Raw genomic sequence first — 57,671 nt, forward strand, 5'->3', positions numbered from 1 at the left:
AACCTTTTTATTTTCCACAGATATGTTTCTTTTAACTGCATTTACCTGGCTTTCAACCCGTTCAGGATTCGATTGCAGCGACTTCTCTATATAGGCCACCTCTTCATCTGTTAATCCACTTCCATCGATCTGCGGCGAAATTTCCTGCACAGGGTCGAGATGATCTATGAAATGATATCCGCCTGGGGAAACAAATACATTTGCATTTGATAATCGATATTTGGGCGAACCGCTTGTGGCGTGCTTTAACTCGTCAATATTTTCCATCTAATCAACCTTTGAATTTTTCTGTATGCAACTCTGGAGTCGGACAGCTCACTGCCCTGTGGGTGCTGTCCGTGTTAAAAGTGTCTCTTCGTATTACAAATGCCTCAAATAAGCATCCGGGTCGTTCAAAAATGCTTTTGTAAATGTGACATGCTCCAATTCATCATAATTGACATTGCTGATTTTGCCGTTCTCGAAGCTCAATATCTGCGCTTCTGGAAAAGCCATAATAATGGGTGAGTGAGTGGCGATAATAAACTGAGAATCTTCCGCCACCATTTGTTTGAGTGCGGCCAAAAATACCAGTTGGCGGATCGGCGAGAGCGGCGCTTCGGGTTCGTCCAACAAATATAAGCCGTTTGGTACAAAGCGTGATTGGAACAAAGCCAAAAAACCTTCGCCGTGCGAGTGCGTATCCAGGCCGTCTTGATAGCGGCGTTGGAGCGCGTTGATTTCATTTGCGTGTGGCATCTTTGCCAGGTCTTTTGCGAATTTTGAACGCCCTACATATTCCTTGTCTACATTTCTCAAATCATTTTCAAGTTCCTGGCGCGTTTGCGCAATGAGTTTGGCATACCCAAAAAAATCTTCTGCGCGTAAAAAGAATCCTTTGTGTGTACGCTTTGTCCACGCGAGGCGTAGATATTGTGCCAGCTTGCGAACGTGTGTCAGCGAAGGGTCCGTTTTGACACTTTCACTGCCCACTGTGATCGAGCCGATGGCGCAGGCAATCGCTTCCATCAAGGTCGATTTGCCCGATCCATTTTCACCGACAAAAAAAGTTACAGGCGCATGAAACTCCATCTCCTCCAGCGCGCGGATAACGGGAACATTGAACGGAAAAATTTCTGCTTCACGGATTTCTTTTTTCTGAACCGAACGCAAATGGATCATTATTTGATTTTATCAAGGATGAGCGGAACGCTGTGCCTGTAATCGATATTTTCCTGTGAGACGTTCAACTTAAGGATTTTTGACTCAGGGATGGATTCCAGCCATTTATTGACATAACCCTCCAGCACCTCCGCATCTTCATTGGACACAATGTTGATTCTGTTTCGAGCAGCCAATCTTTGGCGGATGATGTGTGGGTCCGCTCGCAGGGCAACAAAAAGATCTGGGGGCGGGAGCAGGCTGCGGGTCAGGGCGTAGAGGCGGTAACACAGATCAAATTCCGCATCGTTGAGCAATCCACGTGTGTGAAAGAGGCGGGTGAATCCGTAGAAGTCCAGATCCAAACCGCCATCCATCAAGGCTGGCGTATCGCTGGTACGGAGTCCACGCTCCTGCTCGGCGCGGTAGAGCAGGTAATCCATTTGATTTGCAAGTGCATATTTTGCATCCTTTTTGAAGAGCGCCTGAAACGGTCTATTGTTATGCTCCTCGTAAGCAACCGCAAATTTCTCTTTTTGGCATAATGCGTGTACCAGGGTGGTTTTCCCCACACCGCTCGCTCCGACAATGACGATGAGTTTGTTCATAGTGTTATCCTATTGATTGCAGAATGCGGGCGCATCAAAGAAGTTGACGTTGGTGATGAACCAACCCTGATCTAAATTTTGAATGATAATGGTCTGCGGCAGAAGACGAGGGTCGACGGTTTGAACGAGTGCGCCATCTGAGCGGCGATAGATATTGGTGCTCCATACTTCGCAGGTGTCCACTTCGATCTGGCTGTTGTTGATAACGCGGATATCATCGATATAGCTTTTGTAAAAATCTATTTCAGAAATTTGAACAAGCCCCTGCTGGTTGAACGAAGAGATTTCAGCTTCAAGAATGGCGAAAATATCTCCGGCCATGATGGATGCGGCAATATCCGCATCACCCTGCCGATAGGCCTCGATCTGAAGTTGAATGGCTTCGGTGAGAAATTCGCTTACTTCTGTGTTTAATTCTGGCGGCACATCTGTGGCTTGGTCAGGGAAGAATGGATCGCTGCCCTGGGCTACTTCCTGTCCATCACTGACGCCGTCTTTGTCCATATCGGCGTCAAGTGGATTCATGCGGTAGTAGACTTCAACACCATCCCCAATTCCATCACCATCTGTATCTTTGTTTTTCGGGTCTGTGCCTGTTCGCAGAATTTCATCTTCATCAGAGATACCGTCTTTATCGCCATCTGTGTCTGCGCTTGGCGGAGGGGTTGCGCCTTGGGGTGGTGTTTCAGGAGATTCAGCAGGCTGTGCGGCCAGGCCATATAAAGATTGCACACCTGCAACATCATCCTGCCCAAGTGAACGATGCGGCCCGGAGTAGGATGGATACATAAGCGCATTGGGGTCGCTGCTGTGATCGAGGCCGAGGTTGTGTCCGATCTCATGCGCGGCGACGGTCAGCAAATCCACATTTTGGGTTTCGCTGTTTACCCATTTTTCAGCATCGTCAAAGTGCAGGAATACCTGCCTGTCACTGTATGGGTTGGGATAAGAAGCGTGTGCGAGGACATCGCCGGGCCCGTCGAAGGGATCTCCGTCACCGTGCTCGCCTTCGGCCCACCCGATGAGAATGTCTGCCTGAGCGGAGTCAGATACCTCGTTAAATGTGAGCGGGGTTTCATCTGCCCATAGCCTGAATGCCGCGCGGACAAGGTCACGCTCGGTATCGCCGCCGATTTTCCCCGTCCCATTAATGAAATAGAAATCGATGTTTGCCTTTCCCCATTGTGAGATGGCGCGGTATTTTAGAGCGGTCTGGTCTTCGTCACCGGCAGCGGGAAGGTTATCGTATCGATAAGTGGGTTCGACATCCGATGCTTGTGATGCATTTGCACATGCCAGGGAATTTGTTAGAAGTAAGAATAGAATACCAACCAGGTATCGGTAATAAATTGGGTGTTTCATGTATGATCCTCTTGTCCTTCTGCCAGTTTATTTTCAGAACGTGGAACAAAGGTACTACGGATGTAATGCAAGTAGAAATTCGTGCTTATTTTATATTACAATTAATGAATTGATTATAGTTAGTAATGGAGTGTGTTTTGAAAGAACCTATTGTATTAACATCGGACAGTCCAATATTAAACACCTTGAACTTCAAGCCGTTTCGCAGCATGGTGCAGCGCCGGGTTGAACCATTTTCACCGAATCCTTCTGAACCTCAAATGAAGTTGGTTGTCACTCCGTGGGGGGCAACGTTAACGGCGAAAAAAGGGGACCTGCTCGTTAGCGAGATGGATGCGCCCGAAGACGCATGGCCGATCAATCCGCAAATCTTTGATGAAAGCTATCTCATTATTGGACCGGGGTTGTGTGTCAAGCGCGCAATTACCCTGCTCGTTCCGATGACCGATGTAACCGGCGGAGATGAGGATCAATTGGTGGAGATTCACACCCTGGAAGGGGTGGATGTTGTGCGTGCGGGTGATTTCCTGCTGGCCAAAGGCGTGAAAGGGGAGATATGGCCTTACCCAAAGGAAAAAGCTGAAAAGATCATGAGACCCGTTGTGTGATCAACGGGTCTCATTTTTTGGAATTTACTTTTTCTTGGATGCCTTGTGAGGAGGGCTTTGCACTTTTTCAACCTCTACTTTTTCAGGCGCGGTAACCGACTCTTCGATCATGCGCTCGAGGGCATTATCAATAAAGTGATGGATGTATTTCGAGGTGTTGATGGTTTCGATCACACCACCTGTTTCGCGCATAAGGTCGATCATGTGGCGGGTAAGGTGTGCGTCACGATCTGTTGGTTTGCTGCCAATTCCGTTCCAAACCGCGATCAGCCGTACTTTTGAGATGCCGCGTTTTAGTGATGAATAAAGCGCCCAGCGGTTGTTGCGTTCATAAGGATCGTCACCATCTTTGGGTTCGCCAACGTTATCGATCTGGTACATCTCATCCACAAGTGGGTGGCTGCGAATTTTGTAGAAACGATCCACCCAATTATCACCGCCAATGGATACGAATTCACGGATGTATGCGGCTTCCGGCAGGGGTAGGTGCACTTCTACATGGATTCCTTTTTCAGCGCATACCTCGGCGAAAATGATCTCGCTCCCGGCGGAAAGCCCGGCTGTATAAGCTAGATCCTGCGGACCGGCATCAAATTTTTCCAATTTTTTGCGGATATCGTTGCGCAATTCCTGCTCCCTGGCTTCGGGGAAAGTCTTCTTTTCCTTGCCTGGGTAGTCGACCATGTAACCCGCAAAAAGGAAAACCTGTCCTTTTGAATTATTATTTCTCTTTTTGCTCCTGCCGCGGGACGCGTCTTTTCCGATATACCCTATTTCCTCTTCAAGAACGTTCATGGCGGCTGTTACATATTCTGTACGCATCCCAAGGGAGCTGAGTATCTCCAATTGAGTGAGGGAGGTTTGCAGGGAGAACAAATTCCTTCTGGAGGCTGTAAGGGCCTTTCGATAGGCGCGTACTACGTTGATCACATTATCATTGGTGAATACTTGAAGTTCTGCAAGCGAGATGAGGGTCCAGTAGTCTGCATTTTCATCATCCGCCTTGGTTTCCAATGAAAAGGTGAGTGTGCCTTTTAGCCTTGATAATTGGTGCCGAATTCTTGCAATGTCGGGGTCTGGGTCTTTTTTGTTGTCAAAACGATCCGCAAGGTGTAGGGCCATCATGGAAAGCGTGAGCGCATTTACACCAGGATAATAGTCGTTCAGGTTAACTCGGAAGGCTTTGAGATAGGTATCTATTGATTTGATAAGCCAGTGATACGAATCAAAGGCGGCTTTCATGCGTTTTGATTTATCCGCGATCTTGATCCATGAATTTGTCCACATCTCCTTGTAGATACGCCCCAGATAGGAGGTTGAGGGGACGTCATTGGGGAAATCACTCAGGATGCTTTCGATCTTTACAATGGCTTCATCCACACGCCCCATGCGGTTGAGATGAAAGGCCTCTTCGCGGCGGAAATTCAGGTTGCGGTTGTTTACTTCCAGGCCTTTGCGATATTGCGCCAGGGCAAGTTCATTGCGTTCCATGTTAGCCAGGGCTCTTCCCGCCTCGCCAATGGCCTCTTCCTTGATGAGCGGGTTGCGGATCTCTTCCGTGAGAAGCAAAATATCGCCGATCCGTTTTTGGCGCTGGGCCACTGTAACTTTTTGTTTCCACTCGTTATGTTCACGCCAGAAGCCAGTTGCCAGCGGTGTGCGAAGTGACTTTCGCTCCGGTTCTTCAAGCCCGGAGAGCAGGTTGAAAATAGGGCTATGGATCGCGTCACGGTCGGAGGCCCATGTGTCCCTTGCCATGCGTGCTATCGCTTGAATGTCAGTTCTAATATATTCAGGGTCCGGTACGCCTTCGGGGGTAATGTGATAGGGAAGAGTTCGAACATTGAAAATATCGAAGGGCATGTAGGCGCGCCCAGCTTGTATGTGCATCACACCGCGTTTACGAAGCGCATGGCGAATGCCCACTTCGTAAAAAGCGTTTGCATTGTCGATGCTCAAATCGCATAGGACGAGGTCTGCCAATAGAAGCTCTTGGAACATATCGGTGAGGATGTCACCAGATGCGGTCTCTTCATCTGCGCGGAAGGGTTCAAAGCCAGCTTCTTCAAGCGCGGGCTTGATTAGCAGTTTATAGATGGCGTTGAAATCATACGGCGATCCGTCGCCACCTTTCTTTTTGCCGAATGGCATCACTACAAAGGCATGTGGACGAATTTCCGGGCGCGTCGATTTCTCGCTGACATCTGGTTCTGCCACTTGAACATGATTCGCCTCTGGGACAGCGACTGTCGTTGTCATAACGGCAGGTGACGTTGTTCCAGTGGGCGCCGCTGTTGTGACAACCGGGGCTGTTGTGGTGGGGGTTGTGGTCACAGTGGCGGGAGAAGCGGCTGGAACAAGAGCGGGTGTCGGGACGGCTGAAGCGGCTTGTTTCTCATCCTTGGAGAACAGGTTGGAAATTGGATTTGTCATGATAACTATCCTTTGGCGTCTTGCGATTTCGGATACCGCGCGAGCAGGCTATTAAGCAGAGCTGGAGGGGTATCCCTGCCAACCTCCACACCAGCAAATTCCTCTGCGATATTTTCCAACGCAGATTTCATGCTTGTGAATTTTGCCTGCAAGTCTTTTTGCATGGCAGCCAGTTCTGCCTGCACCAGATCGGATGATGCCTCTTCTGCAAGAGTGCGCAGAGCGGTCTCATAGGTTTCGGCCAGAGTTTCTTCTGCCTCGGCCATGACTTCACGCGTGAAGGTCACCACCGATTCTTCAATATCCGATTTGAGCTTGCGGTCTGCATCGCGGGCTTCGCTGATGACGCGATTAACCAAACCAGCTTCCTCACTCAGATCGGATTCCTTCAAAGCTTCCTGCATGGCTTTAATGTATTCAACATTTTGTGCCCACAAAATGTCCTCTGTGGATTGCACTACTTTGTAAAATTCAGACTGCGTTTGTTCTTCACCTTCCAGATTTTTCCAATGATCGAACAGGATGCTCAACTCCATGATGACCTTGCTGTAATTGCGGACAACGGAATCAAGATTGCGCAATTCCTGCCAGCCGATAAATACGGCAACAAAGGATGCTGCCAGCGCAGCCCAGAGCGGCAAAACAGCAGCAAGTACTGCGCCTGCTCCGCCTGCCAGAAGGATGAACCATTGCAAGCGTGTTCGTTCTGTCTGTCTTCTATTAACTCTATCTACATGCCAGCCAAGCTGAGCCTCGAGGCGATAGCGGAAATATTCATCGCCGGTCAAGTCATGGAAGCCCGGGTCACTGTATGGGTCATTCGGGGAATAATTTGGCGGAAGCGGCCCTTCATATGGCTCTATGGTTAACTCACCATTCATGCCGCGATAGACCGAGCGTTGAATTTCGGCCAGGCGCTTTTCAAGCCACTGACGGCGATTCGGTTCATTGGCAAGGATGGTACGGTAGGTGTAAATTTCCTTGAGAATTTCCTCGGCGCCGGCACGGGTTACCAGCCAATCACCATTGGAAAAAAACTTATTGGTAAACGAGGCAAGAATGGAACCAATGATGGGAGCCAGGATCAGCAATACTCGGATTGTTACTCCCAGGATTGCGTAAATACCTGGCATGGATGGGTCTGCAGGAAAAGGAAAATAGGTGGAAGTGATGGCCAATAATGTAGCCAGAACACCCAGTATGGCGATCCAGCGGCGCATACGCATGTGAGCCTTGGTCCTCTTTTTGGATACCGCATCCAATTGCGCAAAGCGAATCCATGCGATCTCCAAAATGGGAGTTACTTGTTGTTGAGTTTGTGGTTCCATAAAAACTCCTCTTTCACTTGCTTAAGGTAGATTAGGACAAAGCGTGCGGTATTCCTCTTCGTTAAAGAAGAATGCCCATTCACTCGCTGTAAAGTTCCTGAACAACCTGGAACATGCCAGTTCGGTGATGTGTTCAGTATAAGTGAATTCCAATTGCGCAACATCCCAGACCTGAATTGTTTTTTGCGAGACCGTCACCAGTGTATTGTTGACAGGGGAAAATGAAACACCTGAAACTGACGTCTTATGCGGCAAACGGGCAATTTCTTCACCTGTCGTCAGATCCCAAAGGTAGGCGTAGCCGTTTGAGCTCCCGGATGCCAGGAGGTTCTCATCCGCGCTGAATTCAAGCGATGTAATACTGCCATCTTGCAGGAAAGTGTATACGGGCACGTCAGTTTGTTCGCCCTGGATGTTCCAAACGGAGATGCCTCCTGCAGAACTGGTAGTGGCGAGCCAGCGTCCATTTCCGCTGAAGTTGATGGATTTGATATTACCGAGTTGTTGGAGTGATGTCACTTCCTTGTCGTTGACCGTATCCCATATCACAATTTTATCGGTAAACCCTATAGCAACTGTGTCATCCAGCGGGTTGAATGAGATGGTGAAGGCGGTTTCATCGAATGGGATTTCCTTGAGCAGGTTCCCACTTTCAACCTCCCAAATATAAACACTCGAGCCGCCATCGTTGGTCGTCGCAAGACGCGTGCTATCTGCACTAAAGCTGAGCCCGCTGATATCTGAATTATGTTCAAGAATATGACGTGTTTGTGTTTCAAAATTGAAGAGCAGTGCGCGGCTCCCGTAGGTCTCTGAGATCGCCATCCACTTTGAGTCGGGGCTGACTTTTGTTTGAGCAGTGATGTTATTTAAAGTGAGGATTTTCTCTCCCTGGGTACCGTTGTGCAGCGAAGTGAGTTGGTCCGTGGGAATGCGCCAGATATTTTTGTCATCTGAATTGATAACGACCCACTCGCCTGTGCTGTTGAATTTTGCCTTGTGTACAATTTCAGGAAATTCCAGGTAACCGACGCGGGAATGTAAGTTTGAAATATCCCAAATACTAATTTGGCCGTTGCTGTCGCCGACAATTACGCGCTCACCGTCTGGTGAAAACGCAATCGCGGTTCCAGGTGCATTGAGCGGAATCTCGCGCAATAAAGTTCCCAGGGCTGCATCCCAGATACGCGCTGTACCGTCATAGCTGGTGGTGAGAATCCATTGACCGTTCGGGCTGACCTCAACCCGCAGAACATAGCCTGAGTGTGCCATTCGGAGTCTCTCAAGCCCAGTGGCCGTATCCCACACGCGGACGAGGTTGTCATCGGCAGCGGTTACAAACCAGGAGCCGTCCGGTCCGAAAGCAACATCTTCCACCCAATCGTTGTGGCTCAGAACATGCCTGGTTGCGCCTGTATCTGTTCTGGCAACCCGCGCTGTGCTGTCGGCTCCCACCGAAACCAGCAGGTCATTCTTTGGGCTGAAATCCAGCGCATACACTTCAGATTTATGTTTTGGCCCGGAATAGGAAAGCCCGGACATCACCCGCCAGATGGTATCCAAGCCGTCGCTTCTGCCCATGGCAAGCAATTCGCTGGAGGGACTAAAGGCCAGAGTATAGATCGCATAATTGCCGAGGTCGAAGCTGAGTTCATTTCGAGTGGTAAGCAGGTTGATCAGTGACATCACGCCATCATCGCGCCCGACGGCCAGCCATTTATTATTTGGGCTGACTTCGATATCCCAGATGTTTGCTTCGTAATCATAGGATTGGATCACAGATCCATCCTCTGCATTCCAGATATTTACAATACCATCTGCGCCAGCCGTGATGAGCAGGTTATGTTCTGAAACAATAACCGCATCGTTGACCACATCGTTGTGTTGGACACAGAATTTTTGTACACCTTCCATGCTCCACACGCAGGCTGTATTATCGTCGCTGGCAGTGACAAAAGACTGCCCATCCGAACTTGGGTATATATTCCAAATCCTGCCAGTATGTTGTGCCTGCTTCAAAGGGATGGGCATGTTGGCGATATTATTACGCAGAATGTTCTCAGCATCATGGGTTGGCAGGCGCAGCCAGGAATCAAGCGCCAGTAATGTGCTTATATCCATCTCACCTGGACGTTCCTTATAGATGCTTGATTGCGCCGCACTCCGCTGGGCTTTTGCCTCATTTTCGTTGTTGCGCGCCAACTCCGCATTTTGTTCGGCAATCGCCTGTTGCGTAATGGCTGCCTGCTCATTCGCGAGGGCGATCTCCATATTTTTTCTGGCGAGTTGTGCATTATCTTCGGCGGTTCCCCATTGGATCAGGGCAAAAATCCCCAGGAAAATACTGATGACCATGCCAAAGCCGATCCCAATCGTCAAATTCCTTTGACGCTGCACGGCGATTTTTCGACTGATGCTGATGTACTCTGCCTGCAAGGGGACAACGTCTCTTCCCGCGGCGGCAGCTGATTCTGTCATCCAGCGTTCGCCCTCGCCCAGGTCGGTTCCCTGCAAAAGATAGCTGTTGTTGCGATTCTTTTGATGCCACTCTGTTGCACGCTGCAGAATGCGAGTGTGCTGCTGTACCCAGCCCAGGTCGGTTTGAATCGCTTCCACCAGCTTGGGAATGGTCGCCTTGAAATCATCCTTACGAGTGCGCAGGTATACCCAGTTGGTGGATGCCAGTTTGGCGTGCATCTTCTGCCTTTTTTCAGGCTCACGATACAAAACAGGAATGACCTTTTTATTGAGGCCGAGAGCCACTTCAAGCTCTTCTGCGCATACCTTGGACTTCAACGAGTCGGGGCTGATGATGAATACAAAGGCATCACCCGCCTGAATGGAAGTTGTGATCTCATGCATCCAATCTGAACTGAGAGGGATTCCCTCCCAATCCACCCAGGCGTCGATTCCCTCTGCATCGATGGCGGCATTCAATTTCTGCGCGAAAGGCTTATCCTTGCGCGAGTACGAGATGAAGATTTTTGTTTTGCGTGTTGCGTTGGTATCAGACATGTGAATTCATTTGCAGGCTAGCGGGAAACAAACCAGGCTGCAACATACCCCTCATGAGTGGCATCTTTTACTTTGATCCATTGATCGTTCTTGCCGATCTTTGCCTCGCCGCCCGCTTCCACAATAGTAAATTCGTAATTGAGTGATACACGTTTAATGAGGCTTGCGTCGCTCACAACAGGTTGGTTGCGCAGCGAGACTCCTTCAGCTGTGGCCCTTACTTTATTGGTTGTTCCAGTTGCAGGTGCTGCTGTTGTTGTCGTCTGGGCAGAGGTGCCGCCTGCATATTTTACATACCATGCGGCCACATAGCCTTCCTTCTTATTCATATCGCGGACCTTGATCCACTGGTTTTGAACACCCACCTTGGCAATTGCCTGGCTGGCAGGTTCAAGGCTGATCAATTGCTCTGTGACAGGAACACGACGGATCAGCGTCTCTGGAGAAACGATTGCTTTGGTGCGGAAAGCCAGTTCTTCTGTAGGATAAAGTGCCAGTGCACCGGTAGGAACGGGAGCAGGTGCACTGGCAGGTTTTGGAGCAGATGAAGGTGTAGGTGCTGAAGCAGCTTTAGGAGCAGCAGCCCCGCTTGAGGTCGAGGGTGAAGCGCCCTTTTTGTCAGAGACGAACCATGCGGCAACATATCCCTGATCGCCCTTAGGGTCTTGTACCTGAATCCATTGACCTTGCACACCCACCTTGGCTTTGGCCTGGGCCTTGGGTTCAAGGCATATTAATTCAGTGGACATCAACATGCGCTTCCACAAATAGCCGCCAACGGCTGGCTCTGCTCGCAAGGCAAGATCATCTTCGGCAGCATATAGAATGAATTTTTCTGCAGGTAATGGAACCTTGGTTACCTTGGGCGGTTCGGGCGGAGCGAAACTGTATGAGTCGAACCATAACACGCCGCTGATCTCGGTTTCAATTTTCGCACCGTTATATTTATAGCGAGTGGTTAATAGCACTTCTTTGTCGGGGCCGTCGCCGCCGTATTTATATGGATCATAAAGGGAATAATCACTTCCCTTTTTTTCTTTTACCAGAACAAAGTGCGTTTGAATTCCAGCCTGCTTGTTCCAATCCACTTGAAGGATCACAGGTTTGCCTTGTGCAACAGCGTTATCAATAATGGAAATGGGTGCCGGGGATGATTCGCAAGGCTGCATATCACGATAGGCACAATTGGGCCAAACATAAGGCAGTACACTGGGGATAAAAAACGCCCCTTGAAAACCGCCAGCTTTTTTCATCTTGTCGTTGACGGTGACTGGGGTCTCGCTGTAGCCGATCCCATTGAGCATCATGGTAACAGATGTGAGTAAACATCCCCAGCCGCCAATGGTTTCGCTGGAATGCCCAAGCGCTGTTGCTTTCCACGCTTCGTCGTTCTGGTAAAGGTTCTTGGTTACAAACATAATGCCTTACCTCCTGCTTTAATTATTTAAGGAATTTCCAAATAGTGTCAAGGATTTTACTCGATTTCGATTTGCAACGAACTTGCAACTTTTTAAGGTGGATGGGCGAACTGCTGCGCATCTGACCGCGCCTGAACCTGCTTGCCCTCCCTCAACTCATGCTTTCGCTGTTACCTGGTTGCTTCTTTCAGGCGCGCGCAAAGCACTCGCATGATGCCCAGGCTGACCTCTGGTCGTTCGCGCAAAAGTCCCTCAAACGACTTTTTATCAAGACAGAGGAAGTGAGATTCTTCAACGGCGATCAACGTGGCGCTGCGGGGTTCACCGCTAATGATAGACATCTCGCCAAGCACATCGCCTGCTCCGCGTCGAGCAAACTCTTTCTCAGGTTCATTGCCACTGCTGACCATCACTTTTACCTCGCCATGCACAATGACCAACATCTCTTCTCCTGCTTCGCCCTGCTCACAAATGATTTCATCGCTTTCCGCGTGGTGCTCAGTGAGCAGCGCCGCCACACGCTGTAGGTCTGAAGGGGAGAGGTCGGCTAACAGTGGAACACGGCTAAGAAATAAAACCCGCTCCATAATAGGAAGTGATGTACGTGTGTCCATAATTTCACCTTGTAATACAAAGTTGGCGCATTTGCGCAGCCATTCATCATCGTCCTGCAGGAGTTGAGTGATCGTCTCCTGCGCGTAGCCAATAAGTGTGATCTGCTGTTCCTGGGATTCCCAAATGCGAAGTAGAGGCTTGATCAAACCGGAATTGTGCACGGCCTCGAGGGCTTCCAATGCGTTGGCTTTTTGTGTTGGAGATTTGCTTTGTAAGTTGTCAATTGCAACTTGAATACTTTCGCGGTCATTTAGCAGGCCCAGGGCTCGCAGGGCTTGTATCCCAATTTTTTGAGAGTGATTCAGAGTGGATGCTCGCAGCAGGGCAATCCGCTCATTATTGTCTTCGTTTAATAAGTTGATGCCAAGATGATGATAGTGCAGAGCGGAATCAATTTTCTTCACGGCAAAGTTTTTGATCTGGCCCTCATAACCTTGAATGGGCAGGCGTTCAAGTGCGCTTAATGCCCCGTCAGAAAATGAGGGCGTATTGATCGCTTGAATCACATACGGTGTGGACTTCTCGCCGATACGTGCCAGCGCGAGTGCCACGCCTTCCCGTGCAGATGTATCTTCATCGTTGAGGCTGCCGACCAATGTTGGAATCGCGTCCTCTCCGCAGGATGCCAGGGCAAGTGCGGCGGCGCGACGAATGGGTGCAGCTTTGTCATCCAGTTGTTCCGCGATCAGTGCGTAGGCTTCCCTATCGCCCAATTCAGACATGGAATTCAAAGCATGGGCACGTTCATCAAGAGTTCCATCCACGCATCTCTGGCGGATCAACTCACGGGCTTGATGGTGTTCCTTTATCTTCAATAATCCCAATGCGGCTTCGATTTGCACATGTGTGTTTTGATCCTCTAATTTCGGTTCTAGCAAAATGCTCAAGCCTCGCGGGTAGGGAGATAAATGCCTCATTGTGAGAATAGCCTGTTGACAGACAGCAGGTTCGGGGTCGTTAAGAAGCGTGGAGACTTCGAGCATGGCTGGCGTGTAATGCCTCAATCCCTTCAATGCGGCGATGCGTACATCCAAGTCTTCATCTTGTAGAGTGGCGATAAGCGCATCGGGTGAATCCATTTCGCTGAGCATTTCCACCGCAACGCGCCGCACAATCGGGTTGGGATTTTTTATGTTGTCCAACACAACAGTTAATGATGTTGAATCATGAGTACTTGCCCGCCCCGAAAAAATTGTGGGGCGGCCTTCACGCAGGGAGCTTACCAAAGCGCCGCGATAAGCGGAGGCCGCACGCAGGATAATAAAACTTGTAGCCACCGCAGCGCTAAAGCCGACAATGTAAAGTTGCTGTGAAGTAAAGCTTTGCTCACCAACGATCAAAATGCCGCCAGCTAGAAACACTCCCGCCTGTTCAGGCACGCCATTAAGAAAGGCATTGACTTGATCACGTTTTTCGGGCGGCACTGCGCTGAACATGGTTTGGTAGGCTGCATCCGCTATACCTGAGAGCCAAAGCATTTGCATGAATCGGAATATGACGATAATGGAAAAAATATTAAGGAAGGTCAGCGCCCCGAAGCCCAGTAAATAAATAATAGGGAGCGCCAAGATCATGTTCATGATGCCGAAGCGTGCATACAGGCGATTTGCAAAAAAAATGGACGTGATGAATGCGGCGGCAGTGCTTAAGGCGTTGAACAAACCAAGGAATGCGGCGAGTTCATTTTCATTCGGGTATTGCGCGGTAGCCGATCTTGAAAACGGAAGCGCAATCGAAAAATATAAAACAGAAAAAAAGATGGCTGCCACAGACATCCAACGCAAGAGCGGTGAACCGCGCACATACTGCCAGCCCTTTTGCATTTCGTTGATGAATGAAGAGGAACGCCGCTTCACGCGCGACCCCTGAACGCGTTGCGGGCTTTGCTTTGAGTCGTCTGTGTTTAAGTTGTTTTTCCCGCCCATCAACATACGCGCCATCACAAATGCCATGCCCATGGACACAGCCCATACGAGTACCAGGTTTTGAGTCCCGATCAGGTTGACCAGCAGGCCCGTGCCAATCCCTCCCAATACAGACCCAAGAATACGTGCCGCATTGAATAGTGGAAACAATCTTTTCGCCTGCCGTGAATCACAGACTGCGCCTGCGGTGTTCCAGGCGATCATGCTGATGATGGTGTTAAGTGATTCCTTGCCAAGCCACAGGGCGGGATAAATAAATTTGGATTTACTAAATAACAATCCCCATGCAATGACGAGAAATATGGCTGCAACAAAAGGGATCAGCACATACATTCGCTCGCGTTTAACCCGCCCAAGCAAGCCCGTGATAACGAGCGTCGTAATTAAAGAAAGAATGCCCAACCCCATATAGAGATAAGGCAATAAGTTGGTGCCGTAGCGGGCGAAATACAGGGCCTCGATGCCAGTGCCGCCGAGGCTGTAGCCTGATGCGCTTAACAGCATAATGCCGATAAGCAGGGCGGCAGATTTTGTTTCTTCCCTGCGGATGTTAAGGAGGGATGTGAGTTTGTATACCACTAAAGGCTGGGTTCGTTCTCTTTTGCAAGCAATCTATCTATCGACTTAAACCACGTTTCATACGGATTCTCTTTTCTGAATTCCAACTTGACCATGAAGCGTGCCAGGAATACAGGTTTGGGCGCGAGCATTTTCATGCGCGTTTCCACTTTTGTGCGCCTGCCATTATCTATTGACTCAAAATTCATCATTTCAAGGAACTTTGCCATTCCATCGATGTTTTCAACAGTTGTATATTCGAAGGGACGCCAATCCAGGGTGGTTTCTTGTGAGACGCCCTTGCCATGAGCACAGTGATTCACGGAGCCTACCCCAGCGCGATTTCCTTTGCTGCGTGCAATCATGGTCCAGTGCCCCATATCGCCCATGGTTTTGTTGCGGTTTTGAATATCCATGATCCAGTCCCATACGGTTAAGACGGGTGCGTTGAATTCATGGATCGTGATTACATCTGCTTCTTCGCGCGGAATGATTACTCTTTGGGCGGAGATCAAGGCCTCATAACGCGGAATCAGGTCAAAGCTCCGCGTTTGAACCGTGCCAAGATGCTCGTAGGATTCATCCTGTGAATGAAGGTCTTCAAGCTGCAGATTGAGGCAGTCGATTGCGACTTGAGTGAAAAGCGCATATGCTTTCCACCCGGTACTTTCTGTGATGTGATTCTTCATCAAGCGGTGAACGAGATTGACATCTGAACCGACGAGTTCACGGATGCCCGAAATATTTTGAACGATGTAATCGCCGTGATGAATAAAGAACTTCAATTCCAGCGTATTCATACTCTGGCAGGCGCGACAGGTGCAGGTGGTGGCGCGCAATGATGAATCGCGCTTGCGGCGAAACGCAACGTATGTATTCTCAATTAACTCAAGCAGGGATTCGGTGCGGAGGACCTTTTCCTCATCTACGTTTGCGAAGACAGCGTCGCCTTCGAGTTTTGAAATGGTGAGGATGGTTTTAAATTTTTCAACAATGGTTTCAAGCAGGTCGGTGAGGATCTCGTCGGCGTGCTCTAATTCCACCTGCGCGAGGAAACTTGTGTAGCCACTAATATCCGCTAAAACGAGATAACCGTGTTTGGTCTCAGCCATTTTTTACCTGTAAGGAACTTATCGAAATAGTATAGCACGAGAGGGTGAAGGATAAGAAGAACAATCCATAGATTTATTTAACTCAAGTTGCCACCTTGATATAAAAAGAACGTATCATCCTCCCGAAGGGCCTGCGTTTATAGCGTCAGAGATGCTTCGGGGCGAAGAGCGCCCCTCAGCATGACACAACTGCGAAGCATCCTGTGGACGGCGGCGCAAGGAGCATCTGCGACTTATTTATTTGGGTACATAACCTACCGCCTATTATGAAAACAAATTTGCGTGATTTGAAAAAATTGTAGACGAATTGCTATGTTCCACAACAGACCCATGCCCCAGCCATCAACTCTTCGGGAATGCCCGAGTCGCTGGCGAATTGACGAGCTACGAATTTGCCGCCCTGCATCACATATTCGATATTCTTTCTGTCTGCGAGTGAGCGCAGATGATCCAGCGGATTCTTTTTCACGACGATTAAATCCGCGAGTTTGCCTGCCTCCAGCGTGCCGAGTTTTTTCTCCCAGCCCAATGCGCGGGCTGCATTCTTTGTGGAGGCGACGATACAATCCATTGCCGAGAGACCAGCCTGCGACATGTACTCAAGTTCCATGGCATTCTCACCGTGGAAGTTATAAGGAGTTGCTGCGTCAGTTCCCATCGCAATTGGCACGCCCATCTCGTGCGCGCAGCGGATGGATAGGAGCGCATCCTCTTGTGTCTCTTTGCTTTTTTCCATAATCCAGTCAGGGATGCCAGGTTTGTTTCCATAAATTACATCGAAGCCAGCCTTCAACGTTGGTACAAGGAAAATTTCTTGCTTCGCCATGCGTTCCATCACATGCGGATCTTTGTTCAGATACGTGCCATGTTCAATGGTCTTCGCGCCTGCTTCTACGGCATTGCGAATGCCATCGATTCCATGTGCGTGCGCGGCAACGATCTTCCCAACCTTGGCCGCTTCAACAACAGCAGCACGAATCTCTTCTATTTCAAATTGTGCTGCGCCAGGTTTTTCACCGGGTGCTAGCACTGCGCCTGTTGCCAGCATTTTGATCAGATCGGCGCCTGCTTTCAACTGCTCACGCGCCGCCTTGCGGACTTCATCCACGCCATCGGCTTCGCGATACATTCCGTCATACCATTCGCTGCCGGTGGATGTGATCGAAAGCAGCTTTCCCGCCAGAACCATTCGGGGCGTGGCAAACATACCTGCCTCCACTGCTTTTCGCAACGAAAACTCAAGGTGATGTCTGCCGCCCACATCGCGGATGGTGGTGATCCCCGCCGCCAACGTATTCTGCGCATGTTTCAACATGATGAGTGAAGTCCAGCCCAGCGGGCCGTTCATGGTGCTGTCTGGCAGGCATTCCGCAGCAATGTGGACGTGGCAATCGATCAATCCCGGCAGGATGAACTTGCCTTCCAGGTCGATCTCATTGATGGATTTGCCTTGCGCTTCCTTCCATGCCTCGGGCCTGCCAGCAAAAACTATCTTTTCATCTTCCACGACCAGCAGACCGCGCCCGATAGGCTTGTCTCCCGCCCCGTTGATGATAGTAGCATTTTTGAAATGAGTGATGGTCATTTTGATCTATTCTTTTTCACAGGAAATAATGGATTATCAGGACTCATATTTTCTCCATTTGTTTTGCGCGAGTATAGCATGTTGAATCAAAAAAGCGGCAAAACGCCGCATTGATTTCAGAGGTAAATTTATTTACTCGCCTTACACGCTCATTCGTGATTCCCTGAGCGATAGCGAAGGGTCTCTACGATAATCTCAGAGATTCTTCGCTATTGCTCAGAATGACACTGCGTAGGGTCACTTACTTCTGATATTGCTTGAGCCACCACTCGGCCCCCGGTAGACCGCTATCCCTCACTGCCTTCAACAACACATCAGTATCAAAATAAACACGGCGCATTTCAACATCGAATGAATTCCCTGATTGTTCGACGATCGCATACTCAGCCCAGGGTAAGAGACGGGGCGTGTTGCCAGGCGAGAAGGCGAACTCGAAGGCGTTGCCAACACTCCCAGGATTCAGGATCAATTTTTTTCCATACCGTCGATGCATTTGAATGTGCGAATGGCCGCCGATGAAAACGGAAGCATTCTGACCGGCGAAGTATTTATCCAAAAATTCTGTTGAAGTGGTGGATTGAATAATATCGGTAGGTGAAATCGGCGAGCCGTGGAACGCCAATAACTGAACGCCGTTTGGATACATAAACTCATATGTGTTTTTGAACGATCTGATAAATTCATAGTCATCAGTGGTGAGGCGTTCGCGGCACCAATATAAATCAGGCACCAGATGTTCGGTGATCTCAAATTTTGCTGATTGGGTTGGGTCAAGTATTGCTTCGTCATGATTCCCCTTGATATGAACACCATGAAAATTCCTTAAGGCATCCAGCACTTCCCTCGGCTGTGGGCCAAGCGTGACTGTATCTCCCAGACAAAAAACTTGATCGACATTTTCGTTTTTTATATCTGCGATCACAGCTTCCAGCGCTGTGAAATTACCATGAATATCAGAGATGAAGGCGATACGCATAAGATTCCCTTTTCCTGCACCATTGTACACGAGACCGATAAACAATTCAGGATTTTCGACTGAAATAGAACTTTTGGGTGATACCCTGTTTTGACTTGACTCTTCGCTTCTGTACCGCGCCCGAGCCTGTTCGCTGACCTATCGGGCTTGGCCGCTATGTAATTTTGTATCTATAAATGTTTTACCTGTTTCGACAGGCTCAACACACCGCCTTCAGGGTTTTTAGAAGCAGCGTCAGGCTGCACGCCTGACCTACGTTCAACTTTTGCAAGAGGACTGTTTAAGAAATGCTTATGATGCTTATCTCGTCGGCATTAATTTCTATTTCGATGGCGTCGCCGTATTTGATATTTGGAATTTCATAAGTGATGACTTCGATCAGCGATGGATTCTGGAAATGTGTTTTCTTCGTCTCCGGGTGCGGATAATAAACCCAGCCTGGATATTCGATGCCTTTGAAGTTCACTTTACACCGTGAGAAAGAAAAAGTTTCAGGCGGATGAAGATTCGTCCACTCGAGCAGTTCAAACGTAAATTCGGGATGGGTCATTTTGAATTCAAGCGGCGCAATGGATATATTCAAGGTGCCGTTGAAATATTCGTATAGGTCTAGCCCCAGCTTTTTGAAAATCGGCTTTTGTTTTTCGAGCGTACTATACGGATAATCGTTGGACGGGCGTGATGCCACTTGATGTCCGCGCATGAGGATACCTTGCAGGCGTTGGTTCATGGTGTGGGGAGTATATCAGGCGGAGTCGAATGCCCGTAGTTTGGCTGGCAGGTTTGGGCTGGGAACGAGGCGAAAGATTCTGTCGGAGGGGACTGGAAATTAATGGCTGATTTGTGCTAAAGTATAAATGCCCGGAGTTGTTTCGTCAGACCGGGCAGGAGCAAGGCTATGGAAGTTGAAATTGGAAGAGTGATGCATTACTACAGCCATATCAATGTAGCGGTGTTGTCATTGGAAGACAGTTTGAAACTAGGCGACAAGATCCACATCGTGGGGCATTCAACGGATTTTACCCAAAGGGTCTCCTCCATGGAGGTTGAACATCACAGCATCGTTTGGGTGAAGCCAGGTGACAATGTGGCGCTTAAGGTCAATCAGCCTGTCCATGTGCATGATGTCGTATTTCGGATCGTCGAAGAATCACTAGAGCCCGTCAGCTAAGCGACAATCATTAAATTTGTTGTTTGTAGAGCAGGTATTAAGATGAATGCCATGCTCTGGTTTTGCGTGCCAACAAGTGTTTCTCTTTTGTGCACAGAATTGGCGGACAACACGGAAAAGAATGGATTTTTAAAACCTCTTTCCGTAAAACTCCGCCCAATCCGTCTTGTTCGTGTACAAAAAGCTTTTAGAGGGCGTTTTATAAATCAGAATTCACCACAGACACCGTACTTGCGCTCGGTGCAAGTGTAAACACGGATGTACACCGATTTTTGATAAAAACTTGACCGAATCGCTTTTAAATCCAGTTTATCTGCGTTCATCTGTGGTTAAAAACGAATTTCAAAACACTCTCTTAAGAGCAGTTTCTTAAGCAGGGACTTGCAACATTCCATTGGCTGCCATCACTCCCATGGCAGACATGAGAATGATCAGGATGAATAGAATTCCGAATACCCAATTCAGCCATTTCTTTTCAGGGTGATTTACCCAATAAAACAAAATAGCAGATAACAGGAAAGCCTGTGGAACGATCTCGACATAACTTGTAATGGAGGTTGGGATGATGGTATAGATCATGCCTTCAATGGAGGCGGGTGCGGCGCCGAAAGTGGAGAGGATACCCAACGCAACGAGTACCCACCATAAAATCAGCCAGCCATTCTTTTTGCCAAAGAATACCTCGCGCAGTGGATAAAACGCCAGCGCGAAGATCAGCCCGCGGATGGGTTGGAGCATAGGGCCCGCTGCCACCCAGGGACTATCCGTTGGGCGCATGAAACATGCCAACGCACCAGTTGCAAATGTTTCTTTGTAATTTAAGAGGGTGTATGCCAGAATCCCCATCAGAAAATAGGTGAGGGTATGTACCACGCTGGTTTTGACGATGAGTCCCCACACGGTTATTTGATTTGAATTATTCATCTTGTTATCTCCTGGTTTCCACCCTAGCATACTTTTTGGAGACAGTACTATCAAGTGATATTTATCCTGCTGTTGTAAGATGGGCCCTCTTTCAGGGTTGGCGATTAGCCCACTATATTTTTCGAACCCTGAATATATAGATCAATGCACCAAGGATTGCGCCAATGGCGGCGGCTGTGCCAAACCCGGTAACAACGATGGTGTCATTTTCCACATCGCGGGTGGAGCCGTCGGCAAATTCGCAATGAAGTGAGACCACGCTGGTGGATACATCCTGGGCTGTCCCAGGCTTATCAACTGTGCCGCCGCTTTGATATCGAAATTCAGATTCGACTGCGGATGGACACAGAGCCAGCCGCGCCAGTTGATTGTTAAGGCTGGTGATCGAAGCGGAAATTGTAAAAGTGATGAAAAGAAAAATCCCCATGGTGACCAACAGGCCAGATATACTGAAGGATGATTTTCTGGGGGTGGCGTTGTTCATTGTGATGCATCCTTATTCTTTTTGAAGATGACCGCCTGCCTCTGCCTGATCAAGCACGGATAGAATTGTACGCACCAACTCTCGCGCAGCGGACTCACTCAATTCCACGGCCACTCGCGCGGAGGGGCCTTGTGCTTCGTTCACGAAGTCAATATTTAATGCATGTTCATAGGGAGCATTGAAGGGATGGTCGTAGGAAACATTTGCCTGTTGCAAAGTGAACCAACCTTCTTTGCCCTTGCCACTGCCATCGATTTTTACTTTTTCAACGATCATTGTGCACATGATGATGTCTCCATTTTGGGCGTGTCATCCTGAGTGTAGCGAAGGATCTCTGAAATAATCGCAGAGATCCTTCGCCAAAAAGCGGCTCAGCATGACATGGCGCAAGATTGTTTACACTAAATGTTTTTCAAGAAATGCAAAGACCTTGTTCCATCCGTCCACTGCCTGTTCCTGACGGTAGTTGGGGCGGTCATAGTAGAAGAAGCCATGTCCTGCCTTCGGGTAGCGGTGGAATTCATAGTTCTTTCCAAGTCTCTTGAGCGCTTCTTCATGTAAATTCACTTGTTCAGGAGTGGGGTTGGTATCATCATCGCCGAATAACCCCAGGATTGGGCAAAGCAAATCCCTCGTGTAGTCGAGAGGCGAGACGGGAGATTTTTTCGTGAGTTGATCGGGAGTCATCACAACGCGCCCACCCCAACAGTCTATGACTGCATCGAAGCCCGGAGCGCGACATGCAGCGAGATAGGCATGACGTCCGCCAGAGCAGGTGCCAAAGATTCCAACTTTCCCATTTACATACGGAAGCGCGCGGAGGTAATTCATTGCCCCTGCAAGATCACCGATGGCTTCTTCGTCTGATACGCCTCCATCCGCGCGGGCTTTTGCTGCAACATCTTCAGGTGTGCCATGCCCAAAACGGAAGAACAAATTGGGAGTCATGGTTACATATCCATGCTGGGCAAATTTGAAGGTCACTTCACGATACCATTGATCCCAGCCTGGCATGTGATGTGCCAACACTATCGCGTGAAAGGGCCCTTTCCCTAAAGGCCGCGCAAGATAGGCATTGATCAAATCTCTGTTTGCGCCCGTCATTGTGACAGTTTCAGCGAGCACGCCTTCATACATATCTGTTGTGTACATAAAGCTCCTTAAAGTTTAAACACCAAGCGCAACCACGAAGACCCCGATGGCAAGCAATAGACACAAAGGCGAATAATAGCGCGTGTCTAAATATGCAAAACGAGTCTCTCGAATTTCTTTGAAGAAACCTACCAGGTGGAAATCACCCACAGCCCGCAGGAGTAGACCTAACGAAAGCCCAAATGATATCCATTTGAAAATGAAAGCAGGGAATGGCGAAGTGATGATGCGTGATGTGCCGCCCACCAGGATGGCGCACAAGAACAGGGATATTGCAACAACAATTGTCGCGCCTGCGGATGGTGTAAATACCAGCCGACCATCCACTTCGGGAAGCGCCGCCAGCCAGCCTATCTTGCCGCCAAGTGCCCAGTAGACATGGATAAGCCCAAACAGTGAGAAAATGGTCATCAATATGATGGGTAAGAGTAACTTCAATTCGTTTACCTTCATCACCAATTTATGGGCCTGTGAGGCTTACCACCATAGTGTAAGGCTTATCGGAAACACCCGTGATGTCGACCAGTTCGATGGTGTGATCTCCAGCTGTAGTTAACACTCCGGTCCACGTGAGCGTTGTGTCCAATAGTTTAAGCTTGAGCCCCGCTGGGTCACTAATTGACATAGCCACTTGATTGGTCGGCGCTGTGAGGTTGACTGTTAAAGTCTGACCCACACTTGCGCCCAAAACATAGCGGACGGTTGCATTCACAGTGAGAGTGGCCGTAATGGTTGCAGACGTGCTCCCCGTGGGGAAAGTGATGCGAGTAGATTGTGTTGTAGACGTGGTGGCAGTTGGGGTCGGTGTGGGCGTGAGAGTCGGTGTAGGCGTGACAGTAGGGGTAAGCGTGGTTCCGCCGATGGGAGTGGAAGTGATACTGCCTGCAGAGTTGAGCGGTATTATGAGCACTTTCCCAACCGTCATTACATTTAGATTCGCCACTTGCAAGACAATGACATCGGCGTTGTAACGGCGTGCAATAGAGTCCCATGTATCCCCGCTTTGAACGGTATGATACCCAACACAGGGCGGGCCATAGATGACGCCATTGCTTCCAATATTGGGTATGGTCAATACGTCACCTGGCTCGATGATATGCGGATTAAGTATCTGTGGATTCGCCTTGCGCACGGCGTCATAATTTGCTGCATAACAACGCGCGATCTGGATCATCCATTCATCCACTACAACCTTATGCTGGATGCTGGAGCCGCGCGTCAGACCTGACGATGAAGATGCGAGTGTGATCGTCGACGTTACCGCCGCTGAGACGTTTGCCCCGCCTCCAGAGGCAGTTGCGCTATTCGTAACCGAACCAGTTGTCAGGTCGGCTTGAACGATGGCGTAAGTGCTGGTGCAGGTCAGTGTCTGTTGAGGGGCGAGCGTTGTGGCAGCGACTCCGCAATTAAATGGCGCGGCGAATTTATTATCCGTGATGGTGAATTGAACTGGCCCAATGGCGGCAGTCCCTGTGTTTTGGATCACATAGGTATATGTAATGATCTGGCCCACCTGGTTATAAGTTAGCGGACTGGCCGATTTGGTCAGCTTCAAAGCACTGACTGGCGGCGTGAAGTTGACCGTGGTGCTGACCTGGCTGGAACTGAATCCACCGACGCTGGCTGTGGCAAGATTTGTCACCTTGCCATTGGTGAGATCGGTTTGTGTGATGGCGTAACTTGAAGTGCAGACAATGCTTTCATTCGCATCAAGCGAAGCATCCAGATTTCCAACAGTATTAACTTCTGGACACTTGACGGTTGTCTTATCATCTACTAAAAGGACGGGCCCGGCCAGCGGCACGATCCCTACGTTAGTGACAATGTACCTGTATCTTATTTCCTGGCCCACCGTGTTGAATACCGTTTCGTCCGCATTCGGCGTCCTCACATCCAGTGTAACAAGCGGGGTGGTTATGGTGGCCGTGTTCGCGATTTCTGGAAGCAGTGACTCTGGTTCAGGGGTCGATAATAGATTGCATGATGCCAGGATCACGGCGACCAATGTTAGCAGACTGAAGAGTTTTGTTTTACCCATATCCGTCTTCCTTTCTTTTTCAAATATGTTGGGTTCAATGGAAAAGCGAATCGATGGGAAATATCGATGTCAAATTACGAATTATTCAAATTTCAGTATAGCATCTCCGTGTGCAAAATCAAACACCTGTTCTCTAAAAAAGCTTTATTTTTTAGGAACTGGTGCCTCAATTTTGTGCAAAATAGGCTGTATTTCGTTGTAGTGGGAGATTCTTGTGCACGGATTGGAGAGATGAGTCTGCCGAAAAAACTCTTTTTAACACGAAGGGCACGAAGGAACTCTTGTAGAACTCTCAGCGGCTTTAGTTTTGACCGTGTTGAAAAGCATGTGCCTCTGCCGTGACCTTGCTGCGGGTGAGCCAATAACGCAGCCAGAGCACGAAAAAGAAGAAGAAATCCACACTGGAGATGATGGCGATTTCCAAAAAGATGACCTTGTCCATTTGTTCAAGCCAATAGGAATAGCTGCTGAAGGTTGTATAGGAATAGAAAAGCAGAATCCCCAAGCTGACCAGAACCGCCAGTGGAGTTGATTCAAGAATCCGCACCGTGTTGGCTCGTTCGCGTTCCGAGGCCCCAAAGTTGAAATAGACAAAGATGCCGAAGAACATGCACAGGAAGTATCCCCAGATAAAGAAGGTATGTTGGATTTCTTTTGCACTTGTTAGTACCCATGCAACGACCGCATACAATGTCATCAATTTGCTAGCGATGACCACGATCACGGTCGAGAAAAAATGCGTAGACCAGGTAGGAGCCAGCATTTTCGGAAAGCGCGGAATGTAGCTGACAATTGCAAGGAACAACGAGCCGAGCACCATAATGACCATTAATGTATTGGTAAGGGTTTCGTTCATGTTAAAGGACTCCTGTGGACAGCCGCCATGAGACGCTCGCGCGCTGCGGCAAAACTGAGGCTGGCAAGAATATCCTCTTTTGTTAAATAGGGAAAATCATTCAGGATTTCCTGCTCAGACATACCCGAAGCAAGGTGTTCCAGCACATCATGGACCGTAATCCGCATTCCGCGAATGCACGGCCTGCCGCCGCGCTTTCCAGGTTCAATAGTGATAATGTCTTTGAATTGCATGGTTTACGCTCGTGGAAGAAGATTACTTCGCATTTACCTTATCTTCAATTTGCTTGTAAATATCTCTGCCTTTCCCGTCTTTCTTAACTGCCATCAGAAATAGACCCTTGCCTTTGCTTTTGGATTCCCATAATTCACCGATGTTCATTTTTTCTTTTGAATCATCGTTGGTTTCATAAGGCTTTCCTTTGTATTCGACTACCAAAATACGGCCGTCATTGAGCAAGGCTACAAAATCAGGGTAGAAATAATCAGATGAAGTGGGTAGCTTGAAAGAGTAATCTGATTTTGAGAGATTTCTTGCCCAACAACGAACAGCCATGTTTCTATCAATGGCTTGGGCGCACTCAAACTCTTCGCCATCAGACTCTAATTCTCCAACAAGCGGATAATACTTTTTGTTCCAATCGTATCCTCCTTTGTAATACCAGTGGGCGGGATATTGGAATGGGTCGGTTGGATAGGAAAATTCATATTCATAATTTGTTTCAACGGCGGCTTTGGGGCCAAATAAACTTGTTTGATATCCATTTGCCATTGCATCGTCATAGCAGGCTTTGACTTTATCTCGTAACGCCTTTTCGAGAATAAAACGGGCGCGGACAAGATCGGATAACGGTATCTTTCTTTTCTCGTTCAGAAACGCAACCGTCTTTCGCAGGAATTCAAGCAATACTTTGGGGCGCACAAAATCCTGCCTGACCCTTCTTTCCAAATCCTGGCTAAGTTGATTAACTGTCCAGTTTGTTGGTGCGTCGCTTAGGTCAAACAGGGTTTCAGTTCCCAGGAATTTTGTGGTGAGATGTTTTCCTTGAATATCAATCAGCCATGTGTCGGCTTCTTCCCTGATCGAAAATTCATTTTCAGTTAATTCGGTTGGATATTTAAGCAAATTCCAATCGCTTGGATCTAAAAACCATGATTTACCTGCCACTTCCCATTGACCATCCACAAACATACATAACTGCGGCACTGCAAACTTTTCGCCTCGTTGGGACGGGGTTTTTGGCTGCTGGAGTTGTTGAACTGCAATTGTCTTTTCTACAATTGCGCGGTCTTTCTTTGGTGCGGCAAGCACAAGTTTTTCCGCAAATTCGGGCGTGATCGTTCCTGAAATTTTATACTCAACTTCTCCCGCGCTAACCTGATTGGTTGTGATTTGCGTAAGTTCTTCGGGTGTGAATTTAGATAGGTCGGGCTTTGCACTCAAAACAACTTTTATTACAGGTTGAGCCAAAGTTAATTGACCCGTATTATCGTCTGGGAACAGGCTCGGCTGGGGAAGAATCGCTTGTTGGGCTTCCTGCGCTTCAAAACCCATGCTGATCATTCGGTCTTGCAGTTCAGGGACGGCATTCTTCCAACTATCTTCCGAGACGTGAGCATAAGCGCGGTTGAGTTCATCCTGTACGCGCTTTGTGGCGTAGGGCATTCGCAACACTCGCCCAAGGATTTGTTCGATGTCTTTCTTGGAATGAACTGTTGCAACCGAACAAAAGACATAAGCAAAAGAACAATCCCAGCCTTCCTTCAAGGCTTCAACGGTGATCACAAAATCAACTTTATTCGTTGGGTCGAACAGGTTTACACCATCCAGTTCGCGTTGATTGCCTGTGGCAATTGCGATTCTCTCCCGTGGAATTTTTTCCTGTTCCATCAAGTAGTTCAAAACAATTTCATAGGTGATTTCATGCCCCTTGTCTTCGGCTTGGAATAAAACAATTGGGCGGATATACTCGCGTTCCTGTTTGGCTAGGTTATGAAGTTTCTCGCGAGTTTGTACAGCGGCGGTAATTGCTTCCTGCCATGTTTGATGTTCAGTAAGAACAATCGGCAGTTTAATCATATCGGCGGCTTTGAGTTCGGAAGCTGAAACGCTGTGCAAGATGTTGCTATTTGCGGCGGGCGTGGCTGTAAATTCGATGATGCAAGCAGGTTGAATTCTTTGCATAACTTCAACGCTTAAGGGTGATGTTGAGTTATGTGCTTCATCTATGATCACGAGCGGACGATGAAGGGTCAGTAGATTACGGAATGAAAACTTGATCGTACCTTTGCCTGCGCCTTCTTCTATTTTTTCCAATCCCTCAAGGGTTTTGGGAATGTTTACGAAGTGCGGTTCAAGCGCTTCGTGATGTGAATAGACTTTGCGGCCTTCTGTCTTGTCCACGCGCAGGGTTTGCATTGTGCCGACCACAATCACGGCTTTGCTCTTTATATCCTGCGGACGGATTTGTGTGAAATCGATAATATCTAAAACCAAAACCTGACTGCCGAATTTTTGGGCAATGGCTTCACGGTTTGGGTGGCGTGTATTTTTCAACGTTTCGAGCGTTTGATTGCGGATTGTATTTGTTGGGACAAGCCACAAGACCAGTGGGAAATCCTGTTCCATGTAGGCTTGTGCCGCAACTGAGATCGTATGCGCGCTTAGGAATGTCTTGCCGCCGCCTGTAGGTAATCTCAAACAGACATAGGGTGTGTTTTCCAACCCTTCTAATGGACGATAAGGGAGCGGCATGGCAAGTTTTGCGGATTGTGTACGATGAGACTCAAAAGCCACCGTATGATTCCCAAAGCGGGTTTCTTCAAGGAATTGGCGTAGAAGGCCAAGCGTTTCTGATTGATATTTTTTCAGTGTGAACATGTATTCTCCAAGCAGACCTGACAGGTCTCCACAAAACGATTATTTATCGTGACCTGTGTCCGCGCAAGGATTTCTGAATGGTGCAGCGCTGATGAGACCTGTCAGGTTTTAACTAGCGCGCCTTGATGTCGTAGGGAATATGTTTGAAGGTGATTTCTTCGCTGCGGAGGACGCTTTCCTCCAGCATGGACATTTCACCGTAGATCACTTTTTTACCTTTGTGTTTTGTCAGTTGACGCAAAACACGCGAAGTTAATACATTGCCGCCTTTGGGATCAATATCGCCAAGAATGCCGTTGTATAACAAATAATACGCCGTTTCGTTGTGAACACCAAGCAAAGGTGTTTTGGGAGTCTTCAAGATAGGCGTATGGGTTTCAGAAAACCAAACATGTGCAGCTAGGGTTTTGAACTTCACTTTCTCGTTGATGTGTCCTTGCTCATCAAATACTGTTTCACCCAAACGATAAAAATTGAAACCACCGCTGCCCTGCCAGTTGACTTCTTTTGAGATACCGCCTTGCTCGCCCTCAATTACTTTCTTCAAGCGTGGGGCACAATGCGTAACGGCATGTTCGCCCATCTCAATACCAATATATCTTCTGCCCATTTTGTGAGCAACCGCGGCGGTTGTACCAGAACCCATGAAAGAGTCTAATATTAGATCATTACGTAAAGTGCAACTTTCAAAAATTTGTTTGATTAATCCCTCTGGTTTTGGAAAAGCAAATTTATCGGATAAACCGAATAAATCCATGCTTTGATATGTGCCATGTTGCGTGTAATGGCCTTCAATAATTGTTGCAGGTTTACGCTTTCTTTCTTCTCCGCCTTCATCGCGTAAATATTGTTTGTAGGATACCGTGTATTTTCCATTCTTTTTGTTAATAACTAACTCGTTTTTGGAAAGTGCTTCATAAGTGCGTTCCCTAGACCATTGCCATTGCTTCTCTGGCCATATTTCTTCGCCGCTTTCTAGGGTTATGGGGTATCGCAAATTTGGCCTCTCATCCATGCTTGTCGTGGCCAATGGTTGAAGCCTATACGGTCCTCGTGTCTCAAAGTTTTCATCTTGATGTTTGTAATACTTTGTTACCGCTTGTTCATCTGGCGGCAGAAAGAAATCTGGCAAATACGAGAGATTTTTGGCGTAGCAATGTATATATTCATGCAAGCCAACAAAATAGCGAGCCTTAGCGCCGCCCCCATAGCTTTTTTTCCAAATAAACGTTGTCAAAAAGTTTTCTCTTCCAAAAACCTCATCCATAAGAACTTTTAAATAGTGCCCTTCGTTATCATCTATTGATACCCAAAGAACACCATCATTCGAAAGTAAATCACGCAACATTTCTAGGCGTGGATACATCGTGCTTAACCAAATTGAATGTTCCAGATTATCGTCGTAATGTTCAAAAGCACTTTGAGTGTTGTACGGAGGGTCGATATAAATACATTTCACCTGTCCTGCATAGTAAGGCAATAAGGCTTTCAAGGCTTCAAGGTTATCGCCTTGAATGAGCATGTTTTCAGTTTCCGAATCACCATAGGAGAGTTTAGGGTCGGCTTCAAGCAGGCGGTAAGGAAGATGTCCTGATTGTTTACGCGCTTCTTCGTCGTTAAGCCAGTGCAGGGTCGGCATTAAAAGTCTCCTCTTAAGCCCAAGTATACAGGAAAAAAGTTTTATTTTTCTCTAGAACAAGTCAAAGAAGTTATCCAACATATCAATGATCCATTCGATGACAATGCGCGGAACAGAGAGGAACACAAAGGCACAGCCTTTTCCCAAATAGACCGCAAGGTCGCCAAAAACCACTTGCACGAAGGTCTCAAGGGCAATATCGGCGAACTTTTCAAAGAATGTGAGTATGGCGATGGATGTACCTGCAACAACGGTCTTGATAACCGCCTGGTATATCACCACTTTGACAGAAAAAACAACAAAGATTTGGATGTAGATTAGCCATGTTTTTCTTGTCGGTTCAGGAGACAGGCTGGAAGATGGTATGGCCTTCTTGGGGTCTTCGTGATATTCCATTGAAAGTGCCTTTCTGTGCGCATGCATGGCGTGGTATTTGGCAATCAATTTCTTTGTGTATTCCAACTCAAGGATATACATCTGTAGTTTCTTGAGGTTGACGAGAATTTTTTCTGCAATCCATAGGTCAATCAGGAGGAAGACAATATATAGCGCTGATAATCCGATCCCTATGATGTCTATTGTCAAAGGTGCAACGATCAAACTGGTAACGGTTACAGCAATGATCTGGGCAATTTTTCCAGTGATCTTTGAGCGTAAGCGGTTTTTTGAGGAATTGAAATAAACGGCGCTCACCCCTTCTCGGACGAGATACCCTATTACAATAACGATTGAAAATGAAATTCCAAGTCCCATACGTTATCTAAAAAGTATAGCACCAAATCACTCGACTTTAATAATGCGATTTGTAAAATGAGACACCAATGTGTAAAGCATCGATCGAAAAAGACCTGACAGGAATTAATCCGATTTTTTCGAATCGCGTTCTACTTAGTTAATCATAACAATGAGAACTACAGGGCAGTTCACCCCGTGTAAGTATTGGTCTCGTTGAACAATTTATCCAATACATTTAGAACCAATATTAATTCCGCCCTCGAATGTTGATATTCCCATATTGCCAGTCTCGTCCTGAGCCTGAACGATGAAGATGAGTGTCCCATTGGCGAAGCCGATGTATGAGGCTGCATCACGGCTTATGTCAAGAACAGTCCGATAGGTGGTTTCACTGAAGGACATTGGTTCAGATAAAGTATCGCTGACTCTTGGGGTAAATTTATTAAACTCATCTGGATATTTAATATATGCATAAAGCAGGGTGACTTTGGCGATCTCGTTATCATCAAATACTTTAGCGGTCACCGTCAGTATTGAGCTGTCGCTTCCGCATTCACCGGGAGAAAAATAAACTGTTTGAGGAGAGACAGAAATGCTACTAATTCTGGGCGGCACTGTATCATGTGTGGGCGTAATCGTTGGGGGTCTTGATTCTGTGAGGTTCGGTATGGGAGTCTCGATTACGACTCTGGTAACGATTTGTGTCTCTACAACGATCACCGGTATCGTCTCTCTAATGACCCTCGGAAAAATCTGACTACCGCTCACAACTCCAACCGCGAATAAAACTGTGCTAACTGCCGCCGCTCGCCAATTGAATCCGCGACGAGCAGTGCTCGGTTGTTTAGCCTCTTTCGGTGATTTGGTTTTAACGGTGGGAGGCTTGCCGCTCAATTGCTGTAAGTTGTGTTGAGTCGCTTTCAACCCAGCCTGGTCACCGATGGCTTGGCGGATATTGATAGACTGATTCAGAAATTCGCGCGCCTGGTCAGCCAGGTCAAGGCTCATCGCGCGGCTTCCAAGTTGATGCAGAGTCCAAGCCTGGGTCTTTTTATCCCCTAGTGCGCTGGTGGCGTTCAAGATCAATTTCAGGATATCTTCCCAGCTTTGCCAGCGCCTCCACAGCATGAGGAATCGTTCCAAACCGCGCCCGAGGCTGATTACCGCGGGCCAGCGTTTCTTCTGCCCCGCCTTTTTGATCGTAGTAACAAGGATATCCTGTGCCTGTTCGATCAATGTATCTTTTGGATTCTGTGTCAGCCATCCAACAAAATAATTGATCATGTAGTCTTCCCAGGAATCCAAGTTCTTCCAGGTGCGGGCTAACGTCAACCCTAATGAGCCTGACAGGCTGTAACCAGACTCATCGCCCTGCACCAATCCGCGGGATTTCAGATCGTCCAATGTGGCTTGAGCCGAACTGGAGCTTGCAAGGGCGGCGAGGTGAGTTTGCGGAACGAGTGCCCCGCCTGCAACGGTCAGCAAAGCCAACATCCTCTGCTGAGGCTCTGGCAACGACTCGATTGATCCTTGTATTAAGAAATCCTCGGGCGATTTGATCTTTAATTGAGTCCTAAGCGCCTCCAGCGATTTTCCCTCTTCGCGAGTCAGTGCCGCAAATTGGAGGATGCTTGTCGGGTGGAAGTTCAATAGTTTGCAGATCTCGCGCGCAATGGCTTTGTCCTCATCACTGAGTGACCGACCAAGTTCCCGCTCAAATAATGCAAGCGATTCATTCTCAGGCAATCCGCCCAACGCCAGGGATTGACTCCTTCCCAACAAGACCTGCCCAGTGGAGATCAGCACAAAAGCGCAATTAGGAGCAGTATCAAGCAGGGAAGATGTATCATCATCGGACAGAGTCAAGTCATCCAATAGAATGAGCGCTTTTACATCCTGTAGTGAATGGAGGATTTGAGCTTCCTCGGCTTTGGCGTTTATATTGCTTTCATAAAAGCATTCGAAAAGTTTTTGGCGTAAATCATCCAGTCCCTCATCGCGAACAGAAAGATAAATAACCCCATCCGAAAATTGACTTGTCTCTGGCAGATGCGCCAACTCATGCAGAAGGGATGTTTTACCGATGCCCGCGATCCCGCGCAGGACGATTGGGGTCGAAGCCCAGGCATTTTTTGCAGTCTCAATTTCTGTAGCACGATCCAGCAGGTTTGAATAACGGCGCGGGCGAATTACAACTGGCCCCACGCGGCGCGTAAAGGCAGGCCGCGCGGAAGGGGCCACGATATTGATCAGCACGCCATGTTCCGCAACTTGAATGTTGTGGTCGCCAACCGCGATCTGGCTCCCGACAACGTCACCGCCAATAGATAGCTTTGTTCGATTAGTAGCCATTATAGAAAGAGTATCTCATAGTTTATTTAGTTAGACTGGTTAAACTTTACATCTTTCCCTCACGATTTTCAAGACCTGGCTACTCGACCACCACCGACTTCCGAATCCCGACCTGCAACTTTCCAACCTTTAAACGTTTCAGCAAATACCACACTTGGTATAATTCACGCAATTTCAACTCGGAGAGCTACTTCGTATGAGCAAAAAACTTACAGGCAACCAAATCCGCCAGGATTTCATAGATTTCTTCGTCGAGCATGGGCATACCGTTGTGCCTTCGATGTCGCTTGTCCCTGGAGGTGACGCAACGCTTCTTTTCACTAACTCGGGCATGGTGCAATTCAAAGATGTTTTCCTCGGCACCGATAAAAAACCCTACACCCGCGCCGTCGATTCGCAGAAATGTATGCGTGTGGCAGGCAAGCACAATGACCTCGAAGATGTAGGCCGTGACGATACGCACCACACATTTTTTGAAATGCTCGGTAACTGGTCCTTTGGCGATTACTACAAAAAGGAAGCTATCGCCTGGTCCTGGCAGTTGCTGACCGATGTATGGGGTCTGCCCAAGGATAAAATTTATGCCACTTGTTTTGAAGATGATAAGGGCGACATCCCGCGTGACGATGAAGCTGCTGACATTTGGAAGGCACAGCCTGGCTTCGATCTTTCTCATGTTTTGTTTTTCGGGCGTAAGGATAACTTTTGGCAAATGGCAGAGTTCGGTCCGTGCGGGCCGTGTTCTGAGATTCACCTTGACATGGGCGAAGAGCGCGATAACCTGCGCGGCACAGACCACCGCTGCGGCGTGAACGGTGAATGCACACGCTACCTCGAACTGTGGAATAACGTTTTCATTCAATACAATCTTTTCGAAGATGGCCGCCTCGAACCATTGCCGCAAAAACATGTCGATACCGGCATGGGCTTCGAGCGCATCGTCTCCGTTTTGCAGGGTGTCGACTCCAATTACAAAACCGATCTCTTCAAAGGCTCGCTCGAAGTTTTGCGTTCGCTATCTGGTCATACCGAAAAAGAAATGCTCGCCGATTTCACGCCTTATCGCGTCATCTGCGACCACGCCCGTTCCGCCGCCTTCCTCATTGCCGATGGTGTTGTCCCTGGCAACGGTGGGCGCAATTATGTCACCCGCATGATCATCCGCCGCGCCGCGCGCTTTGGCACCAAGATCGGGCTCAATCAACCTTTCCTCGCCAAAGTTGCTGAAGCGGTCATCGATTATTATGGGGATTTTTATCCCGAACTGCAGAAGAACAAAGCCACCATCTTTGATAATTTGACTCGGGAAGAAATCCGCTTCGCACGGACCGTTGAAGCTGGTACGGCCCATTTAGAGAATCTACTCTCCAATCTCCGATCCTCTAATTCTCTGCTCTTAGACGGTCACAAAGCCTTTGACCTATACGCCACCTACGGCTTACCCTTTGAGATCAGCCGTGACATTGCGCGTGAACAAGGCCTCGATATCGATGAAGCAGGTTTCAATTCTGCGAAGGAAGTTCATAGCAAAGCCTCTGGCGGTGGTAAGGCCATGGGCAAGCTTGGTGGTGAAGATGCAGAATTCTTTGCCGGCATACTGAAGAACCTGCGTGAAGACGCCAAACTTGACGAGCACGGCGTTGAATACGACCCGTATACCAGCCCGAAGGTTGAAGGTGAGGTTCTTGCGCTGATCGTCAATGGCGAATCAGTTCAATCCGCTTCGCTGGACGATACCGTTGAAGTCATCCTACCGAAGACTGGTTTCTACATTGAGTCTGGTGGTCAGGTTAATGACACAGGTTTCATTCGAGCTGCCTCCACGAGTCGAGTAATCCCAGGAGGTAGCGAGGGGCATATCGAAACTGAGGGGGGCTGGGAGATCGAAGTTACGAATATGCGCCGTGCCTCTGCCGGCGTCATTGTCCACATTGGCGTGGTCATCTCTGGTCATCCCAAAGTGGGTGACCAGGCCATTGCCGAGGTGGATGTAACACGCCGTCACGACATCATGCGTAACCATACTGCCACGCACTTGCTCCACGCCGCCTTGCATCAGGTACTGGGCGAACACGCTCGTCAGGCTGGTTCACTGGTGGCACCAACGCATCTGCGTTTCGACTTCACTCATCCCGATGCCATGACCTCCGAACAGATCGAGCGCGTTGAGCGCATTGTCAACGATGCGGTTGCAGCAGATATGGAAGTGCTGCCCAAGCTCAAGGCTCGCGAAGATGCGATTGCCGAAGGTGCGATGGCTCTCTTTGGCGAAAAATATGGGGAGACGGTTCGCACGATCACTATTCTGGAGTCGGACAACTTGCTGTCTGAAACCCAGAAGCAAGCTTCTGGACTCCAGAGTCTGGAAGAATCCATCGTCCATCCCACCGCATCAGTGGAACACCAGCCAAAATATTCCTATGAACTCTGCGGCGGCACACATCTTGACCGCACTTCGGATATCGGCGCTTTCCTCATTGTTAGCGAAGGTTCTGCGGCGGCAGGCATTCGCCGTATCGAAGCTATTACGGGCCGCGGCGCATATGACCTGATCTCCAAACGTTTTAAGACCCTCAAGCAAACCGCTGGCATCTTGAAATCATCTGTTGAAGAGGTCCCTGCCAAGGTTGAAGTTTTACAGGATGAAGTCTCCGAGCTTAAGAAGGAACTTGCGAATTTCCGTGTTCAATCTGCAATGTCCGCTTTGAACTCGCAACTTTCAAATGTTCAAACTATAAAAGACGTGAATGTACTTGCAATGGAAGTTCCGAATGCAGATGTTGATACGCTTCGCTCCCTGGCCGATAAATTCCGCGAGAAATATCCTAAAAGCGGCGCGGCTGTCCTCGTAACAGGATCAACTGTCATCGCAGTGGTGACCGAGGATCTGGTCAAACGAGGCATGAAGGCAGGTGATCTCATCACCGGCATCGGTGGCAAAGGCGGGGGACGTCCCAATCTTGCGCAAGGTAGTTTGCCCGATTCGCGTGATAATTTCAATGATGCGATGAATAAGGTCAAAAAAGTAATAGATGAGAAATTGAAGTAAACCTGCGGGAGTGGATTTTTCCACTCCCGCTTGATTTAAACATAAATCTCATTACAATGATCTTATACTATCTGTGAGCCGGGAGGGCATTATGAATCAAATATCTGCCGTAAATAGAATTGGGGTGTGGGTGTTTGTCATTGTTGTTCTTGGAATTACGGGGAATTTATACTTTACTGCAAACCCAATTGACGGAGTTGGAGTTTCGAGGGCGTTGCTTTCCCTGATGATGATCGCCATAGGCCTGCTAACTTTTTATGGATTCATTGGAATTGGCCTAAATGATAAGTCGCATACCCTGTCTAAGAACGATGTGCGATTGGCGATTGTCATCTCTATCATTACGATGTATTTAGTTCTTGTGGGAACTGTCAGCTTTTTTAGCAAGGGCAGTGAACTACCTGTGATCACAGAGACAATGATCAATCACTTTACAACAATAGTCGGGGTGTTGATCGCTTTTTATTTTGGTACTGCAGCCTATGAGGCGGTAAACAAACCTCCAGCAGATAAACCCGCGGAAGATAAGACTATTGATGAGTTGAGTGAAAAACCCAAAAAGGAACCCTTGCCTAAACCAGCATTACTACAGAGAAAATAAGCACTAGGCTGACAAAGTAAGCACCACTCCACCAAAGCTATTCAACCGAATGGCTTTCTCTGTTGCCTCGTCTTTTTGGGATAACTTGAAAATACATTCAGAAGACTCAACTTGAAATTCCTTTTCCCGTTCGTCAAAATTCAAAAGGGTAATCACCTTCTCGTTATCAAACTTTCGTGAATAACCGAGCACACCATTGGGCAACCCTTCTATTAATTCTAGCGATCCTTCTTGCAGGGGTTTTTTCGTATTACGGATTTTCATCAGGCCCCGAATTTCATTCAATAATGTATCCGCTTCTTTGCTTTCCCTCTCCACATTGAACTCTTTGTAATTCCCATGCACGGGCAACCACGTCTTTTCAGCGGATGAAAAGCCTGCGTTTTTGGTCGCATCCCATTGCATCGGCGTCCGGACTTCGTCACGATTGATGGTGATGCCGAGCATATCAAAGACAAAGCGCGGGACGAATTTGAATTTGTGCGGGATCGGGTCGAGCGTGGTGGCAAGCGGAAACTTTGAGTCTGTCATGCCGATCTCTTCACCGTAATATATACATGGCACGCCGCGGACGGTGAGTTGCAGCAGAGCGAGCAGCTTGGCCTTGCGGACATCATCCCCAAGCCTGTGAATACTCCTGCGCCTATCGTGGTTGCTGAAGACGTAGACGGGCATGAATGGATCGGGGAAATATCTTTCAATATTCTGGATCAACTCTCGAAAATAATCTGCTGTAAATTTAAAATTGAGCATTTCAAAATCGAAGACCAGACCTAGCCCGTCGTTGATTTCGTTCCCCAAATATCTGCGGATGATAGTTCTGTTTCCGCTCACTTCACCGAGCAGGATTTTCTCCCCGAATTCATTACAGATGCTGCGTAGTTCTTTTGCAAGTTCAAAACTTTCTGGCTGATTCAAGTTGTATTTCGCTTCCTGAAAGAATCCAGAAGGATCATCTTCGGTTGGGATAAGTTTGAATGAAAATGGATTGTCGCGGAATTCGGCATCTTTGTAGATGGCGTTGAAGATATCCAGCCGAAAGCCATCTACGCCTTTGCCAAGCCAAAAGCGGACGATTCCAAGCATGGTCTTTTTCACCTCAAGGTTGCGATAGTTCAAGTCCGGCTGGAAAGGAAGGAAACTTGCCCAATAATATTGTTTCCGCTCGGGTGCATAATGCCAGCCGCTTCCACCTGTCTGACTGTGCCAGTTGTTGGGAACCCCTCTCCATCTCCCCAAAGAATGGGGAGATGGAGTTTTCCAGATGTACCAATCCGCTTTGGGATTGCTTCGCGAGGAGCATGACTCTTTGAACCATTCGTGCTCAATGGAAGTGTGGTTCATCACCATGTCGAACACGATTTTCATTTTGCGCTTGTGGGTTTCTTCAATCAATTGCAGAAGGTCGTCCATCGTCCCGTATTCGGGAGCGACGTCAGTGTAGTTGGAGATGTCGTAACCGGTATCAGCTTGCGGCGAGGTAAAGAACGGCGAGATCCAGATCGTTTCAAATCCCAGTTCGTGGATGTAATCCAGTTTTTGGATGATGCCTTTTAAATCCCCGATCCCATCACCATTGCTGTCGTAAAATGAGCGCGGATAAATCTGATAGATAGCTGTTGTGTGATACCAGGGTCTGCTCATACTGCGTTTTTATTGCGGCGGGTTGAAAACACAAACTTGATTTCGACCATTTTGTTTGGCCTGATACAAAGCCTGATCGGCTGCATCAATAAATTTTGTAAGAGATTGGAATTGACCGGTGCTACCCGCCACACCCAGGCTGATGTTCACATGGAATGACTCTCCATTTTCCAAATTCAATTGCAATGCCGCCGTTCGGAGTCTTACGCGCTCAGCAACTGTGACGGCTTCCTTCAGTTGGGTGTCTGGCAGGATCAGAATAAATTCCTCGCCACCCCAACGCCCAACGCGATCATAATTTCGTAAATCTTCCTTTATGACTTTTGCCACCTGCTGTAAGGCATGATCTCCAACCTTGTGTCCGAATCGATCATTGATGCTTTTGAAGTGATCGATATCGAGCAGGATGATGCTCATTGTGCGTTCTTTTCTGCCAGCCAAATTGAACTCAGCCTCGGCATATTCATCGATGGCCCTGCGGTTAAGCAGGCCTGTCAGGCCGTCGTGCATGGCCAAGGCTTCCATTTGCTCACGCGCCTGTGTAAGTTGTTGCTCCAGGCGGAGGATGCGCATTCCGCTGGCGACACGTGCCTTTAATTCCCTGCTGTGAAACGGCTTGGTCAGATATTCATCTGCACCCGATTCGAGGCCGAAGACGATGTTGTCCTGGTCACCCATGGAAGTTAGCATAATAATGTAGGTGTAATTTTTTTGCCCGCTGGTTCGAATGTTTTGCACCAGCTCGGGTCCGCTTAGATTTGGCATCATCCAATCTGTAATGACAAAGTGGAAGGGTTCGCGCTTGAATAATTCCCATGCAGCCTGGCCGTCTTCCGCCTCCACAACTTCATAGCCCGCCTCCAGCAGGTTCTTCTGGACCATTCGCCTGAATATTGGTTCGTCTTCGACGATAAGAATTTTCATAAGCTGTATTGTAACTTTAATATGGCGATGTTTCATGCTTTCAGCGAACTCCACCTGACAAAATTACAAGTTGAATTTCGTTGGGATTCGTGTCACAATAACTCATGTCGTTTTGATGGGGGAACTTTCCCCGCAAACGATACGTCCATTCATCACAATATGATGACGATCACTGGGATTGTCATCCAGAAAGGAGGGCTTATGACTTAACGGATTCCTTTGAAGCTCAGCGGGACGCCGCCTGCTGGTCTTCTTCACTTGTTTGCGTATAAAAATAAAAATTCAATAGGAGAAGAAAAATGAAAACCTTACGCAAGGCCCTTGGCCTTTGTGCTCTATTCTTATTGCTGTTTACAGTTGCTTGCGGAGGCGCTGCGCCAGCCGCAACGGAAGCGCCCTCCTTGCCAGATTATGATTTTGAATCAGCCCCTGCAACTGAAGCCCCCGCAGCAACCGAAGCGCCTGCCTCCGCTCAAGAACACAGCGGACAACCCCCATCCAACGAACCGCCAACTGATATGTTCTTTGAGGACCATGGTGTCAACCCATCCATAGATACGGATGATGACAACCTATCCACTTTTGCATTGGACGTGGATACGGGCTCATATACCGTCATGCGCAACTATTTGAACGATGGCAATCTTCCGCCCGAGGAGTCTGTGCGCGTGGAAGAGTACATCAACTATTTCGATCATGGGTATCCGATGCCTCCGCCGCACCAGGCTTTCGGTATTTATATCGATGGCGGCCCATCGCCTTTTACCGAAACCGAACGCTATGACATGATGCGCGTTGGCATTCAAGGTTATGATGTGGATGCGGAAGACCGCCAGGATGCCGCGTTGACCTTTGTGATCGATGTCTCTGGCTCGATGGATATGGATAGCCGCCTTGAACTCGTCAAGCGTTCGCTTGAATTGCTGGTTGAACAATTGCACAGTGATGACACTGTCAGCATTGTGGTTTATGGATCAGATGCCCGCGTCGTTCTGGACCCGACGCCTGGTTCTGAACAAAAGAAGATTCTCAGGGCGATCCGCAAGCTTGAGCCTGAGGGCGCTACAAATGCCGAAGCGGGGATTCGCCTTGGTTATGGCATGGCAATGGAGGCCTTCAAGTCGGATGGCATTAATCGGGTGATCCTTTGTTCGGATGGCGTGGCAAATGTCGGCCAGACAGAAGCGGATGCGATCCTCGAAGAGATTAACCGCCACGTCGAGCGCGGAGTCACGCTCACAACCATTGGCTTCGGTATGGACAATTACAACGACACTCTCATGGAACAGTTGGCTGATAATGGCAATGGCTTCTATGCCTACGTGGACGATATGGATGAAGCCCGCAAGCTTTTCATCGACGAGATCACAGGCACTTTGCAAACTATTGCATTGGATGCAAAAGTACAGGTGGAGTTCAACACGGATGTCGTAATGCGCTATCGCCTGGTGGGTTATGAAAACCGCGCTGTGGCCGATGATGATTTCCGTGACAATGAAGTGGATGCAGGCGAGATTGGGGCAGGGCATTCCGTGACAGCCTTGTACGAAGTCAAGCTGTATCCAGAAGCGCGCGGCAGAGTTGCGACGGTCTTTATGCGCTGGGAAGACCCCGATACACATCAGGTCGTTGAAATCTCACAGGATTTTGAGACGAGTCAAATTGCATTTGATTTCGAGGAAGCCGACCCATATTTTCAACGCGCTGTGGTCGTTGCTGAATATGCCGAAATCCTGAAAGGCAGTTACTGGGCTGAGGAAAGCTCAATGGATGATGTCTACGATGAGGCCCGCCGCATCAGCGAATACCTATATCGTGATGATTACATGGAGGAATTCGTGGATTTGGTTCGCGAAGCTCGCAGGCTGTTAGACTGATCTTTAAAGTAAAAACTCATCCTCGCATTCGGCGAGGATGAGTTTTTACTAACTTCGCCTTGCGCGCCCTCATCCCCAGCCCTTCCCCCGAAAGGGGAAGGGAGTCCCCTCTCCCGCAGGGAAAACACTGCGTAAGGTCACTTACTAATTTCTCAAATTTACATTTTCCTTGCCATAAACCAACCCCAGCCTTGTTCCCCGCGCTGGTTGCGGACGATCTTCTCATTCCATGATTGGCGAATCTTAGGCATGGAGCCGTCCTTTGGCAATTTGTCCAATTCAATATGCAGGTAATCGCCAAAGAGTTTGGTTTTATCCATGGCTTGAACTTCACTAAAGCCCGCCTGCTCTATGAGTTTGCCATAATCCTTGACGGTGTGCAGATCGTAGCCGCGTTGCGCCACATATGCCAGGAATTCATCGCTGTGTGTTCCTTCACCCCAGCAGTAATCAGTAAAGAACAGTAACCCGCCGAGTTTGAGCGTGCGTTTGAGCGTTTCAAATAGGCGTGCTTTATCTTCAATATGTAGGAATGCATCGCGGCTATATACAACATCGTAGGTCGCATTAGCCTTGCTTTCCAGAATATCTCCAAATTCAAAGGTGACGTGTGAATTGAGATTCATCTCTTGCAAGCGTTCCTGGGCAATGGCGAGCATATTGTGAGAAAGATCCAACCCGTGGACGTGGACGCCATATTCCTGCGCCATGTGAAAAGCTGAGCCACCGATGCCACTGCCCACATCCAGAACCTTCATGTCTGCTTTGAGATTAAGCATCTTGACGATTTCGCGTGTGCTATCGAGTCCGCCTGTGCTGATGAAGCCGTGCCCAAAAATCTTTTCGTACTTTAAGATCGACTCACGCGTGTACTGGGTTGAGTCCAGTAGTGCGCTGTGATCCTCCACTGAGGCTGGCGGTGTGCTGACGAGAATGTCCATTTGTTTTCCTTTGTGAATGTATTGGGTTTTATTAAAAACAAAAGTCACTTTTGAAGTGACTTTTGCATCTTAATCCTAGAATGCAAAATCCGGGTTGAGGTCGGTTTGCGTGTTTGACGCTCCCTGATCCGCCAACGCTTGCGCGTACATGTGCATCTCATCTACTGACTCGATCAATACATCTGCGTATTCCACCAAATCTCTCGCGGAAGATACGCCCGAAAGCACGCCCACCACCAACCCTGCGCCAGCGGAACGAGCCATTTTCAAGTCTGCGGTGGTGTCGCCAATAACCATTACCCTGGCAGGGTCAATTTGCATTCTTTCGCAAATTGTCAACACCATATCCGGTGCGGGCTTGGCTGGAATCCCATCGTCGGCGCAGACCATGGTGGCGATGTATTCTTCGATATCAAATGCTTCGATCATAGCCTGGGTGGGAGCGCGGTCATCGGTGGTGGCGATGCCGATCTTAATCCCTTTGCCATGCAATTGGCCGAACAACAGGCGCGTATCTGTAAACTGCTTTGCCAGAATTACGGGGTCTGGAATGCACCAGCCTTTCTCAACAGCCTGCTCTGCATCTTCCGAATCTAAGCCAACCGATTGCATTACTTCAACGGTCAGGCGATATAGCAGTGCCATGGGTGTTGCTGCAAGTTTTCCATGCGCCAAAACCTTTTTGTTCTCATCGTCATACCCCATTGCAATGCATAAAGCTTCACGGACGTTAAGTCCGCTGACCAAATGTAATTGCTCTGCCAGATACACCACCCAGCCTCCCCACATGGCATCGAAATCAATGAGTGTGCCGTCTTTGTCGAAGATGATTGCCTGCGCTTTGAAATTTTTCAATCGATCCATTAATGTTCCTATTCATTCCGTAAATAAAATGACAGTCACTTCAAGGCGACTGTCACCTTATCATTACTTGTTTATATGAGTGCCTATTTTACCTGAAATTCAAGAAGGTAAGATGTAAGTCGGATTGGCAATCCGACTTACATTTGCGATGGCAGGGGAGTTTATATATTTAGCTCAAGTTGCTACCTTGATATAAAAAGAACGCGTCACCCTGAGGGAGCGCGATCGCCGCGACCGAAGGGTCTGCGTTTATAGCGTCAGAGATGCTTCGGGGCGAAGAGCGCCCCTCAGCATGACACAACGAGAGTATGGTAGCAACTTAGGTTATTTATGCAACGGGCATTATAATCATTGCATTATGGCAAAAGAAAAAGTTGTCGTCGCCATGTCTGGCGGCGTGGATTCATCTGTTGCGGCGGCTCTACTCAAACAGCAGGGCTATGACGTTACCGGTATGATGCTGCGTTTGTGGTCTGAGCCTGGCAAGGAAGATTCCAATCGCTGTTGCACGCCCGATTCAATGGCGCAGGCGCGGCGCGGCGCGGGGATTCTCGACATTCCGTTTTATGTAATTGATGCGAAGGATGTTTTCAAGGAAACCGTCGTGCAGTATTTTTTGGATGGATACGCGCGCGGCGAAACACCCAACCCTTGTTTGTTGTGCAATCGTCAGATCCGCTGGACCTTTCTTTTGAATCACGCTTTGGCTCTGGGCGCGGAGTATATGGCAACGGGGCATTACGTCAGAATTCAAAAGGCCGAAGATGGAAAACATAATTTGCTTCGTGCTATCGATCACTCCAAAGACCAGTCCTACGTTTTGCATGTCTTAACGCAGGATAAACTTGCCCATGCGCTTTTTCCTGTGGGGGAGTATCCCAAGCCCGAAATACGCCGCCTCGCCGCGGACTTTGGCCTGCCTACTGCTTCGAGAGCAGATTCCCAAGACCTATGCTTTCTCGCTGGAGATGATTATCGTAATTTCCTTCAGCGCAACTCTGCGGAAATGTTGAAGCCTGGCGAGATCGTCACGAGGGATGGCAGGGTGCTCGGTGAACACACTGGGTTGGCCAATTACACCATCGGTCAGCGCAAGGGACTTGGTGTGGCCTCGCCTGTTCCGCTTTTCGTCATTACCAAGAATGCGGCTAGCAATGCGCTGGTCGTTGGCACGCAGGATGAATTGGGTTTGACCGAGATCATTGCGCGCGATGTCAACTGGATGAACGGCGAAACACCGAGTGAACCTTTCCGCGCGGAGGTGAAGATCCGCTATACGGCAAAGGAAGTTGCGGCGCTGGTCAGCCCGTTGGAAGGGGATCAAACGTCGGTTAAGTTTGATGCGCCTGTGCGTGACGCCACAGCAGGTCAGGCGGCAGTCTTCTATCAAGGCGAGGTGATGATCGGTGGCGGAATCATCATCTAAATAATTTGCACGCAGACTGTTATTGAGTCAAGAATGTGCGCTGCACTCATGAACCACACATTTCATCACGAAAGGATTTCCCATGAACTATCGTATTGAATCACTGATGTCTGCCCGTTTGTTTGTTGTGCCGCAATTTGCGGATGAACGCGTGTACTTTTTGAGCAATCTTTCAGGGCACTTGAGCTTATATGCTATGTTTTATGGCGGCAGTGTGCCCGAGCCGCTGCTCCCGCCGAACATCGCTCTGCAGAATCCGCATTTGATCGGCGGACATTCATTTTATGTATTTCCTGAATTGGAGAAGATCGTGGTCATGATCGACCATGATGGTGATGAAAATTATCAGCCGATGTTGATCTCTTTGGATGGTGGCTTCCCTGAGCCTGCCTTCAATAATTTCTTTAAAGATTATCGTGTCCATCTTGGCGAATGTGATCGTGAGAAAGCCGTTGTTTATTTACTAGCTGAACGGCGTGATAAGCCAATGATCGAAACATATCGCGGTGATTTGAAAACCGGCAAGCTGACAAAGATCGCCGAAAGCGAATGGGGGTTTGGTGTTTCATCACATAGCAAAGACCATTCCAAACTTTTGCTTGGTACGGGTTATTCGGTGGGTGATGGCGTGCTGTATTCATGGTTGAAGGGAAAGAAAACCCTGTTGTATGGCAAACCATTGGAAGACCGCAAGCCAGGCGAGCAGGTTCCATTGAACGGGCTTGGTAATGCAGTATTCTCCCCAAGTGGAAAAGGAGCCATCGTAACCAGTGCTGTTTTTGAAGATACTTTTGGACTTGGCTACATTGATCTCAAGAAACCTGGCCTGATGCATTCAGTCAAGCTGAAAGGCGTAGCTCATACCGGCGTGGGTGAAATGGAAAATATTGCTCACCTGAAAGATAACCGTTATCTGGTCACCTTTAATATTGATGCCTGTTCCTGGGCGTATGAAGGGATTTTTGATGAAGCCAAGCTCACCATGAATCTCAAATATGTTCTGGTGGGGCAGGAGCCCTTCGATGGCGGCATGTTGGAGCACATGGATTACGATAAAGTGGAAGATGTCTTCACGTTCTCGTTTTCAACCGCCACTTCACCTACGCAGATATATTCCATTGAAGGCTCAAAACGCAATGATCTTTCATTGCATACAAATGAAAAAATTCTCGGCATTCCAGACGCGCATCTATCAAAGGGTGAGGATGTTTCCTTCATTTCACATGACGGCTTGCGAGTTTCAGCGCGGATGTATCTGCCTGCCAAGTCGCTGGGGTTCAAAGGCCAGCGTCCGCTTGTCTATTACATCCACGGCGGCCCACAGGGACAGGAACGCCCGGACTTTGCGTGGTTCTCCATGCCGTTGATCCAGTACCTCACCTTGCGCGGATTTGCCGTCTTCGTTCCAAACGTGCGTGGTTCCACAGGATATGGATTGAAATATGTCAAACACGTGGATCGGGATTGGGGCGGCCAGGATCGGCTTGACCACGTCCACGCGATGACGAAGGTCTTGCCAAAGGATAAACGTGTGGATGTCAACCGTGCGGCTGTCGTTGGGCGTTCCTATGGCGGCTACATGACCTTGATCCAAGCGGGTATGCACCCCGATCTGTGGAAGGCCTCCTGCGATATGTTTGGCCCGTATGACTTGCTGACTTTCTCTGAGAGAATTCCTCAAACTTGGAAACCATATTTCAAAATTGCACTAGGCGACCCCTCCAAACCTGAGGAAAAGGATTTCCTGATCGAGCGTTCGCCAAAGACTCATCTGCATAATATGGCTGCGCCTATGCTTGTGATTCAGGGCAGGAACGATCCGCGCGTGGTGGCGGCAGAGTCGGAAGACCTTGTGAAGCAGTTGAAAGCCAAAGGCAAGGAATTAGAGCTTCTGGTCTTTGAGGATGAAGGGCACGATGTACTCAAATACGAGAACCGTGTCACTTGCTACAATGCCATCACCGATTTCTTTGCGAAGCATTTAAACCCATAGAATGACTCTCCCCATAATTTTATTTGGGCTGATCGTTGCCACATTGCTGGGTGTGTTGTTCCACCTCCTGCGCGGGGGAGGTGGAATGCGCCTGCTTTTATATATCGGTTTGAGCATCCTCGGCTTTGCTTTAGGACAGTGGGTTAGCATAGCAAGCGGCTGGAGATTGTATCTCTTTGGCGCGCTGGATGTTGGCTTGGGGGTGATCGGAAGTGCTCTGATTTTGGCGCTTGGTGATTGGCTGAACCGGATCGATCCTAAAAATAAAAGCGGTGTATAATTTGCGCCCGTTGTCTATAAATGGTGATGGACTTCCAAAATATCCATCACATTACTAATTTTTGAAAGTGAGTAAAGAGTATGGAAATTGTAATGAACGTAATTGATCTCTTCCTGCATTTGGATGAATATCTCGCGAAAATTATTACAGATTATGGCGTGTGGACCTACGGCATTTTGTTCGTGGTGATCTTTGTTGAAACAGGCCTGGTGATCATGCCTTTCCTGCCTGGCGATTCGCTGCTGTTTGCGGCGGGCACATTTGCAGCTTTGGGTTCATTGAATGTGTGGCTGCTGGTTGGGTTACTAATTGCCGCAGCTTTTCTTGGGGATACCGTCAACTACACTGTCGGTCATTATTTGGGTGAGCGCGCCTACAACATCAAATGGATCAAGAAGGAGTATTTCGATAAGACTCACGCGTTTTTTGAGAAGCATGGCGGCAAAGCCATCTTCCTGGCGCGTTTTGTTCCCATCGTCCGCACCTTTGCGCCGTTTGTGGCGGGCATCGGAAAGATGACCTACGGTTATTTCATCACCTACAACATAGTGGGTGGTGTGGTTTGGGTACTGCTATTCACATTTTCTGGATATTTGTTTGGAAACATTCCTTTTATGAAGGAAAATTTTGAATATGTGATCATCGTCATCATTCTGATTTCTGTTTTGCCGATGTTCGTCGAATGGTGGAAGTCACGAAATAAAAAGGATGCGTACCCCAAAGTAGAGATTAGCGAAAGCTAACGCAGCCGAATGAAAGTGGCTGCCATTCTCTTTGCGATTTTCATCGTCATAATTATTGTATTGGCCGACATGGGATATTTGCAGGGGCAATTAAAATACCTGCATGACCTTCCCTTTGGCGATAAACTCGGACACTTTGTTTTGATCGGGACTCTCAGCTTTTTGATCATATCCAGTCTGATACAGGCACTTCCCTCCCATAGCCCGAAACTGGTTGCTGTTTCTGTGGCTTTGCTCCTGGCTGTTATATTCTCCATCGAAGAAGCATCTCAAATATCGATCCGCTGGCGGGAGGCTTCCTGGAGTGACCTTTTCGCGAACTATGCGGGCATCACATTCTTTGGTTTTCTGGCCTGGTCATTAAAAAGAAAACGGAAGCCCTAAAGACTCCCGTTTGTAACACGAGTAAAAGTGACAGCCACCCTTAAAGTGGCTGTCACTTTTTTATGGCATCAATACCAAATGCCCTTCACTATCATTGATGATAGATTCCTGCTCCCACCACATGGGATAGTATTTCACGTCCGCCCATAGCGGGGCCATGTCATCGTAATGCGGGTGATAAGCATGACCAGATTGCCCTGTGGTGTGCACGGTTAATGAATTATTCAAGTCGCTGAAATCCACGATCATACGCATGGAGGGCAGCCAGTTGGTTTCATAGCCATCTTTTATAGACCAACCTGTCGCGTTGACGATGGCTTCGCCGCCGCTGACGGGAACAGGTCCGCGGTTGAAGAGATCTTCGATCAGGAAGACGCCAGCTTCGCCCAGCGTTGAATTTCGGAAGGTGGCGGCGTGCATCTCGCCCCAATTCCATGTGGCCATGTCTTTGCCGAAGATATCTTCGAGTTCGGCTATGCCCTGTTCAAAGGACTTCGCTAGAATATCGTCCATGCTTTCGACGATATCTGTTGTGGATTTATCGTCCCAGAACGAGTCGTCAGGATGGTTTACTAGATGGCGCATGATGTCATTCCAGCGTGAGCCGCCGTCCACCCAATAGCGCTCTGGGATATCATCATTGAATGTGTTTTGAAGGAAATGTCGCCAGAACGCGTTAAAGATCGCCGCAGGTGTGGAGTCTGCCCGGGATTGATAGTCCCAGTTCTTTAGCGTATCAAGCGTGGGGTCAAAATCCGAGGCGAGGTTTGCATCCAAAAGGATCGGCACGAAAGTTTCGGCATTGGCATCGAATGAATCACCTTGCATCTGTTGAATATAGGCGCTGTTAATTTTATCGGGTGCATTCTGGATCATGCTGACAATCCGATTCGCGCGGAAACCATAATCCCAATCATATGTGATGAGGTATGGGTAGTCGTTTGTGGGCACTTGATTGTTCGCAGTGACAATATAACCTTCAGATGGATTGAAAGTGTAAGGCTGTTCTTCAAATGGAATGTAACCCGTCCATTCGTATTCATCTGTCCAGCCGGGCACCGGCAATGTGCCATCACCGTTCTTGCGGATCGGAATATCACCGGGCATTTGATAGCCGATATTTCCCGAAGTATCTGCATAGATAAGGTTTTGCGCAGGTACATGGAAATTACGTGCGGCTTCACGAAACTCTTCCCAATTTTGTGCCTTGTCGAATCCCCAAATTGCTTCGAATGGTGACGATGGAGTCAGCGCCGTCCACGCCAGCGCGATCACGTATTGCTCGGGCAGTTCAACGCCAGCGCGATCCTTGAACGCTTCAAACTCTTCGTCTTTGGGATCACCTTGATCCTTGAGCGGCCCATAGGTTTCAGAGATGACCGGACCATGACGTGTGCTGCGGACTGTGATATCGACCGCTTCACCCCCGACCACCGGAATTGATTCTTCCCGAGTGACAAAGTCCACCCATTGGCCGTTCACTTCGTATTGGTTTGGGTTCTCAGGGTTTACCCTTTCAATATAAAGATCCATGACGTCCGGGCCGGTATTGGTGAAGCCCCAGGCGATGTTCTCATTGTGACCGATGATCACGCCGGGAACACCAGCAAAGGAGAAGCCTGCAACTTCGAATGGACATTCATCAGATTTTTCGGTGCAGTGCAAACCAACCTGATACCAGATCGATGGCATTTGAATCCCAAGATGCGGATCGTTTGCAAGCAGGGGCATACCAGTATCTGTCAATTCACCGGAGATAACCCAGGAGTTCGAGCCAACGCCATCATTCCAGGGGCCAAGCGCATCATCCATTAAGGCGACATTATTTTCAATCGCCTCCAGTGCGGATATCGGTGCATTTGTCTCCGCGAAGCCTGCAGCGTTTGATGGAACGGTTGCTGAACCATCCCCGATTTGATTTACGATAATGGGATGGTCTTCAGGGTAAGCGGGGAACAATAGGGCAACTTGTTCCGGGGTGAGTGTTTTGAGCAGAACAGCGCGTTCGATCTCGTCCCCCATGTTGCCGCGCAGATCCCAGGCCATGGCTTTGCCCCAGGTCAGCGAGTGGATGGGCGTCCATTCTTCAAGCTCGTAGTCCGGGCTGAGCAGTCCGAGTACAGAATATTCAAGACTGAGTGCAGTGTCTTTATGGTCTTTGAGGTAGGCATTTACGCCCTCGGCATAATCTTGCAGAATAGCTTTTGATTCAGGCCCAAGCTGCTCATATTCTGCTTCGGCGGTTTGCCTCCAGCCAAGTGTTCGCAGGAACGCATCCGTTTCCACCTGCCCGCTTCCGAACATCTTCGAAAGTTCGCCAGAGCCAATATGCCGCCACGAGTCCATTTGCCAGAAACGATCCTGCGCATGGATATAACCCTGCGCAAAGAACAGGTCATGTGCTGTGGATGCATAAATGTGCGGAATGCCCATGCTGTCGCGATAGACATCCACCTGTGCGTTTAGACCATCCAGCTTAATCTCTCCGTTAATTTGCGGAAATGATTCTTGTGCCACTTTATTTGGCAGGTTGCTTTTGAAATAGTATGTTCCCCCCGCGCCTGCGATCAACACAAGAATAACTCCCCCGATCAGAATCTGCCACATCAATTTGACTGCTTTTTTCATGAGCCCTCCGAGTATATTAATATTGGATCCGCAGACTAGGTGGGGACTATAAATCTTTTTCTTTTGAAACCCATCTGATCTGCGAATATTTTTATAAAAGTTTTAGTTATTTGATCGTTCCCAACAATCTTGGGAACCAATACCACAAAATATCTGCGGCCGGCTTGCTGTGAATGGATATGGATTTATCCTGTAATGCAGCGGGCATGTAATAGCCGCGGCTGATAAAGCCTGAGACCCATTGGCGGGCATTGACTGCGGTGAGCAAGGCTTCGTAAATATCTGCCTGGGTTTGCAGATTCAAACTGACGGAAGCAATATCAGCATTCGGCCTAGATAAGACCGTTGAGTCAAAGCAGCTTCCCGCTCCATTGGGGATACATCCACTGGCTGCACCTGCGGCAGAAGGATATGCAATGGCAAGGATGAGAGGCTTATTTAGTAAAGATACAAGCGGAGCCACTTCGTTATCCAGCAGCCTCCCGGCTTCGTTGGCGTAGTCTGCTTTTGTGGCGCTTTGGTTTGTAGAAAGTGGTGCAGACCATAACAAATAAATGCCATCCACGTCTTGCAGGAAACTCAGCGGCGTTTTTATGCTGGATTGAGTGTATGGCATGGCCCAAAATATCTGCCCTTTGAAATGTGTTCGCACATCAGCGATGATGGCTTTCCATTGCGCTTCCACATCCGCGGGCGTGTTGGATGGATTGCCATCTGGCAGAGTTCCACCGGGTAATGCAGGCGTAACCCAATCACCACCGAGGACAAGGGTCTGCGCGCCAGTTTGGGAGGCGAGATCGGCGTAATTGATCGCGAATGCGCGATAGCGGGTGAACCAGGTCTGCCACCACTGCGCGTCACGCGGAGCATTCATCCAAAAGTTTGTGCTAAGCGAAGTTGAAGGATTCGATGATGCGGGGAAGTTTGGATTTGGAAAGAGCGCTACGTTGAGTCCCAAAGCACGGGCTTGTGAGATCATGATCGCAGTATCTATCCACAGTGGGTCTTGACCCGGTACGGTTGTAAAGCGTAGAGGCGAGATGTTTGTATACGTCCAACTTGGAGTGAGCACAGCCAGATTGGACCCCAACGCTTGTGCGTTTGCAAGCGCCTGAGGTGCATAATAAGACCAGTTTGGACGGTAAGTAGATTGGTATTCAATACCCGCAACAAAGGTATTAGCGCGCGATGTAATGACTGCTCCTACTAACGTAACCGGCTCCGGGTTCTCGAACCATTTCCATGAGCCAACATTGTCTACGATATCCTGACCAAGGATGCTGGTAAGTGCCTGCCGCCCGGTTGGTGCCGAGCCGACGGTCTGTCCATCGTCAGCACTTCCACATTGTCCATTGCGGCAGTAGCGGTATGAAAACGTGCCAAGTACATTTAGTGGCCCGTAAAGTTTATACGCCCAGCGGTTGTTACCAAGCGGCCACATAGGGATGGGTTCCATCCAGCCGAAGGTATTAAATTGCATATAAATAATATCGCCGGGCGGTGTGACGGATGGAACAGTAACTTCAAAAAGGATCGGAGCAGAATCTCCAGCAGACCAACCCGCTACAGTGTCTTGAAGCGTAATATCCTGTGCTGGCACGATAAATTCCCGCAGCACCCATTGACCATCCGCTTTGTGTTCAGCGTTCCAAAAGCCATCGCCTAGGCTATATTTGTATTGAATATAGGTACCGGCGGGCAAACCCATTGTGATCGCATATCGCCCATCTGCTTGCAGATTCATAATGGGCATTCGGTCTGTGTTTGTGCTTACGCCGCCGAGCAAGTCTGCAAAGGTATTGCCAAGCTGCAATAAATTTCCTGCAATTCGCACCGGTACACCCGGCACGGTAGATTCAGGAACAGAAACAATGAATGTGACATTCACAAGTTGTGATGGCTTCACGCGCAGGTCAACGATGGTTGTCTTGCCCTCTGCTACGGTTGCGCCTTGCTGAAATGGTTGATACATTCCATCCAGGCTGTAGGCGATCAATTGCTGCGTACCAACCGGCAGGCCACTTAGTTCAAACCGCCCAAGCGAATCTGTGATGTATTGAACACCGCCAGCAGAAACCAGCATATTTGGCAGAGGCGAGCCAGTATCGGAATTGAATACCTGCCCCAGGATCGTACCAGTAGCGCGCGCATAGGATTTATCCACCCAATCTGCGATGATGTCCTGTACTTCTCCGGGCCCCGCCACAAAGTGCATACGATAGCGGATCACAGAACCAAAGTTGGTATCTTCATTAATTTGCGAAGTGCCGCGGCGGATATAACGATATTTAACAACAGAGAAATATGGGAGGGGCAGAACCGCAGTGTAGGTTAGCGAATCGCGCGCGCTCATTGGGAATTGCGTGGCATTCAAAGAAAGCCCGGTCACTTCATCCATCACTGCGATGGAGAGCGTCTCATTTTGTTGCAGGGGTTCGGGTAATGTTACGATGAAAGTGGTCTGCGCCACAGGCTGCGGCGTTGGGGAAGGAATCACATTGCCCGGTATTGGTGTTGAATTACCGGGCGTGGTCGGATTAAATAATGAAATTGTACATGCCTGCCCAACCAGGATAAGCATGATCACCGCGCTTAGATAGCGGCGGGATAATAATGATTGCCTCTTCATTCTCTCTCCTCGATTAAATCCACCGCCTCACGTGGGCCTTAGCCTGCCGGCTCACCCTCAGCATTGACTTCATCCTCGGCATTTTTCTGCCTTCGCCCGGCGTAGGCGATGTAACTCAGGCCGATGCTGATAAAGTATAACAAAATCATGGGAAGCATCACCAACCCCATGTTGACCGGGTCAATGGTGGGTGTGACAGCCGCGGCGACGACTGCAATAATGACAATTGCCAATCTCCATTGCTGAGCAAGGATGGCAGGCTTTACCAATCCCATCGAAGACAGCACATAGATAACCAGCGGGAATTCAAAGAAGACACCGATCCAGATCATTAAGCCTGTAACAAATGAAAAGTATTCACGCGCCGCCCAAAACTGCGCAATCTTTGTAAAACTTCCAAGGAATGGCAGCGCGGCAGGCAGCAGCACATAATAGGTAAACGCCATGCCCAGCAGAAAGAGCAGGGTTGCAAACGGGATTCCCACCAGTCCCATTTTTTTTTCACGCGGTCTTAAACCCGGTGCCGCAAAGAGCCATAATTCAAATGCAATGTATGGAAATGCCACCGCAATGCCCGCAGTCATAGACACACGCATGAAGACGCCAATCTCCTCCGTCACTTGAATGGCTTGCAAATTTTCCAGCCCTTCGATGGGAATGGCGAGAAACTCCATAATATCCTGCGCCACCCAGAACGCAGCAATGACCGCAATTGCCAACGCAATGACCGCGCGCAGGATGTGCATACGCAGTGCTTCTATTTGATCCCACAACATTTGGCGTGTATCACTGTTGGTTGTCAGATCAACGAATACGTCTGCGATGGGGCGTTCATCTGGCTCTGTATTAAGAAATTTTTGGAATCGGTAAAGCGCTCGAAACGGGAACGCGAGAATATTGAAAGCTAGCTTGAAGGGGAAGATAATTATCTTGAAGAGAAAGCGAGAAACGGAAGCAATACCTCGCCACAAACCCAGAAAAAAATTACGCATCGCTCTGCTTGTCGCTTTCGTTTTCTTTTTGTTCGCTTGGGGAGGCTGGGGCCGTGCTCTCGGATGGTTTCATCGGTGTGGGTTTGGTAGTATAAGGCTGGGAGCGTGATGGCATGTTTGGGGAATCGGGCAGCTTCCCGCTGGGGCTTGAAGCGGTATTGATCTCCGTCCCAATCTGTTTTCCAATCTGATTCATTTCGTCATTTGCTTCACGCATCAGCTTGTTTGGCAGAGTGCGCAGTTCGCGTGAGGTCTGCTGAAAAATTTTCCATCCGTCAGAGGTAACAACGCTGCGTAAAAATTTGCCAATGGTCTTGCCAGCTTTTTGCATATCTTTTGGGCCAAGCACGATCAGCGCGATGATAATAATGAAAACAAGTTCAGACATTCCAATACCAAGGATTTCCATGTTCTATGATTCCAGTTTTGATTCCTGATTTATTCTATTTTTTATGATCTGATGAATTTCATTCTCGTGCTCTGCGAGTGTGCCAAGCACACCATTGACAAAGCGCGATGCGGAATCGGAGCCGTAAAGTTTTGCCAGTTCCACAGCTTCGTTGATGGCAACCTTTACCGGTGTTCCACGCGATACAGCAAATTCCCAAAAGGCAATGCGCAGGATGTTGCGGTCTATCGCCGCGATCTGGTCAAGCGGCCATTCGGGTGCATATTTTGCGATCAATTGATCGAGGTCTTGTTTGAGCGGTAGCACACCAAAGACGATCTGCCTGGCAAATTCAGCCAGGTCATCTGCCAGCAAAGTATCTTCCAGGCGTGTCTTTAATACTTCGCCTGGAAGATGGTTGTTTGCAATATCCGTTTCGTAAAGTACTTGCAGAGCAATGGAGCGCGCTCTGGTTCGGGGTTTCATGGGTCAGGCCTCGCTGTCCTCGTAATCTATATCTTCTATGTGAATGTTCACATGCCCAACGTCCATACCAACCATTTCCTGAATGGCGCGTGCCACCTGCTGTTGGACGTTGCGGCTGACCTCGCGGATGTTGACATTTTCCTGGAGGATGAGATGTAAGTCCACGTAGACGGTATTCTCCTCCGTTTCGATGCGGACGCCTTCGCTTGCTCCTCGTCTAAAGAGGCGATTCACTCCGCCTGAAATGGGTGCAAGGCGGCTTACGCCGGGCACGCCCAACGCAGCGAGACGCGCAATGGTGGTCAATACTTCAGGTGATACGGTTGTCTTGCCTTGAGTGGTTTCAGACATTCCTACTCCTTGATGAGAGTGAATAGTGATTGAATGATTGGAGACTTGTCACTAATCTCTATTCACTAGTCTCTGCTTTTTAATTACATCATAGCCATGCCGCCGTCCACGCCAAGGATCTGGCCGGTGATATAGGCGGCTTCATCGGAGGCGAGAAATGCGGCGGCGTAGGCGATTTCTTCAGGCTTGCCTTTGCGCGCGAGCGGCACCATTTTGAGGGCGGCTTCGAGGGTTTCGGGAGTCATGGCATCCAGGATTTCAGTATCTACAAAACCCGGTGCCAGACCATTGACCGTGATATTACGTGAGGCAACTTCACGTGCCAGGGCTTTGGTGAAGGCGATCTGCCCGCCTTTGGAAGCGGAATAATTTGTTTGCCCGGGGTTGCCCATTTGCCCGGCCACGGAAGCCATGTTGATAATACGCCCCACTCGTTTGCGCATCATGTGTTTGACGGCGGCCTTCGAGCAATTGAAGGTGCTTTTGAGATTAGTGTTGATAACCGCATCCCAATCCGCTTCGGGCATCATCATGATGAGTTGATCACGAGTGATGCCAGCATTGTTGACTAGGATGCTCAAGTCACCAAATGTATCAATCGTAAACTTGACCAAAGCCTCGGCTTGTTTGAAATCGGAAACATCTGCCTGGGATGCGGCAGCTTTCCCGCCTGCTTCCTTGATCTTATTTACAACTTCCTCAGCAGATTCGGAAGATTTGTTGTAATTGACCACCACTGCCGCGCCGCGTGCGGCAAACTCCAAGGCAATAGCGCGTCCAATTCCGCGTGAACCACCAGTAACTAATGCAACTTTGTTTTCTAATGATAATGACATAATGGGTTCCTTGTTGCTTGGAATTATACACTTGTTGAGTGCCTAAGGGTTTCTTAAAACATTTAGAAATTGTCTGAAAAGTAGGGACACAGCGAGTCAATTCAAGATTTTGGCCGTAAATCGTTTCGCTGTGTCCCTACAAATCCATATATAAAGTTGAGATTTTAGACAGTCTCTAGGGTCTATTCTTCAACCCATAAGCCAACCCTAGACCTCCACCCAATGCAATTATGGCTGCTACCAAGAAAGCATCCTGCCAAAAACGAATCGGGAAGAGGCGGATGAGGGTGTCGGAATAATAGAAGAGCCAGGAGTCGCCTTCGAAGAACAGGCTGTGAAACCCTGAGAAGAATGCCCAGAAAATATCGGGGTTGAGCAGAATACCAGCACCTGCGATCAAGCCAAGTGAAACTGCCAGACCGACCATCCACCAGCCGCCGCGGCGGAGGCCGTTGATGTATTCAGAAAGAACCTTGTATCTCCAGGCGAGGATTGCGAGAATTATAAGAATTGCCAGGGTGATGTACCAAACCATCAGCGACCCCTGCACCACGCCTTTGACATCTGCCATGTGACTCAGCTCGCGTTCTCCATACAATGGAGTACCGTCTTCAAACTTCAAATCGCCAAGATAAGAAGTATCTGCACTGTTGACGAGATACTCAACGGCATAGGGAGCCCATTGCAGGCGGTCAGTTTTTGTGAAGCCGTATTCGTCGGCGGGGAAGTAGGGCATGTTGTATTCAATGGTATAGAAAATTGGCGTGAGTAAAATACGAAGCGCAAACCCGATCAGGGCGAGGGGTGTGAGTAGTGAAACGAGGTAGGAGAGGATGGTTGGGAGTTTCATGGTTTATCTTGAGAAGGGTACTTCGTCCTGAGCGGAGTGACGAGCGTTCCCTTCGACAGGCTCAGGGCAGGCTTCGAGGAACGCGGCCGAAGGATGGACTGCTATGAATATTTTCTATTTTGATGTCATGTCCTTCGACTGCACCGCAAAAAGCACGCGGCTCCGCTCAGGACGGAGACAACTACTGCAAAAATTCCAGGCCGCCCTGGAGCACGAAGCTGACGACCATATTATTGACGATCCATTCGATGGGAGCGAGATCATCAGTGAAGACCATGGTGGTTTCGTAGCTGGGTTTCATGTTGGCATAAGTTGTCGCCATGGTAGTGACGAGTAATGGGTTGAGACTGGTATCTTGCGCCAGCCTCGTCAGGTTGGAGGCGAAGTTCTCAACTGTGGTCGGTCCTTTGGTAGCGAAGATCATGGTGTTCAAAGTTCCGGGGATATCCATGACATGCACCGATGGAAATATCTGAGCCATCGTGGTGGCGAGTCCGTCTATCAGGCGGCGGTCGCCGGGGACTGAGCCAACGTTGAGGGTCAGCACCCCATTGTCGGCCAGGTGTGAGGCGCTGATCTCAAAGAATTCGAGAGTGGTCATGTGCGGGGGAATATACGGCGGACGGTAGGCGTCGATGGCGATGATGTCATATTTGTTTTGACTGCGATCCAGGTTGAGTCTGCCATCGCCGATGACAACGTTTAAGTTCGGCAGGTTCAATCCAAAATATTTTTCGCCCACTTCAACGATCTTTTCATCGAGTTCAAAACCATCGATCAAAATGTCATCGCCATACACTGCAGTGGCCTGACGCGCGGCAGTGCCGGCAGCGAGGCCGACAATCGCCATGCGTTCAATATCATTGGGCGA

48 protein-coding genes (1 of these 48 running past the window's edge) are annotated in these 57,671 nt (G+C 48.7%); 10 read left to right on the forward strand and 38 right to left on the reverse strand.

The genetic code is table 11. The annotated features are described in order from the left end of the window. From AC14M5_RS01840 to AC14M5_RS01855, 4 genes are all read right to left on the reverse strand, one after another. Positions 1-267, reverse strand: a 267-nt coding sequence (locus AC14M5_RS01840) for a hypothetical protein (RefSeq protein WP_484027917.1), incomplete at its 3' end; no start/stop codon positions are given. Positions 268-360: 93 nt separating this feature from the next. After that, positions 361-1,161 (reverse strand): AAA family ATPase, encoded by an 801-nt coding sequence (locus tag AC14M5_RS01845; RefSeq protein ID WP_484027918.1) that lies wholly within the window; start codon positions 1,159-1,161, stop codon positions 361-363. Next, on the reverse strand, positions 1,161-1,748 hold the full coding sequence (locus AC14M5_RS01850) for a deoxynucleoside kinase (RefSeq protein WP_484027919.1): 588 nt from the start codon (positions 1,746-1,748) through the stop codon (positions 1,161-1,163). The genes AC14M5_RS01845 and AC14M5_RS01850 overlap by 1 nt, the downstream gene beginning before the upstream one ends. A gap of 9 nt (positions 1,749-1,757) precedes the next feature. Next, positions 1,758-3,110 (reverse strand): matrixin family metalloprotease, encoded by a 1,353-nt coding sequence (locus AC14M5_RS01855; protein ID WP_484027920.1) that lies wholly within the window; start codon positions 3,108-3,110, stop codon positions 1,758-1,760. A gap of 137 nt (positions 3,111-3,247) precedes the next feature. Here AC14M5_RS01855 and AC14M5_RS01860 point away from each other — a divergent pair, with 137 nt between their 5' ends. Beyond that, entirely contained in the window at positions 3,248-3,718 is a 471-nt protein-coding gene (locus tag AC14M5_RS01860) for a hypothetical protein (RefSeq protein ID WP_484027921.1), read from the forward strand. Positions 3,719-3,742: 24 nt separating this feature from the next. On the opposite strand, the gene AC14M5_RS01865 is transcribed toward AC14M5_RS01860, so the two are convergent. The 9 genes from AC14M5_RS01865 to AC14M5_RS01905 all read right to left on the reverse strand — a co-directional run bounded on the left by AC14M5_RS01865 (position 3,743) and on the right by AC14M5_RS01905 (position 19,413). Further along, positions 3,743-6,151 (reverse strand): TRAFs-binding domain-containing protein, encoded by a 2,409-nt coding sequence (locus AC14M5_RS01865; protein ID WP_484027922.1) that lies wholly within the window; start codon positions 6,149-6,151, stop codon positions 3,743-3,745. 5 nt (positions 6,152-6,156) lie between these two features. Then, on the reverse strand, positions 6,157-7,479 hold the full coding sequence (locus tag AC14M5_RS01870) for an SLATT domain-containing protein (RefSeq protein WP_484027923.1): 1,323 nt from the start codon (positions 7,477-7,479) through the stop codon (positions 6,157-6,159). A gap of 21 nt (positions 7,480-7,500) precedes the next feature. Further along, the gene (locus AC14M5_RS01875; RefSeq protein ID WP_484027924.1) at positions 7,501-10,494 is read right to left on the reverse strand and encodes a TIR domain-containing protein; all 2,994 of its coding nucleotides are present in this window, start codon (positions 10,492-10,494) and stop codon (positions 7,501-7,503) included. A gap of 17 nt (positions 10,495-10,511) precedes the next feature. Further along, entirely contained in the window at positions 10,512-11,912 is a 1,401-nt protein-coding gene (locus tag AC14M5_RS01880) for a C39 family peptidase (protein ID WP_484027925.1), read from the reverse strand. A gap of 170 nt (positions 11,913-12,082) precedes the next feature. After that, positions 12,083-15,031 carry an MFS transporter gene (locus tag AC14M5_RS01885; protein ID WP_484027926.1) on the reverse strand — a complete coding sequence of 983 codons (2,949 nt, stop codon included), beginning with the start codon at positions 15,029-15,031 and terminating at the stop codon, positions 12,083-12,085. Then, entirely contained in the window at positions 15,031-16,122 is a 1,092-nt protein-coding gene (locus AC14M5_RS01890; RefSeq protein ID WP_484027927.1) for a DUF2652 domain-containing protein, read from the reverse strand. Before AC14M5_RS01890 ends, AC14M5_RS01885 begins: the two co-directional genes overlap by 1 nt. Before the next feature lie 310 nt (positions 16,123-16,432). Beyond that, positions 16,433-17,707, reverse strand: coding sequence for a metal-dependent hydrolase family protein (locus tag AC14M5_RS01895; RefSeq protein WP_484027928.1), 1,275 nt, complete (start codon positions 17,705-17,707; stop codon positions 16,433-16,435). Positions 17,708-17,948: 241 nt separating this feature from the next. Further along, a complete protein-coding gene (locus tag AC14M5_RS01900; RefSeq protein ID WP_484027929.1) occupies positions 17,949-18,683 on the reverse strand; it encodes a metallophosphoesterase family protein in 735 nt (244 codons plus the stop codon). Between the two features lie 280 nt (positions 18,684-18,963). After that, positions 18,964-19,413 (reverse strand): hypothetical protein, encoded by a 450-nt coding sequence (locus AC14M5_RS01905; protein ID WP_484027930.1) that lies wholly within the window; start codon positions 19,411-19,413, stop codon positions 18,964-18,966. A 168-nt stretch (positions 19,414-19,581) separates the two neighbouring features. On the opposite strand from AC14M5_RS01905, the gene AC14M5_RS01910 reads away from it, so the two are divergent. After that, a complete protein-coding gene (locus tag AC14M5_RS01910) occupies positions 19,582-19,854 on the forward strand; it encodes a hypothetical protein (protein WP_484027931.1) in 273 nt (90 codons plus the stop codon). 369 nt (positions 19,855-20,223) lie between these two features. Here the strand turns inward: AC14M5_RS01910 and AC14M5_RS01915 are convergent, their stop codons facing one another. From AC14M5_RS01915 to AC14M5_RS01970, 12 genes are all read right to left on the reverse strand, one after another. Next, on the reverse strand, positions 20,224-20,778 hold the full coding sequence (locus AC14M5_RS01915) for a hypothetical protein (protein ID WP_484027932.1): 555 nt from the start codon (positions 20,776-20,778) through the stop codon (positions 20,224-20,226). A 112-nt stretch (positions 20,779-20,890) separates the two neighbouring features. After that, complete coding sequence (locus AC14M5_RS01920) at positions 20,891-21,262, reverse strand: hypothetical protein (RefSeq protein WP_484027933.1); 372 nt, start codon at positions 21,260-21,262, stop codon at positions 20,891-20,893. A gap of 12 nt (positions 21,263-21,274) precedes the next feature. Further along, on the reverse strand, positions 21,275-21,547 hold the full coding sequence (locus AC14M5_RS01925; protein WP_484027934.1) for a DUF6295 family protein: 273 nt from the start codon (positions 21,545-21,547) through the stop codon (positions 21,275-21,277). Between the two features lie 111 nt (positions 21,548-21,658). Further along, positions 21,659-22,414, reverse strand: a complete 756-nt coding sequence (locus AC14M5_RS01930; RefSeq protein WP_484027935.1) for a dienelactone hydrolase family protein — start codon at positions 22,412-22,414, stop codon at positions 21,659-21,661. A 15-nt stretch (positions 22,415-22,429) separates the two neighbouring features. Next, positions 22,430-22,852 (reverse strand): DUF3995 domain-containing protein, encoded by a 423-nt coding sequence (locus AC14M5_RS01935; RefSeq protein ID WP_484027936.1) that lies wholly within the window; start codon positions 22,850-22,852, stop codon positions 22,430-22,432. A gap of 22 nt (positions 22,853-22,874) precedes the next feature. Then, entirely contained in the window at positions 22,875-24,452 is a 1,578-nt protein-coding gene (locus AC14M5_RS01940) for a LysM peptidoglycan-binding domain-containing protein (RefSeq protein WP_484027937.1), read from the reverse strand. A gap of 301 nt (positions 24,453-24,753) precedes the next feature. Continuing rightward, on the reverse strand, positions 24,754-25,308 hold the full coding sequence (locus AC14M5_RS01945; protein WP_484027938.1) for a hypothetical protein: 555 nt from the start codon (positions 25,306-25,308) through the stop codon (positions 24,754-24,756). Continuing rightward, positions 25,305-25,541, reverse strand: a complete 237-nt coding sequence (locus tag AC14M5_RS01950; protein ID WP_484027939.1) for a DUF433 domain-containing protein — start codon at positions 25,539-25,541, stop codon at positions 25,305-25,307. The genes AC14M5_RS01945 and AC14M5_RS01950 overlap by 4 nt, the downstream gene beginning before the upstream one ends. Positions 25,542-25,563: 22 nt before the next feature. Further along, positions 25,564-28,188 carry a DEAD/DEAH box helicase gene (locus tag AC14M5_RS01955; protein WP_484027940.1) on the reverse strand — a complete coding sequence of 875 codons (2,625 nt, stop codon included), beginning with the start codon at positions 28,186-28,188 and terminating at the stop codon, positions 25,564-25,566. A gap of 112 nt (positions 28,189-28,300) precedes the next feature. Beyond that, positions 28,301-29,827, reverse strand: coding sequence for a site-specific DNA-methyltransferase (locus tag AC14M5_RS01960; RefSeq protein ID WP_484027941.1), 1,527 nt, complete (start codon positions 29,825-29,827; stop codon positions 28,301-28,303). A gap of 51 nt (positions 29,828-29,878) precedes the next feature. After that, on the reverse strand, positions 29,879-30,580 hold the full coding sequence (locus tag AC14M5_RS01965) for a hypothetical protein (protein ID WP_484027942.1): 702 nt from the start codon (positions 30,578-30,580) through the stop codon (positions 29,879-29,881). Positions 30,581-30,784: 204 nt separating this feature from the next. Then, positions 30,785-32,914 carry a hypothetical protein gene (locus tag AC14M5_RS01970; protein ID WP_484027943.1) on the reverse strand — a complete coding sequence of 710 codons (2,130 nt, stop codon included), beginning with the start codon at positions 32,912-32,914 and terminating at the stop codon, positions 30,785-30,787. A 196-nt stretch (positions 32,915-33,110) separates the two neighbouring features. Between AC14M5_RS01970 and alaS the strand changes: the two genes are divergently transcribed. Together alaS and AC14M5_RS01980 are read left to right on the forward strand one after the other, a co-directional pair. Then, a complete protein-coding gene (gene alaS / locus AC14M5_RS01975) occupies positions 33,111-35,963 on the forward strand; it encodes an alanine--tRNA ligase (protein ID WP_484027944.1) in 2,853 nt (950 codons plus the stop codon). Positions 35,964-36,054: 91 nt separating this feature from the next. Continuing rightward, positions 36,055-36,564, forward strand: coding sequence for a hypothetical protein (locus tag AC14M5_RS01980; protein WP_484027945.1), 510 nt, complete (start codon positions 36,055-36,057; stop codon positions 36,562-36,564). A gap of 3 nt (positions 36,565-36,567) precedes the next feature. Here AC14M5_RS01980 and AC14M5_RS01985 read toward each other — a convergent pair whose 3' ends face one another. Further along, positions 36,568-38,208 (reverse strand): alpha-amylase family glycosyl hydrolase, encoded by a 1,641-nt coding sequence (locus tag AC14M5_RS01985; RefSeq protein ID WP_484027946.1) that lies wholly within the window; start codon positions 38,206-38,208, stop codon positions 36,568-36,570. A 9-nt stretch (positions 38,209-38,217) separates the two neighbouring features. Further along, a complete protein-coding gene (locus tag AC14M5_RS01990) occupies positions 38,218-39,168 on the reverse strand; it encodes a GGDEF domain-containing response regulator (protein ID WP_484027947.1) in 951 nt (316 codons plus the stop codon). A gap of 263 nt (positions 39,169-39,431) precedes the next feature. Here AC14M5_RS01990 and AC14M5_RS01995 point away from each other — a divergent pair, with 263 nt between their 5' ends. Next, positions 39,432-41,009 carry a vWA domain-containing protein gene (locus AC14M5_RS01995; protein ID WP_484027948.1) on the forward strand — a complete coding sequence of 526 codons (1,578 nt, stop codon included), beginning with the start codon at positions 39,432-39,434 and terminating at the stop codon, positions 41,007-41,009. A gap of 158 nt (positions 41,010-41,167) precedes the next feature. Here AC14M5_RS01995 and AC14M5_RS02000 read toward each other — a convergent pair whose 3' ends face one another. Then, positions 41,168-41,950 carry a methyltransferase domain-containing protein gene (locus AC14M5_RS02000; RefSeq protein ID WP_484027949.1) on the reverse strand — a complete coding sequence of 261 codons (783 nt, stop codon included), beginning with the start codon at positions 41,948-41,950 and terminating at the stop codon, positions 41,168-41,170. A 75-nt stretch (positions 41,951-42,025) separates the two neighbouring features. Next, on the reverse strand, positions 42,026-42,814 hold the full coding sequence (locus AC14M5_RS02005; protein ID WP_484027950.1) for an HAD family hydrolase: 789 nt from the start codon (positions 42,812-42,814) through the stop codon (positions 42,026-42,028). Positions 42,815-43,172: 358 nt separating this feature from the next. Here AC14M5_RS02005 and mnmA point away from each other — a divergent pair, with 358 nt between their 5' ends. The 5 genes from mnmA to AC14M5_RS02030 all read left to right on the forward strand — a co-directional run bounded on the left by mnmA (position 43,173) and on the right by AC14M5_RS02030 (position 47,640). Further along, positions 43,173-44,240 carry a tRNA 2-thiouridine(34) synthase MnmA gene (gene mnmA, locus AC14M5_RS02010; protein ID WP_484027951.1) on the forward strand — a complete coding sequence of 356 codons (1,068 nt, stop codon included), beginning with the start codon at positions 43,173-43,175 and terminating at the stop codon, positions 44,238-44,240. 82 nt (positions 44,241-44,322) lie between these two features. Beyond that, positions 44,323-46,233 (forward strand): alpha/beta hydrolase family protein, encoded by a 1,911-nt coding sequence (locus AC14M5_RS02015; protein WP_484027952.1) that lies wholly within the window; start codon positions 44,323-44,325, stop codon positions 46,231-46,233. A gap of 1 nt (position 46,234) precedes the next feature. Beyond that, a complete protein-coding gene (locus AC14M5_RS02020; protein WP_484027953.1) occupies positions 46,235-46,513 on the forward strand; it encodes a hypothetical protein in 279 nt (92 codons plus the stop codon). An 80-nt stretch (positions 46,514-46,593) separates the two neighbouring features. Beyond that, positions 46,594-47,256, forward strand: coding sequence for a DedA family protein (locus AC14M5_RS02025; protein WP_484027954.1), 663 nt, complete (start codon positions 46,594-46,596; stop codon positions 47,254-47,256). Between the two features lie 15 nt (positions 47,257-47,271). After that, positions 47,272-47,640, forward strand: coding sequence for a VanZ family protein (locus AC14M5_RS02030; protein ID WP_484027955.1), 369 nt, complete (start codon positions 47,272-47,274; stop codon positions 47,638-47,640). Positions 47,641-47,700: 60 nt separating this feature from the next. On the opposite strand, the gene AC14M5_RS02035 is transcribed toward AC14M5_RS02030, so the two are convergent. The 9 genes from AC14M5_RS02035 to AC14M5_RS02075 all read right to left on the reverse strand — a co-directional run. After that, a complete protein-coding gene (locus tag AC14M5_RS02035) occupies positions 47,701-50,268 on the reverse strand; it encodes a penicillin acylase family protein (protein WP_484027956.1) in 2,568 nt (855 codons plus the stop codon). A 106-nt stretch (positions 50,269-50,374) separates the two neighbouring features. Next, positions 50,375-52,897 carry a glycoside hydrolase family 113 gene (locus tag AC14M5_RS02040; RefSeq protein ID WP_484027957.1) on the reverse strand — a complete coding sequence of 841 codons (2,523 nt, stop codon included), beginning with the start codon at positions 52,895-52,897 and terminating at the stop codon, positions 50,375-50,377. A gap of 38 nt (positions 52,898-52,935) precedes the next feature. Then, on the reverse strand, positions 52,936-53,889 hold the full coding sequence (gene tatC, locus AC14M5_RS02045) for a twin-arginine translocase subunit TatC (protein ID WP_484027958.1): 954 nt from the start codon (positions 53,887-53,889) through the stop codon (positions 52,936-52,938). After that, entirely contained in the window at positions 53,882-54,298 is a 417-nt protein-coding gene (locus AC14M5_RS02050; RefSeq protein ID WP_484027959.1) for a twin-arginine translocase TatA/TatE family subunit, read from the reverse strand. The genes tatC and AC14M5_RS02050 overlap by 8 nt, the downstream gene beginning before the upstream one ends. A 3-nt stretch (positions 54,299-54,301) precedes the next feature. After that, positions 54,302-54,763, reverse strand: coding sequence for a transcription antitermination factor NusB (nusB, locus tag AC14M5_RS02055; protein WP_484027960.1), 462 nt, complete (start codon positions 54,761-54,763; stop codon positions 54,302-54,304). A gap of 3 nt (positions 54,764-54,766) precedes the next feature. Further along, positions 54,767-55,114 carry an Asp23/Gls24 family envelope stress response protein gene (locus AC14M5_RS02060; RefSeq protein WP_484027961.1) on the reverse strand — a complete coding sequence of 116 codons (348 nt, stop codon included), beginning with the start codon at positions 55,112-55,114 and terminating at the stop codon, positions 54,767-54,769. Between the two features lie 83 nt (positions 55,115-55,197). Further along, complete coding sequence (gene fabG, locus AC14M5_RS02065; RefSeq protein ID WP_484027962.1) at positions 55,198-55,950, reverse strand: 3-oxoacyl-[acyl-carrier-protein] reductase; 753 nt, start codon at positions 55,948-55,950, stop codon at positions 55,198-55,200. A 175-nt stretch (positions 55,951-56,125) separates the two neighbouring features. Then, on the reverse strand, positions 56,126-56,800 hold the full coding sequence (locus AC14M5_RS02070) for a TIGR01906 family membrane protein (RefSeq protein WP_484027963.1): 675 nt from the start codon (positions 56,798-56,800) through the stop codon (positions 56,126-56,128). Positions 56,801-56,981: 181 nt separating this feature from the next. After that, on the reverse strand, positions 56,982-57,671 hold the 3' portion of the coding sequence (locus AC14M5_RS02075; RefSeq protein WP_484027964.1) for a spermidine synthase. Its footprint extends 864 nt past the window's final position; 690 of the gene's 1,554 nt are visible here — the last part of the coding sequence; the start codon falls outside the window, past its right edge — the gene reads right to left on this strand; it ends in the stop codon at positions 56,982-56,984.

Source organism: Candidatus Villigracilis sp. (genome assembly GCF_057083605.1).

Coding starts and splice junctions, on each gene's coding strand:
- AC14M5_RS02070 (WP_484027963.1), bottom strand. CDS start 56,800: ATGAAACTCCCAACCATCCTCTCCTACCTCGTTTCACTACTCACACCC.
- AC14M5_RS01850 (WP_484027919.1), bottom strand. CDS start 1,748: ATGAACAAACTCATCGTCATTGTCGGAGCGAGCGGTGTGGGGAAAACC.
- AC14M5_RS01880 (WP_484027925.1), bottom strand. CDS start 11,912: ATGTTTGTAACCAAGAACCTTTACCAGAACGACGAAGCGTGGAAAGCA.
- AC14M5_RS02040 (WP_484027957.1), bottom strand. CDS start 52,897: ATGAAGAGGCAATCATTATTATCCCGCCGCTATCTAAGCGCGGTGATC.
- AC14M5_RS01925 (WP_484027934.1), bottom strand. CDS start 21,547: ATGTGCACAATGATCGTTGAAAAAGTAAAAATCGATGGCAGTGGCAAG.
- AC14M5_RS02025 (WP_484027954.1), top strand. CDS start 46,594: ATGGAAATTGTAATGAACGTAATTGATCTCTTCCTGCATTTGGATGAA.
- AC14M5_RS01875 (WP_484027924.1), bottom strand. CDS start 10,494: ATGTCTGATACCAACGCAACACGCAAAACAAAAATCTTCATCTCGTAC.
- AC14M5_RS01965 (WP_484027942.1), bottom strand. CDS start 30,580: ATGGGACTTGGAATTTCATTTTCAATCGTTATTGTAATAGGGTATCTC.
- tatC (WP_484027958.1), bottom strand. CDS start 53,889: ATGCGTAATTTTTTTCTGGGTTTGTGGCGAGGTATTGCTTCCGTTTCT.
- AC14M5_RS01910 (WP_484027931.1), top strand. CDS start 19,582: ATGGAAGTTGAAATTGGAAGAGTGATGCATTACTACAGCCATATCAAT.
- AC14M5_RS01945 (WP_484027938.1), bottom strand. CDS start 25,308: ATGAACGAAACCCTTACCAATACATTAATGGTCATTATGGTGCTCGGC.
- AC14M5_RS01870 (WP_484027923.1), bottom strand. CDS start 7,479: ATGGAACCACAAACTCAACAACAAGTAACTCCCATTTTGGAGATCGCA.
- AC14M5_RS02020 (WP_484027953.1), top strand. CDS start 46,235: ATGACTCTCCCCATAATTTTATTTGGGCTGATCGTTGCCACATTGCTG.
- AC14M5_RS02035 (WP_484027956.1), bottom strand. CDS start 50,268: ATGAAAAAAGCAGTCAAATTGATGTGGCAGATTCTGATCGGGGGAGTT.
- AC14M5_RS01890 (WP_484027927.1), bottom strand. CDS start 16,122: ATGGCTGAGACCAAACACGGTTATCTCGTTTTAGCGGATATTAGTGGC.
- AC14M5_RS01845 (WP_484027918.1), bottom strand. CDS start 1,161: ATGATCCATTTGCGTTCGGTTCAGAAAAAAGAAATCCGTGAAGCAGAA.
- AC14M5_RS01895 (WP_484027928.1), bottom strand. CDS start 17,707: ATGACCATCACTCATTTCAAAAATGCTACTATCATCAACGGGGCGGGA.
- AC14M5_RS01955 (WP_484027940.1), bottom strand. CDS start 28,188: ATGTTCACACTGAAAAAATATCAATCAGAAACGCTTGGCCTTCTACGC.
- AC14M5_RS01855 (WP_484027920.1), bottom strand. CDS start 3,110: ATGAAACACCCAATTTATTACCGATACCTGGTTGGTATTCTATTCTTA.
- AC14M5_RS01900 (WP_484027929.1), bottom strand. CDS start 18,683: ATGCGTATCGCCTTCATCTCTGATATTCATGGTAATTTCACAGCGCTG.
- AC14M5_RS01940 (WP_484027937.1), bottom strand. CDS start 24,452: ATGGGTAAAACAAAACTCTTCAGTCTGCTAACATTGGTCGCCGTGATC.
- mnmA (WP_484027951.1), top strand. CDS start 43,173: ATGGCAAAAGAAAAAGTTGTCGTCGCCATGTCTGGCGGCGTGGATTCA.
- AC14M5_RS02000 (WP_484027949.1), bottom strand. CDS start 41,950: ATGGACATTCTCGTCAGCACACCGCCAGCCTCAGTGGAGGATCACAGC.
- AC14M5_RS02015 (WP_484027952.1), top strand. CDS start 44,323: ATGAACTATCGTATTGAATCACTGATGTCTGCCCGTTTGTTTGTTGTG.
- AC14M5_RS01980 (WP_484027945.1), top strand. CDS start 36,055: ATGAATCAAATATCTGCCGTAAATAGAATTGGGGTGTGGGTGTTTGTC.
- fabG (WP_484027962.1), bottom strand. CDS start 55,950: ATGTCATTATCATTAGAAAACAAAGTTGCATTAGTTACTGGTGGTTCA.
- AC14M5_RS01995 (WP_484027948.1), top strand. CDS start 39,432: ATGAAAACCTTACGCAAGGCCCTTGGCCTTTGTGCTCTATTCTTATTG.
- alaS (WP_484027944.1), top strand. CDS start 33,111: ATGAGCAAAAAACTTACAGGCAACCAAATCCGCCAGGATTTCATAGAT.
- AC14M5_RS01930 (WP_484027935.1), bottom strand. CDS start 22,414: ATGTACACAACAGATATGTATGAAGGCGTGCTCGCTGAAACTGTCACA.
- AC14M5_RS01905 (WP_484027930.1), bottom strand. CDS start 19,413: ATGAACCAACGCCTGCAAGGTATCCTCATGCGCGGACATCAAGTGGCA.
- AC14M5_RS02005 (WP_484027950.1), bottom strand. CDS start 42,814: ATGGATCGATTGAAAAATTTCAAAGCGCAGGCAATCATCTTCGACAAA.
- AC14M5_RS01990 (WP_484027947.1), bottom strand. CDS start 39,168: ATGAAACATCGCCATATTAAAGTTACAATACAGCTTATGAAAATTCTT.
- nusB (WP_484027960.1), bottom strand. CDS start 54,763: ATGAAACCCCGAACCAGAGCGCGCTCCATTGCTCTGCAAGTACTTTAC.
- AC14M5_RS01960 (WP_484027941.1), bottom strand. CDS start 29,827: ATGCCGACCCTGCACTGGCTTAACGACGAAGAAGCGCGTAAACAATCA.
- AC14M5_RS01950 (WP_484027939.1), bottom strand. CDS start 25,541: ATGCAATTCAAAGACATTATCACTATTGAACCTGGAAAGCGCGGCGGC.
- AC14M5_RS02050 (WP_484027959.1), bottom strand. CDS start 54,298: ATGGAAATCCTTGGTATTGGAATGTCTGAACTTGTTTTCATTATTATC.
- AC14M5_RS01985 (WP_484027946.1), bottom strand. CDS start 38,208: ATGAGCAGACCCTGGTATCACACAACAGCTATCTATCAGATTTATCCG.
- AC14M5_RS02060 (WP_484027961.1), bottom strand. CDS start 55,114: ATGTCTGAAACCACTCAAGGCAAGACAACCGTATCACCTGAAGTATTG.
- AC14M5_RS01920 (WP_484027933.1), bottom strand. CDS start 21,262: ATGAACAACGCCACCCCCAGAAAATCATCCTTCAGTATATCTGGCCTG.
- AC14M5_RS01865 (WP_484027922.1), bottom strand. CDS start 6,151: ATGACAAATCCAATTTCCAACCTGTTCTCCAAGGATGAGAAACAAGCC.
- AC14M5_RS01970 (WP_484027943.1), bottom strand. CDS start 32,914: ATGGCTACTAATCGAACAAAGCTATCTATTGGCGGTGACGTTGTCGGG.
- AC14M5_RS01915 (WP_484027932.1), bottom strand. CDS start 20,778: ATGAATAATTCAAATCAAATAACCGTGTGGGGACTCATCGTCAAAACC.